The 56,563-nt window shown below is 61.7% G+C and carries 57 protein-coding genes and 1 tRNA gene (2 of these 58 running past the window's edge); 26 read left to right on the plus strand and 32 right to left on the minus strand.

The features are described 5' to 3' along the window. The 12 genes from GGR20_RS09225 to GGR20_RS09275 form a co-directional block, all read right to left on the minus strand. Window positions 1-61, minus strand: partial view of a DUF2326 domain-containing protein gene (locus tag GGR20_RS09225; RefSeq protein WP_246349515.1) — the 5' portion only. The gene continues 1,481 nt to the left of window position 1, outside the view; only the first 61 of its 1,542 coding nucleotides appear in the window; its start codon is at window positions 59-61; its stop codon lies beyond the left edge, outside the window. A 196-nt stretch (window positions 62-257) separates the two neighbouring features. Then, window positions 258-485 (minus strand): ABC-three component system middle component 6, encoded by a 228-nt coding sequence (locus GGR20_RS09230; RefSeq protein ID WP_183310967.1) that lies wholly within the window; start codon window positions 483-485, stop codon window positions 258-260. Further along, a complete protein-coding gene (locus GGR20_RS18660; RefSeq protein WP_246349516.1) occupies window positions 482-901 on the minus strand; it encodes an ABC-three component system protein in 420 nt (139 codons plus the stop codon). The genes GGR20_RS09230 and GGR20_RS18660 overlap by 4 nt, the downstream gene beginning before the upstream one ends. 19 nt (window positions 902-920) lie before the next feature. After that, the gene (locus tag GGR20_RS18665; protein WP_253560140.1) at window positions 921-1,226 is read right to left on the minus strand and encodes an HNH endonuclease; all 306 of its coding nucleotides are present in this window, start codon (window positions 1,224-1,226) and stop codon (window positions 921-923) included. 365 nt (window positions 1,227-1,591) lie between these two features. Continuing rightward, window positions 1,592-2,995 carry a mechanosensitive ion channel domain-containing protein gene (locus tag GGR20_RS09240; RefSeq protein WP_253560142.1) on the minus strand — a complete coding sequence of 468 codons (1,404 nt, stop codon included), beginning with the start codon at window positions 2,993-2,995 and terminating at the stop codon, window positions 1,592-1,594. Window positions 2,996-2,997: 2 nt separating this feature from the next. Continuing rightward, window positions 2,998-3,414: a host attachment family protein gene (locus tag GGR20_RS09245; protein ID WP_183310968.1), complete on the minus strand. Its 417-nt coding sequence runs from the start codon at window positions 3,412-3,414 to the stop codon at window positions 2,998-3,000. Between the two features lie 242 nt (window positions 3,415-3,656). Then, window positions 3,657-4,709: an ABC transporter ATP-binding protein gene (locus GGR20_RS09250; RefSeq protein ID WP_183310969.1), complete on the minus strand. Its 1,053-nt coding sequence runs from the start codon at window positions 4,707-4,709 to the stop codon at window positions 3,657-3,659. 18 nt (window positions 4,710-4,727) lie between these two features. Continuing rightward, window positions 4,728-5,807, minus strand: a complete 1,080-nt coding sequence (locus tag GGR20_RS09255; protein ID WP_183310970.1) for a Gfo/Idh/MocA family protein — start codon at window positions 5,805-5,807, stop codon at window positions 4,728-4,730. After that, window positions 5,804-6,823, minus strand: a complete 1,020-nt coding sequence (locus GGR20_RS09260; RefSeq protein WP_183310971.1) for a Gfo/Idh/MocA family protein — start codon at window positions 6,821-6,823, stop codon at window positions 5,804-5,806. Before GGR20_RS09260 ends, GGR20_RS09255 begins: the two co-directional genes overlap by 4 nt. Before the next feature lie 4 nt (window positions 6,824-6,827). Then, a complete protein-coding gene (locus GGR20_RS09265) occupies window positions 6,828-7,712 on the minus strand; it encodes a carbohydrate ABC transporter permease (RefSeq protein ID WP_183310972.1) in 885 nt (294 codons plus the stop codon). Further along, the gene (locus GGR20_RS09270) at window positions 7,705-8,658 is read right to left on the minus strand and encodes a carbohydrate ABC transporter permease (RefSeq protein ID WP_183310973.1); all 954 of its coding nucleotides are present in this window, start codon (window positions 8,656-8,658) and stop codon (window positions 7,705-7,707) included. The genes GGR20_RS09265 and GGR20_RS09270 overlap by 8 nt, the downstream gene beginning before the upstream one ends. A 143-nt stretch (window positions 8,659-8,801) precedes the next feature. Continuing rightward, a complete protein-coding gene (locus tag GGR20_RS09275) occupies window positions 8,802-10,088 on the minus strand; it encodes an ABC transporter substrate-binding protein (RefSeq protein ID WP_183310974.1) in 1,287 nt (428 codons plus the stop codon). Window positions 10,089-10,529: 441 nt separating this feature from the next. Between GGR20_RS09275 and GGR20_RS09280 the strand changes: the two genes are divergently transcribed. Continuing rightward, entirely contained in the window at window positions 10,530-11,462 is a 933-nt protein-coding gene (locus GGR20_RS09280) for a LysR family transcriptional regulator (RefSeq protein WP_183310975.1), read from the plus strand. Between the two features lie 82 nt (window positions 11,463-11,544). After that, window positions 11,545-14,460 (plus strand): FAD-binding and (Fe-S)-binding domain-containing protein, encoded by a 2,916-nt coding sequence (locus GGR20_RS09285; RefSeq protein WP_183310976.1) that lies wholly within the window; start codon window positions 11,545-11,547, stop codon window positions 14,458-14,460. 152 nt (window positions 14,461-14,612) lie between these two features. Here GGR20_RS09285 and GGR20_RS09290 read toward each other — a convergent pair whose 3' ends face one another. The 3 genes from GGR20_RS09290 to GGR20_RS09300 all read right to left on the minus strand — a co-directional run bounded on the left by GGR20_RS09290 (window position 14,613) and on the right by GGR20_RS09300 (window position 17,282). After that, window positions 14,613-15,554 carry a hemolysin family protein gene (locus GGR20_RS09290; RefSeq protein WP_246349517.1) on the minus strand — a complete coding sequence of 314 codons (942 nt, stop codon included), beginning with the start codon at window positions 15,552-15,554 and terminating at the stop codon, window positions 14,613-14,615. Window positions 15,555-15,732: 178 nt separating this feature from the next. Continuing rightward, on the minus strand, window positions 15,733-16,200 hold the full coding sequence (ybeY, locus tag GGR20_RS09295; RefSeq protein WP_420827444.1) for an rRNA maturation RNase YbeY: 468 nt from the start codon (window positions 16,198-16,200) through the stop codon (window positions 15,733-15,735). A gap of 20 nt (window positions 16,201-16,220) precedes the next feature. Beyond that, window positions 16,221-17,282 (minus strand): PhoH family protein, encoded by a 1,062-nt coding sequence (locus GGR20_RS09300; RefSeq protein WP_246349518.1) that lies wholly within the window; start codon window positions 17,280-17,282, stop codon window positions 16,221-16,223. 195 nt (window positions 17,283-17,477) lie between these two features. Between GGR20_RS09300 and GGR20_RS09305 the strand changes: the two genes are divergently transcribed. Beyond that, window positions 17,478-17,987: a hypothetical protein gene (locus tag GGR20_RS09305; RefSeq protein ID WP_183310979.1), complete on the plus strand. Its 510-nt coding sequence runs from the start codon at window positions 17,478-17,480 to the stop codon at window positions 17,985-17,987. Window positions 17,988-18,015: 28 nt separating this feature from the next. On the opposite strand, the gene miaB is transcribed toward GGR20_RS09305, so the two are convergent. Then, window positions 18,016-19,425, minus strand: a complete 1,410-nt coding sequence (miaB, locus tag GGR20_RS09310) for a tRNA (N6-isopentenyl adenosine(37)-C2)-methylthiotransferase MiaB (RefSeq protein ID WP_183310980.1) — start codon at window positions 19,423-19,425, stop codon at window positions 18,016-18,018. Window positions 19,426-19,519: 94 nt separating this feature from the next. Between miaB and GGR20_RS09315 the strand changes: the two genes are divergently transcribed. From GGR20_RS09315 to GGR20_RS09335, 5 genes are all read left to right on the plus strand, one after another. Then, window positions 19,520-19,714 carry a hypothetical protein gene (locus tag GGR20_RS09315; RefSeq protein WP_183310981.1) on the plus strand — a complete coding sequence of 65 codons (195 nt, stop codon included), beginning with the start codon at window positions 19,520-19,522 and terminating at the stop codon, window positions 19,712-19,714. A 49-nt stretch (window positions 19,715-19,763) separates the two neighbouring features. Further along, complete coding sequence (locus GGR20_RS09320) at window positions 19,764-21,470, plus strand: sensor histidine kinase (RefSeq protein WP_183310982.1); 1,707 nt, start codon at window positions 19,764-19,766, stop codon at window positions 21,468-21,470. 122 nt (window positions 21,471-21,592) lie between these two features. Beyond that, complete coding sequence (gene rpsO, locus GGR20_RS09325) at window positions 21,593-21,940, plus strand: 30S ribosomal protein S15 (RefSeq protein WP_246349538.1); 348 nt, start codon at window positions 21,593-21,595, stop codon at window positions 21,938-21,940. A gap of 309 nt (window positions 21,941-22,249) precedes the next feature. Next, window positions 22,250-24,385: a polyribonucleotide nucleotidyltransferase gene (gene pnp, locus GGR20_RS09330; protein WP_183310983.1), complete on the plus strand. Its 2,136-nt coding sequence runs from the start codon at window positions 22,250-22,252 to the stop codon at window positions 24,383-24,385. 218 nt (window positions 24,386-24,603) lie between these two features. Then, window positions 24,604-25,302, plus strand: coding sequence for a L,D-transpeptidase (locus tag GGR20_RS09335; protein ID WP_183310984.1), 699 nt, complete (start codon window positions 24,604-24,606; stop codon window positions 25,300-25,302). Window positions 25,303-25,466: 164 nt separating this feature from the next. Here the strand turns inward: GGR20_RS09335 and GGR20_RS09340 are convergent, their stop codons facing one another. The 7 genes from GGR20_RS09340 to GGR20_RS09370 all read right to left on the minus strand — a co-directional run bounded on the left by GGR20_RS09340 (window position 25,467) and on the right by GGR20_RS09370 (window position 32,907). After that, window positions 25,467-25,763 (minus strand): hypothetical protein, encoded by a 297-nt coding sequence (locus GGR20_RS09340; protein WP_183310985.1) that lies wholly within the window; start codon window positions 25,761-25,763, stop codon window positions 25,467-25,469. Between the two features lie 123 nt (window positions 25,764-25,886). Further along, complete coding sequence (locus GGR20_RS09345) at window positions 25,887-26,291, minus strand: hypothetical protein (protein WP_183310986.1); 405 nt, start codon at window positions 26,289-26,291, stop codon at window positions 25,887-25,889. Between the two features lie 60 nt (window positions 26,292-26,351). After that, window positions 26,352-29,135, minus strand: coding sequence for a translation initiation factor IF-2 (gene infB, locus GGR20_RS09350; RefSeq protein WP_183310987.1), 2,784 nt, complete (start codon window positions 29,133-29,135; stop codon window positions 26,352-26,354). A gap of 5 nt (window positions 29,136-29,140) precedes the next feature. Then, entirely contained in the window at window positions 29,141-29,812 is a 672-nt protein-coding gene (locus GGR20_RS09355; protein WP_183310988.1) for an RNA-binding protein, read from the minus strand. A gap of 45 nt (window positions 29,813-29,857) precedes the next feature. Beyond that, window positions 29,858-31,459, minus strand: coding sequence for a transcription termination factor NusA (gene nusA, locus GGR20_RS09360; RefSeq protein ID WP_183310989.1), 1,602 nt, complete (start codon window positions 31,457-31,459; stop codon window positions 29,858-29,860). A 1-nt stretch (window position 31,460) separates the two neighbouring features. Continuing rightward, window positions 31,461-32,078: a ribosome maturation factor RimP gene (rimP, locus tag GGR20_RS09365; protein ID WP_246349519.1), complete on the minus strand. Its 618-nt coding sequence runs from the start codon at window positions 32,076-32,078 to the stop codon at window positions 31,461-31,463. Window positions 32,079-32,241: 163 nt separating this feature from the next. Next, complete coding sequence (locus GGR20_RS09370; RefSeq protein ID WP_183310990.1) at window positions 32,242-32,907, minus strand: ferredoxin reductase domain-containing protein; 666 nt, start codon at window positions 32,905-32,907, stop codon at window positions 32,242-32,244. Between the two features lie 243 nt (window positions 32,908-33,150). Here GGR20_RS09370 and GGR20_RS09375 point away from each other — a divergent pair, with 243 nt between their 5' ends. After that, window positions 33,151-33,423 carry a hypothetical protein gene (locus tag GGR20_RS09375; RefSeq protein ID WP_183310991.1) on the plus strand — a complete coding sequence of 91 codons (273 nt, stop codon included), beginning with the start codon at window positions 33,151-33,153 and terminating at the stop codon, window positions 33,421-33,423. Window positions 33,424-33,478: 55 nt separating this feature from the next. Here GGR20_RS09375 and GGR20_RS09380 read toward each other — a convergent pair whose 3' ends face one another. The 3 genes from GGR20_RS09380 to metK form a co-directional block, all read right to left on the minus strand. Continuing rightward, window positions 33,479-33,847 carry a winged helix-turn-helix transcriptional regulator gene (locus GGR20_RS09380; RefSeq protein ID WP_183310992.1) on the minus strand — a complete coding sequence of 123 codons (369 nt, stop codon included), beginning with the start codon at window positions 33,845-33,847 and terminating at the stop codon, window positions 33,479-33,481. A gap of 96 nt (window positions 33,848-33,943) precedes the next feature. Further along, window positions 33,944-34,654 carry a tRNA (guanosine(46)-N7)-methyltransferase TrmB gene (gene trmB / locus GGR20_RS09385; RefSeq protein WP_183310993.1) on the minus strand — a complete coding sequence of 237 codons (711 nt, stop codon included), beginning with the start codon at window positions 34,652-34,654 and terminating at the stop codon, window positions 33,944-33,946. 77 nt (window positions 34,655-34,731) lie between these two features. After that, on the minus strand, window positions 34,732-35,988 hold the full coding sequence (gene metK, locus GGR20_RS09390) for a methionine adenosyltransferase (protein ID WP_183310994.1): 1,257 nt from the start codon (window positions 35,986-35,988) through the stop codon (window positions 34,732-34,734). 252 nt (window positions 35,989-36,240) lie between these two features. Here metK and GGR20_RS09395 point away from each other — a divergent pair, with 252 nt between their 5' ends. The 7 genes from GGR20_RS09395 (at window position 36,241) to GGR20_RS09425 (ending at window position 41,687) form a co-directional block, all read left to right on the plus strand. After that, window positions 36,241-36,855, plus strand: a complete 615-nt coding sequence (locus GGR20_RS09395) for a ribonuclease D (protein ID WP_183310995.1) — start codon at window positions 36,241-36,243, stop codon at window positions 36,853-36,855. Window positions 36,856-36,871: 16 nt separating this feature from the next. Continuing rightward, window positions 36,872-37,516 (plus strand): hypothetical protein, encoded by a 645-nt coding sequence (locus tag GGR20_RS09400; RefSeq protein ID WP_183310996.1) that lies wholly within the window; start codon window positions 36,872-36,874, stop codon window positions 37,514-37,516. A gap of 5 nt (window positions 37,517-37,521) precedes the next feature. After that, window positions 37,522-37,980 (plus strand): LptA/OstA family protein, encoded by a 459-nt coding sequence (locus GGR20_RS09405; protein WP_183310997.1) that lies wholly within the window; start codon window positions 37,522-37,524, stop codon window positions 37,978-37,980. Beyond that, a complete protein-coding gene (gene lptB / locus GGR20_RS09410) occupies window positions 37,977-38,732 on the plus strand; it encodes an LPS export ABC transporter ATP-binding protein (protein WP_183310998.1) in 756 nt (251 codons plus the stop codon). Before GGR20_RS09405 ends, lptB begins: the two co-directional genes overlap by 4 nt. A 130-nt stretch (window positions 38,733-38,862) precedes the next feature. Beyond that, window positions 38,863-40,362, plus strand: coding sequence for an RNA polymerase factor sigma-54 (rpoN, locus tag GGR20_RS09415; protein ID WP_183310999.1), 1,500 nt, complete (start codon window positions 38,863-38,865; stop codon window positions 40,360-40,362). 231 nt (window positions 40,363-40,593) lie between these two features. Beyond that, window positions 40,594-41,172: a ribosome hibernation-promoting factor, HPF/YfiA family gene (gene hpf / locus GGR20_RS09420; RefSeq protein WP_183311000.1), complete on the plus strand. Its 579-nt coding sequence runs from the start codon at window positions 40,594-40,596 to the stop codon at window positions 41,170-41,172. Between the two features lie 47 nt (window positions 41,173-41,219). Beyond that, entirely contained in the window at window positions 41,220-41,687 is a 468-nt protein-coding gene (locus tag GGR20_RS09425; protein ID WP_183311001.1) for a PTS sugar transporter subunit IIA, read from the plus strand. 86 nt (window positions 41,688-41,773) lie between these two features. Here the strand turns inward: GGR20_RS09425 and GGR20_RS09430 are convergent, their stop codons facing one another. Together GGR20_RS09430 and GGR20_RS09435 are read right to left on the minus strand one after the other, a co-directional pair. Next, window positions 41,774-42,055, minus strand: a complete 282-nt coding sequence (locus GGR20_RS09430) for a DUF1150 family protein (protein WP_183311002.1) — start codon at window positions 42,053-42,055, stop codon at window positions 41,774-41,776. Window positions 42,056-42,083: 28 nt separating this feature from the next. Then, window positions 42,084-42,503: an Hsp20 family protein gene (locus GGR20_RS09435; RefSeq protein WP_183311003.1), complete on the minus strand. Its 420-nt coding sequence runs from the start codon at window positions 42,501-42,503 to the stop codon at window positions 42,084-42,086. A gap of 103 nt (window positions 42,504-42,606) precedes the next feature. On the opposite strand from GGR20_RS09435, the gene GGR20_RS09440 reads away from it, so the two are divergent. Continuing rightward, entirely contained in the window at window positions 42,607-43,452 is an 846-nt protein-coding gene (locus GGR20_RS09440) for a glycosyltransferase family 2 protein (protein ID WP_183311004.1), read from the plus strand. 147 nt (window positions 43,453-43,599) lie between these two features. Further along, the gene (locus GGR20_RS09445; protein WP_183311005.1) at window positions 43,600-45,774 is read left to right on the plus strand and encodes a methyl-accepting chemotaxis protein; all 2,175 of its coding nucleotides are present in this window, start codon (window positions 43,600-43,602) and stop codon (window positions 45,772-45,774) included. Between the two features lie 186 nt (window positions 45,775-45,960). Here GGR20_RS09445 and GGR20_RS09450 read toward each other — a convergent pair whose 3' ends face one another. Then, a complete protein-coding gene (locus GGR20_RS09450) occupies window positions 45,961-46,275 on the minus strand; it encodes a hypothetical protein (RefSeq protein ID WP_183311006.1) in 315 nt (104 codons plus the stop codon). A 287-nt stretch (window positions 46,276-46,562) separates the two neighbouring features. Here GGR20_RS09450 and rpmI point away from each other — a divergent pair, with 287 nt between their 5' ends. The 6 genes from rpmI to GGR20_RS09480 all read left to right on the plus strand — a co-directional run bounded on the left by rpmI (window position 46,563) and on the right by GGR20_RS09480 (window position 53,408). Further along, a complete protein-coding gene (gene rpmI / locus GGR20_RS09455; RefSeq protein WP_104892577.1) occupies window positions 46,563-46,763 on the plus strand; it encodes a 50S ribosomal protein L35 in 201 nt (66 codons plus the stop codon). Window positions 46,764-46,782: 19 nt separating this feature from the next. After that, the gene (gene rplT / locus GGR20_RS09460; RefSeq protein WP_183311007.1) at window positions 46,783-47,184 is read left to right on the plus strand and encodes a 50S ribosomal protein L20; all 402 of its coding nucleotides are present in this window, start codon (window positions 46,783-46,785) and stop codon (window positions 47,182-47,184) included. 118 nt (window positions 47,185-47,302) lie between these two features. Continuing rightward, on the plus strand, window positions 47,303-48,433 hold the full coding sequence (pheS, locus tag GGR20_RS09465; protein ID WP_183311008.1) for a phenylalanine--tRNA ligase subunit alpha: 1,131 nt from the start codon (window positions 47,303-47,305) through the stop codon (window positions 48,431-48,433). A gap of 32 nt (window positions 48,434-48,465) precedes the next feature. Further along, window positions 48,466-49,506 carry an ASCH domain-containing protein gene (locus GGR20_RS19085; protein ID WP_183311009.1) on the plus strand — a complete coding sequence of 347 codons (1,041 nt, stop codon included), beginning with the start codon at window positions 48,466-48,468 and terminating at the stop codon, window positions 49,504-49,506. A gap of 11 nt (window positions 49,507-49,517) precedes the next feature. Then, the gene (gene pheT / locus GGR20_RS09475; RefSeq protein WP_183311010.1) at window positions 49,518-51,938 is read left to right on the plus strand and encodes a phenylalanine--tRNA ligase subunit beta; all 2,421 of its coding nucleotides are present in this window, start codon (window positions 49,518-49,520) and stop codon (window positions 51,936-51,938) included. A 180-nt stretch (window positions 51,939-52,118) separates the two neighbouring features. Further along, a complete protein-coding gene (locus GGR20_RS09480) occupies window positions 52,119-53,408 on the plus strand; it encodes a bifunctional folylpolyglutamate synthase/dihydrofolate synthase (protein WP_183311011.1) in 1,290 nt (429 codons plus the stop codon). A gap of 13 nt (window positions 53,409-53,421) precedes the next feature. Here GGR20_RS09480 and GGR20_RS09485 read toward each other — a convergent pair whose 3' ends face one another. The 3 genes from GGR20_RS09485 to GGR20_RS09495 all read right to left on the minus strand — a co-directional run bounded on the left by GGR20_RS09485 (window position 53,422) and on the right by GGR20_RS09495 (window position 55,344). Next, window positions 53,422-54,516 (minus strand): winged helix-turn-helix domain-containing protein, encoded by a 1,095-nt coding sequence (locus GGR20_RS09485; RefSeq protein ID WP_210283152.1) that lies wholly within the window; start codon window positions 54,514-54,516, stop codon window positions 53,422-53,424. Between the two features lie 184 nt (window positions 54,517-54,700). Next, a tRNA-Ala gene (locus GGR20_RS09490) sits at window positions 54,701-54,776 on the minus strand. A 175-nt stretch (window positions 54,777-54,951) separates the two neighbouring features. Then, complete coding sequence (locus tag GGR20_RS09495) at window positions 54,952-55,344, minus strand: TIGR02300 family protein (protein WP_183311013.1); 393 nt, start codon at window positions 55,342-55,344, stop codon at window positions 54,952-54,954. Window positions 55,345-55,574: 230 nt separating this feature from the next. On the opposite strand from GGR20_RS09495, the gene GGR20_RS09500 reads away from it, so the two are divergent. Then, complete coding sequence (locus GGR20_RS09500; protein WP_183311014.1) at window positions 55,575-56,228, plus strand: (d)CMP kinase; 654 nt, start codon at window positions 55,575-55,577, stop codon at window positions 56,226-56,228. 184 nt (window positions 56,229-56,412) lie between these two features. Then, window positions 56,413-56,563, plus strand: the 5' portion of a protein-coding gene (rpsA, locus tag GGR20_RS09505; protein ID WP_183311015.1) for a 30S ribosomal protein S1. It continues 1,556 nt past the right edge of the window; only the first 151 of its 1,707 coding nucleotides appear in the window; the start codon lies at window positions 56,413-56,415; its stop codon lies beyond the right edge, outside the window.

The following is a 56,563-nucleotide window of genomic DNA, read 5'->3' on the forward strand; positions in this document are numbered from 1 at the left end:
GCGTGACGGCAACATCCTTGCCGGCGATAGTGAGTTCGAGGGTGAAGGCCCAACCTTCCAAATCCTCGACGCGAAGCCCCTTATTGGGAGATTGTTGCCGAGGCAGAAGTCGATAATCTCGATCAGCGTCGACTTGCCAAGCGCATTTGTGGTGTCCTTGTCGCCGGCCGTCTTTGACCGGTCAGCGAGAATAAAGTTCACTCCGGACCGGAAGTTGACGGTGTGGAAGCCTCTTTGATTGGCGCGAATGGACCGGATCACGGCGCGGCCCTTACGATCAGACCATTCTCCATTTCGATGGCTCCGATCATGTAGAGAAGGTTTACGGCCAGCACGAATCGCTCGAACGTTCCAACATTGGGCTCGGCGCGCAGGCGCTCCCAAAGGCCAGAGACCGTCATCGGCCCTCGCAGATGCGAAAGCAGCGTCGCACCCACGCCGAGCAAGGTTTCATTCTGCGGGATATGTTTGGTTGGCAAGATCATTTTTCGAACACGTCGCAGATTTCGAACAGGTAAACTAGAACCGCAATGCCCGCCGTCCTGTCAGCTTGCTTTCGCAAGCCTCGCTGTGCGAACGCGCACATGAGTTCGAACAGATCGTCGCCATTATGCCCATCCTTACGCTGCTTGAAATATTCCTCGAGGAATCCGGCCTTGAGACGCTCTGGGAAATCGGGATCGAGTTGGGCTTCTGCCTCGACATAGGCGGCGACCGTGTCGCGGGACATCAGCCCGGCAGCTATGATGTGACGGGCGCCATTCGAGAGCGCATTTTTCCTAATCTTCTCTTCGGGTGCGGTGAGGTCGAAGGAGCCGTTTGTTGCGGGCGATTGGCTGGAAACCCATGCCACGGCGTTCTGGAGTTCGGGAAGAGCTACGTCGGCAAAGGCCAGTTCCATGGCCTGCCGGACCTGCTCCTCATGCCTGGTTTTGATCTCGACGAGTTTTTTCAGTCGGCCAATCCGCGGGCACCTTATCGATGATGGTATGATGATCAGTGCAGAGATAGAGCAGATTGTCGACATGGTCGCGCCCTTCATCTGTCATGGCGGCTTCGTAGCGCGCCGCCTTTGGCTTCTCACCTTTAATATGAGCAGCTTCACCGACATAGGTGTCGTCGCCAGAAGGTGAATCATAGGTCAGGTGCTTGCCGCATTTCGGCATGGCGCAGACGCCCCCGCTACGGAATGCGAGGATGATTCTGGTCGGATAGCTAGCGCCCACGGCAGCCGCCGATCCGCGCAAGTAGGTGCGGCTCGCCCCGCAGCCGCCACATTAGCTTTACAGTCAAATTCCCGCCCCAAGTTCAAATAACTGTATCAGCACCGACAAGTAAAATTTCTGCCGTCTTGTCAAGTTTCGAGGCATTGAAGGCCGGAGCGAGTGGCTTGCTGATCGGCGGGTTGTCGCTGTATCCAATCAAACCGGACTGACCGCACCCACCCCATACCCGCCGAAAAAACAAAGACACTCCCGAGCCGTGCCCGAGGGTGTGGCTGCGTTGCAAACGTGCCGGCGTTACCGGATGGCCATGCCCCTGGACGATGGAGAGGTCGGGGTGGGCAACACAGGCCAGACCTTTACAGCGTTTACCGCCGGCTCAGCAGGTTGATCTCGGATTCGGGCACCCGGCCCTCGGTGTGCTCCATCGATTTGGATTCATTCGACAAGTCGCCCTCCTCGGCCGTCGCGTCGCTGCTCTCTTCATGGGGCGGCTGGGCAGGCCGGTCCGCCGAGGTTTCCGCCGTCTGGCGGGGAGCGGCATCCATCTGCACGATAGGCACGCCCTTGGGGAACACCACCTCGCGGGCAGGGTCAGGCATTTCGATGCCGCCCTGGAGCAGGGCGTTCTTGGTTTGCCGCAGCAGCGCCGAATTGATTTTGGCGGGCGAGTACGAGACGCTGTCGAACCAGTAAAAAACGCGAAGATTGATCGTGGCATCACCCAGCTCGTCGACGAGGACCAGCGGTTCTGGCTGGCCAAGCACCGCGGGGTGTTTGTTGAGCACCTCGCCGATCAACCGTTGCGCCAGCGACACCGAGGAATCGTAGCCGATCCCCACCATGAACTCAGCCCGCCGGCTGGGGATGGAACTGTAGTTCTTGATCGTGCTCTTGAACACGGTGGCATTGGGGATCTGTACGTGGTTGCCGTCCAGCGTCAGCAGCACCGTGCTGCGGGTGTTCAGATTCTGCACGATCCCGGTGTGTCCGGCCACCTCGATCAGGTCACCGCCGGAAAAGGGATTGCGCATGCTCAGCAGCAGGCTGGCGAGAAAGTTCTCGGCAATATCGCGGAACGCGAAACCGATGATGATGCCGATGAGGCCCGTGCCGCCCAGGACCGTGAGCGCCAACTGGGTCAGTCCGGCCACGCGGAGCACGAAATAGATGCCCAACAGGAAGACAGGAATGGAGATGGCGCGGACCACCACGCTGAGCAGAAGCGGTGATTCAATCCGGCCCGTGAGCACATGTCTGGCAATGCGCAGCACCAGGACGGACACCAGCCATGCGGCGACGATGACCACAACGGCCAGAACCACCAAGGGCCAGGCCTGTAGCGCCTGCTGTGCCAGACCTACGCTCTCCACCCAGGCGCGCCCGAAGGTCGAGCCGACGTCAGCATCGACGGCAATGCGGTTGACGACCGCAACCACACCCTGGGTTTTTTCCGCGAGGCTTCCGGCCCAATTGCGGCGGAGCTGGCTATCGGTCGTGCCATCGAGAAAGGCGACGCCGTCGGTTACCGTGACCTGAGGAGCCTCGTACCATTCCGTGGCCCTCAGAATATCGCTCAACCGGGCGGCAATCTGAGCGTCGGAAGCCCCGGGGACGACCTCCACCTGCTGCGCGAGGGGCGCGTCTTCCATGCCGGCCGGATCGGCCGGTTCGAGGAGTTGGGCCATGCCGGCAGAGGAAAAGAACAGCAGGCAGACCGCCGCCACCAGAGAGCGGACCCATTGCGCCGACGCTTTGGCCGCTCGCGCCACGACTAGTTCGCAGCGCGGTCAACGATGGTGGCGATTTCGCTCACGCTGTGATTGGTCAATTCCTTATCCAGGGACAAGATGATGCTTTCGGAGACGATCTTGTGCATCGTGTCGCGGAGCTGGCCCAAAGTCTGGGGATCAGCCACGAGAACGAGATGCTGGAAGTCGTTGGCATCTTTGCGCCGGAACAGGGCATCGGCCAGTTGTTTGGCGAAAGTGGCCTCGTCGGTCTGGCGCGGGGTCTGCTCTTCCGGTCTCGAACCAGATGGCCCGTCCTCGTCGAGGTTCTTGGGCGTCAGCCGCGTGTCCTCGCTCAGGCTCAGTTTTTCGCTGGTGCTCTGCGCACGGAACAGGATCGCCTGATGCCCATCTGCAACCACGACGAGGGTTTGATCGGGGATTGAAACTGACTCGCCCATCGCTTGGCTCCTGTTGTGCATTGGCAGTGATGATGAAAACCCAACTAGCGATCGGGAGAAACGTTCCAAGGGTCAGCCGACTGACCGCCTTTGCCATCTTGCAGCGCCCTGCTGCTCAATACAAAACACCCCCGGGGCGGGCCCGAGGGTGATAAGTCTTTTGGTTGGGAGGGCCGCTCCGCCACTCAAGCGTAGCTTTCGTGGCCTCGTTGGCTCAAATCTCTTTACCGGAGAGATTTGCCCTAGATCGCCATGCCTTCAGCGTCGAAGATGTGCGCCCTGGCCGGGTCGAGATAGGCCTCGACAGTAGAGCCGAGCGCCACGTCGCGCTGGCCTTCGAGCACGATGGTGAGGGCCTGTCCGTCCCTGGTGGTGGCATAGACCACGGTCTGGCCGCCAAGATTTTCCACGAGGTCAATTATGACATCGGCGAACTTGACGCCCGAACCATCGGCAATGGTGATGTGTTCCGGGCGGATGCCCAGGGTGGTTGCGCCGGTGACGTCGCGGCCCAGCGAGACACTGGCGGTGCCGGTCTTGAGGGTGTTGTTTTCGACAGTGGTGGTCAGGAAGTTCATCTTGGGCGAGCCGATAAAGCCGGCGACGAACAGATTGCGCGGATTATTGTAGAGCTCGAGCGGAGCGCCGGCCTGCTCGATGACGCCAGCGCGCAGCACCACGATCTTGTCGGCCATGGTCATGGCTTCGACCTGATCGTGCGTCACATAGATCATGGTGTTTCCAAGATCATTGTGCAGTTTGGCGATTTCGACACGCATGGCAACGCGCAGTTCCGCGTCCAGATTGGACAGCGGCTCGTCGAACAGGAAGATCTTGGGCTCGCGCACAATGGCGCGTCCAATGGCGACGCGCTGGCGCTGGCCGCCCGAGAGCTGCTTGGGCTTGCGCTGCAGGAGCGGCTCGATCTTGAGGATTTCGGCGGCCTTCTGCACCCGTTCGGCGATTTCGGCCTTGGGCATTTTCGCCGTTTCGAGGCCGAATGCCAGGTTCTTGTAGACACTCATATGCGGGTAGAGCGCATAGGACTGGAACACCATGGCGATGCCGCGCTTGGCCGCCGGGATCTCATTCATCCGCTGGCCGTCGATCAGCAGGTCGCCGCCGGTGATCGGCTCGAGCCCGGCGATCATGCGCAGAAGCGTGGATTTGCCGCAGCCCGATGGACCAACAAAGACGGTGAACTCGCCCGGATCGATGGTCAGGTCCACGCCGTGGATGACCTGCACATCGCCATAGGCCTTCTTGATCTGCCGCAACTGGATGGAGGTTGCCATGGTTTTGTTCTCCTCGCTTTAGCGGAACTCGGCCGGGACCCAGCTCTGATAGAGCGGGTGATCGGGGCCGAGCGGCAGCGCGACTTCGGTGTTGGTGGACGAAGAGTGATAAAAGGCGGTGACCAGTTCCAGCGCGCGACGGCTGTCGGCGCTGGTGACCGGCAATTCGCCCTTGCCGAAAATGGCATCGTGGAAGCGGGCCATCTGGGTCTGGAACCGCGACGGCACGTGTTGCCAATTGGCCAGGGCCTCGTCGATCCGCGCCTTGACCTCGTCATTGCGCGGCAGGATTTTCCAGAGCTCCTTGCCCGGATTGTAGGGGGCGTGGTCGCTCTCAATGGTGACGTTTTCGAACTGCAGGCGGATGCGGGTGATCTCGTCCACCGAACCCAGGGTGGCGGTGAAGCTGGCCAGCGCCCCCGACTTCATTTCAAGCGAGGCGGAAATGGTGTCTTCCACTTCGATCGGATTGACCCGGGTAGCGACCCGGCCGAACACGCGTGCGATATCGCCCATCAGATAGGTGAAGATATCGTGCGGATGGATGGCGTGGCCCATCAGGACGCCGCCCAGCTCGGTCTTCCATTTGCCGCGCCAGGGCACAGCATAATAGGGAGCCTCGCGGCGCCACATGGTTTCCACGGTGCCACAATAGGGCTTGCCGGCAATACCGGCGTCGATGATGGCCTTGGCCTGCTCGATGCCATTGCCAAAACGGTACTGGAACACCGGCATCAGCTTGCCCTTGGCGGTCTTTTCGACCTCCAGAATGGCATCGACATCCTTGAGCGAGCCGACCAGCGGCTTTTCGCACACCACATGCTTGCCGGCCTTGAGGGCCTCGGTGACCATGGAGAAGTGCGCACCGGGAGGGGTGCAGACATCGATAATGTCGATGTCGTCTATGGCGAGCAGATCGTCGAAATTGACAATGCGGCGCTCGATGCCAAATTCCTCGCCGATCTGGTCGAGGCGTTCCTGGTTGAGATCGCAAATGGCGAGCACTTTGAACTTGTCGGCATTGGGCAGGTAGCCCTCGACAATGTGCGAGCGGCCAATGCCGCAGCCGACGACGGCAACGTTCAGGACGCGGCTCATTGGGCCCACTCCGTTCCGACTTCGGCCATTTGCTGGGCGGTCAGCGCCATCTTCATGGCGTTGTAGCAGCGCTGTTGCGGCATGGCGGTCTCGGTGCGGTTGCGCACGTCATCGAGGAACTGGCGGCCGAATGGCAGATCGACATTGGAGCAGTCGATATGCTGGACGCCCTTCTTGTCGACGAGGAACAGATGGTTCTCGCCAGGACGCCCGGCGATATCGACATATTTGCGCAGCTCGATATAGCCCTCGGTGCCCAGAATGGTCAGGCGTCCGTCGCCCCAGGTGGGCAGGCCCTCGGGGGTGAACCAATCAACCCGGATATAGCCCGAAGTATTGGCGGTGCGGATATGGGCGTCGCCCACATCCTGAAGGCCGGGCTTGTCGGCATGGCCGCGATTGGCGACGCTGGCCGAAACCACTTCACCATCCATGGCATCGGAGAAGAACAGGAACTGCTCGAACTGGTGGCTGGCGATATCGCACAGAATGCCGCCATAACGATTGCGGGTGAAGAACCAGTCGGGCCGGTTGTTGAGACGCAGCGAGTGCGGCCCCAGGCCAACCGTATTGACCACCTGGCCGATGGCGCCCTTGGCAATCAGATTGCCGGCCTCCACGGCTGCCGAAACCTCGAAATGCTCGGAATAGAGCACGGAGAAGATGCGCCCGGTTTCCTTCTGTACCTTTTGGATTTCCTCAAGCTGAGCAAAGGTGGTCATGCCCGGCTTGTCGGTCAGCACATCCTTGCCGTGGCGCATTGCGGACAGGCAGATCTCGGCCCGGTCGCCCGGAATAGCAGCGGTCACGACCACCTGAATGCTGTCGTCTTCGAGAATGGCGGCCGGATCGGCGACGCGCTTTGCTTCGGGGAATTTCTCACCAAAGGTTTTGGCAAGATCGTCCTCGATGGCGTGGAAGGCGACGAACTGGGCGCCGGCGCGCTTGAGGCACTCCACCTGCCCGTAGATATGGGCGTGGTTGATACCGATGGCGGCGAATTTAATATCGGACATAGTCTTAGCGTTTCATACCGGTGGTGGCGATGCCCTCGATGAGCATGCGCTGGAAGAACAGGAAGAAGAGGAAGATCGGGATCAGACTGAGCACGCTCATGGCGAACAGGCCGCCAAAGTCGCTTTCACCCGTACTGTCAGTGAAGGTGCGCAGACCCAGCATGACGGTGTAGGACTTCATTTCGCTCAGGTAGATCAGCGGACCAAAGAAGTCGTCCCAGGTCCATATGAAGGTGAAGATGGCGGCAGTGGCCAGCACCGGCGTCGAGAGCGGGAGAATGATCTTCCAGTAGATGCGCCAGGGCGAGCAGCCATCCATCTGTGCCGCCTCATCAAGCTCGCGGGGCAGGCCACGGAAGAACTGCACCATGAGGAAGATGAAGAAACCATCGGCAGCCAGGAACTTGGGCACCACCAGGGGCATGAAGGTATTGACCCAGCCCAGGCCGCGGAAGAGCACATATTGCGGGATCAGCGTGACCTGGTAGGGCAGCATCAGCGTCATCAGCATCAGGGCGAACCAGAAGTTCTTGTACTTGAAGTTCAGCCGGGCGAAGGCGTAGGCCGCCATGGAGCAGGCCAGCACATTGCCAATGACCGAGAGCCCCGAGATGATGAAGCTGTTGATGTAAAAGGTGCCAAAGCTGGTGCGCAGCCCGTTCCAGCCGCGGAAGTAAGAGTCGATGCTCCAGCTGCTCGGGATGATGCTGGCCGAGGTAAAGATCTCGTTCTCAGGGCGGAACGAGGCAGCCAGCAGCCAGAGCAGCGGATAGAGCATGATGACCGAAGCCGCCAGAAGCGCCACATGGATCATCACCGAAGTCAGCCTGGAGCGGGCCGGCGAATCCTCGCCGGTCACCACAGTGAGTTGGGCCGGAACGTCACTCATCGTAGTGCACCCAGTATTTCGAGGTCAGGAAGGAAAAGGCGGTGAACAGTCCAACCAGGGCAAGCAGGACCCAGGCCAGCGCCGAGGCGTAGCCCATGCGGAAGAACCCGAAGGCTTCCTGGTAGAGGTAGAGCGTATAGAACAGGGTCGAGTTGATCGGATTGCCCGTTCCGCCAGAGATAATGAACGCCGGGGTGAAGCTCTTGAAGGCCTCGATGGTCTGAATGATGGCGTTGAAGAACACCACCGGGGTGAGCAGGGGCAAGGTGATCTTGACGAACTGCCGCCATTTGCTGGCCCCGTCGAGGCTGGCCGCCTCATACATGTCGCTGGGGATCTGGCGCAGGCCGGCCAGGAAAATGATCATGGGCGAGCCGAACTGCCAGATCGAGAGCACGATCAGGGTCCAGAGGGAATAGTTGGGATTTGAGATCCAGCTCGGTCCCTGGATGCCCACCAGCGCCAGGACCTGATTGACCAGGCCGTCACCGGAAAAGATCTGGCGCCAGAGAATGGCGATGGCAACCGAGGCCCCGAGCAGGCTCGGCAGATAGAACAGGGCGCGATAAAGCGGCAGTCCACGGATGCCGCGATTGAGCAGCATGGCGACAGCCAGCGCGAAGCACAGCTTGAGCGGCACCGAAAACACCACGAAGAACATGGTCACCCGCATGGATGTCCAGAACTTGGGGTCGTTGGTCAGCATGCGAACATAGTTGTCCGTGCCGACCCAGTCGGGCGATGTCAGCAGGTCGAAGTCGGTGAAGCTGAGGTAGAACGAGGTGACCATCGGGCCAACAGTCAGCCCGAAGAAACCGATCAGCCAAGGCAGCAGGAACAGGTATCCAGGCGCGTCATTCTGCCAGAAGCGCGACCAAAGCGAGCCCCGGGACACAGGGCCGTCGACCACCGTGGTCGTGGCGCGGGAAGAGTGTTGAACGGACATGGTCAGAGCACCCGCTCGAACGAAGCCGCCACGGCGACGAACGCCCGGTCATGGCATTGCAGATTGTGCGGCATGGAAAGCTGTTCCTTGCAGTAAATGAACCGCGCATCCCGCAGGCGGGACGCGCGGTCGAGGTCTAGCCCTTAGGAGCGGCTCAGGATGTCCTTGGCGCCGCTGACCAGGTCGCGACCGGCCTGTTCCGGCGACTTGGCACCAAAGCCCACTTCCTGGCCCAGGGTACGGATCAGTGAAGCGTCGATTTCACCGGCGGACGGCGGCGGCGGCGGCGGCAGGGCGCCGAGCAGGTCACCAAGATTGGCAACGAAGTTGAGGGCGATCTGGCCCTTTTCGTCGAGTGTGGGCGCGACAACTTCGCGAGTCGAGGGCAGGCAGGGAATGCCGCGCTCGACGCCAAGCACCTTGGCAGCTTCAGGGTCGGAGATGAAGAAGTTGAGGAACTCCGCGGCCGCTTCCTTGTTGGCGGAGCTGCCGCCGACAGAGAAGAACATGGACGGCTTGCGGTAGTGACCACCACCGACACCTTCAGCAATGCGCGGGTAGCCGATCATGTTGAGATCGTCCTGCACCAGGGTCTGGTAGGCGACGAGCTGGTTCGAGTTCGACGGCATGAGAGCCGACTTGCCCAGAACGATCATGGTGGTTTCGAGCGGGCCGCTATCGAGCGCCTGATCTTCGGCCGAGACGATTGCACCCGCCTCCCGCAGCTTGGCCCACAAGGTGTACCACTCGATGGCATCATCTTCGTCGAATGCGAGCTGACCATCGGGGGTGTAGAGTTCCTTGCCGCGCTGGCGCAACCAATTGTGCAGCATGGGCTCGGTGTAGGAACCGTCCGACATTACCTTCATGCCGCCACGGATATTGGCGCTGTTGAAGGCTTCCGCCATCTCCATGATGTCGTCATAGGTCCAGGCATTGGTCGGCGCATCGATACCCACCTCGGCGAAGGCGTCGGTGTTGACCAGGGTCGCCACCGAGTTGGCGCCGAGCGAAATGCCGTAGAGTTCGCCGCCGACCTTGCCGCCCTCGAGCTGGTCCGGGTCGAAATTGTCGAGCTTGAGAGCGCCACCGACGAATTCATCGAGCGGAGCAATGGCGTTGCGCGTGGCGTATTCCACGATGTAGCGATAGTCCATCTGGACAATGTCAGGCGCGTTGCCGCCGGCGGTCTGAGTGGCCAGCTTGGGCCAATAGTCGGACCAGGACAGGAATTCAGGGGCCATTTCGACGCCGCTGGATTCACTGAACATGTCGGAGACCGCATAGGTGCGGTCGGCGCGGTCCTGTCCACCCCAGAACAACAGGCGCAGGGCGCTCTGAGCAAAGGCCGGGCTGATGCCGGCAGCGGCAGCAGCCGCCAATGCCGAAGATCCCAACAGGAACTGACGGCGTCCGAGTCGAATTGTCATGTCTTTCCTCCCATGAATAATTGCCGCTCCGCAAGTGCGGAACCGGGTCTGGTCAGCGACCTCCCCGTCGCTAAATCACCAACTGGTTACTACGTTAGAACCCTTGATGCGCTTGTCAACCATCATTGGCTCCGGATTTCGCGTACAGAGCAGCAAATGCCTCTGCGGCAAAATAACCAGCCAGTTACGCCCTTACCATACAAGCCGCGCCGGCGGCAACAATCTTGTATGGAAGTCAATTGCTATCGATTTCACACCTGTGAAACAGTCCTGCTGTTCCTGGGAGGTCGGTAGCGGACTTTATGGGCAGGCCGGTCTCCTCAGACGGTCGCCATCTCCTCTCGCGCCAGACAGTGGCGCAAAAAAGCTAATTGGAAAACTACGAAGTTTCGGTGACAATATAGATTATTTCTATATCCAATTACGGGGAGAGGATCGCCGATGGATAAGCTGCTCACCCAATTTCTCGCCGTCGCCGATGCGGGTTCGCTGAGCGGGGCGGCCACAGCCCTGTTCATCACCCAGCCGACGCTGAGCTTCAATATGAACAAGCTCGAGGAAGTCGTAGGGGCCCCGCTGTTCGAGCGCTCCTCGCGCGGCATGACGCTGACGCGCTATGGCGAGACGCTGTATGAAAACGCGCGGCTGATGCGCCGACTCTACGATAATACGCTCAACGCCATTGCCGACCAGAAACGCGGTTCGGAGCGAGGCATGTCGATTGGCTCGGGCTATTCCTGGTGGACCATGTTCCTGCGCGACATGGTGGTGGACTATCAACGCGAATTCCCCAAGGCGCCGGTACAGGTCAGCCTGGGCAACCAACTCCGGCTGATGGACCAGATGCTCTCGGGGGACATTTCGATGTTTCTGGCCCATGAAATCGACGGGCTGAGTGGTGCTATTGGCACCGATTTCGTGCCGCTGACCCGGGTCTATAATGCCTTCTTCGTGCGGGAGGGACATGTCCTGCTGGGCGCGCCGCAGAGCCTGTCGGAGATCGACAGCTACCCCATTGTGATCAGTTCGCTGGCCGAAAGCCGGCATGAGCGGTTCTTCGATCCCTCCCGTCGGCGCACCCGCGTGGAAACCGTGTTCGACCGGACCAGCGTGGCGTTTCGCACCAATTCGCTGGCGGCGTGCGTCGACTACGCGCTGGCAACCGATGCGGTGCTGGTCCACACCCATGTGCTGCGCGACCATTTTCGCGAGCGCGGCCTGGTCGAGGTGGTGCAGAAGGATGAACCGCGCCGTGCTGTAACCGGCATCTATGTGCTCAGGGAGCGACGTGGCGAGGCACGGGTTGAAGAGCTGATCGAACGGATCACCACGGCGTGTCATGCGGTGCTGCCGCCGTGGGAGCCGGCCGAATAAGAATACGCGATCAGGCGAGGGTGATCGCCACAGGCACGCAATTTGTGTTTGCTGCCCCTTACTAACATGTTAGTGAGGAGGCATGCAGCAAGCCCTCGATTTCTCTTTACAGCCCCATGCCCCGACACCTGACCGCCTGGCGGCCGGGGAACGCGTTGCCACCCGCCTCGAAGGGCAGCTACAGGGCGCCATTCATACCGACCCTTTGATGACCTACGCCTGGAGCGGCGATGCCAGCTCCTACCGGCTGATCCCGGCCGCAGTGGTGTTCGTCAATTCCGAGGACGATGTGCGCGCCGTGTTCAAGGCGGCACGGGCCGAGGGCTTGCCGGTGACCTTCCGGGCGGCCGGCACCTCGCTGTCGGGCCAGGCGGTGACCGACGGCGTGCTGGCGGTGCTGGGCGATGGCTGGCGCAAGCTGGACATTCACCCGGGCGCCGAACAGGTGACCCTGGGACCGGCGATTATCGTGGCGGAGGCCAACCGGGCGCTCAAACCCTTCGACAAGAAGATCGGCCCCGACCCGGCCAGCCAGGCGACCTGCAAGATCGGCGGGGTGGTCAACAACAATTCCTCGGGCATGTGCTGCGGGGTGGCGCAGAACACCTATCATACCATGGCGCGCCTAAGGATTGTGCTCACCGACGGCACCACGCTCGATTCGGGGGATGCCGCCAGCTGCGACGCCTTCCGCATCAGCCATGCGGCCATGCTCGAACAGATCCATCAGCTGCATCACGAGGTGATGGCGGATGCGGAATTGGTGGCGTTGATCCGGCACAAATACCGGATCAAGAACACGGTGGGCTACTCGCTCAATGCGCTGGTCGATTACCACGACCCGCTCGAAATTCTGATCCATCTGATGGTGGGGTCTGAAGGCACGCTCGGCTTTGTTTCCGAGGTGACCTACAACACGGTACCCGAGCATCCGTTCAAGGCGACGGGCTTGATCCCCTTCCCCGATCCGCAGGCGGCGGGACGCGCCATCATCGAAATGGCCAATGGCGGCGTGCAGGTGACGACCGGCGTCACCGCGGCCGAGTATATCGAGCGCCGGGCCCTGGCGACGGTGGAGCATCTGCCACCAATGGCGCCGCTGCTGCCCTGGCTGACGGCGGACTCTCCGGCAGTGCTGATCGATGTGACAGCGCCGGACGAGGCGACGCTGCTGGCCGAAATGGCCAACGCCGAAGACCTGCTCAAGCGCCATGGTGCCACCCATATCGAGCTGAGCCGCGACGCGCAGCGCAGCGCGGCGCTGTGGGACATTCGCAAGGGGTTCTTCACCTCGGGCGGGGCGGCACGGCCCAAGGGCACTTCGATGCTGACCGAGGACGTGGCCGCGCCCATCGAGCGGCTGGCCGAGTTCGTGGTCGATATGCGCAATCTGCTCGACAAGCATGGCTATGACGACGCGATCATTTTCGGGCATGCGCTGGCCGGCAATCTGCACTTCCAGATGAGCGACAATTTTGCGCAAGATGGCGCGGCGGAGAAGTTCGACGCTCTCAACCAGGAGCTCTCGCAACTGGTCTCGGTGCGCTATCAAGGCTCGCTCAAGGCCGAGCATGGCACTGGCCGCGCGATCGCGCCCTTTGTGGAAGCGGAATGGGGCGCCAAGGCTTATGCGTTGATGCATCGGATCAAGGCGATCTTCGACCCCGAAAGATTGCTCAATCCGGGCGTGCTGCTCAATGACGACCCCAAGATCCACATCAAGAATCTCAAGGTCATGCCGCTAAGCGACGAGCTGGTGGACCTGTGCATCGAGTGCGGCTTTTGCGAGCCGGCCTGTCCCAGCCATCATATGACGCTGACACCGCGCCAGCGCATTGCGGTCACCCGCGAAAGGGCGCGATTGCGCGAGACCGGAGAAGACCCGGCGCGACTGGCGCGCTTCGAGGCCGATTTCCAATATGCCGGGATGGATACCTGCGCGGCGTGCAATTTGTGTTCGCTGCGTTGTCCGGTGGGCATCGAGACCGGGACGATGATTCTGGGCGAGCGCGCGAAACGGCGTGGCAGCACGGCGCAGTCGGTGGCGCGCTTCGCCGCTGACCATCGTGGCGCGGTCGAAACCATGATGCGGGGCGGGGTGGCGGTGGCCGATATGGCCCGCGCCGTCATTCCCGCGCCGGCGGTGGAGGCAATGACCGACACGGCACGGCGGCTGACCGGCAAACGCGTGCCACGCGTGTCACGGGCGCTGCACCATGGCCCCGGCGCGCCAAAAGCGCGGGACAATCGGCAGGACCCGCGCGCAAGCGGGTTTCCGGTGCCAATTGCCCAGAGCGAGCGGCCCAGCGTGGTCTATTTCCCGGCCTGCCCCAGCCGCATGTTCGGTGCGCCCAGGACCAGCCACGAGCTGCTCGACACGCCAGCAGCGATGATCGCGCTGCTCGAGCGGGCGGGCTATGACGTGATCGTGCCGGACAAGCTCAGCGGCCAATGCTGCGGCCAACCGTTTCAGTCCAAGGGATTTCCCGAACAGGCCGCCGAGGTGGGCGGGGCGCTGAAGCGTGAGTTGTCAACGCTTTCGGATGCCGGACGGCTGCAAGTGGTGACCGATGCCTCGACCTGCGCCAAGCATTTGAAGGAGTTTCCCGGCGATGCGGCTGTGGCGGACTCGGCACAATTCCTGGCCCAGCATGTGCTGCCGAAACTGACGATCACCCAAAGGCTGACGAGCCTTGCCGTGCATCACAATTGTTCGGCCCAGCGGCTGTTCGAGCAGCCTTCCACCGAAGCAATAGCGGCGGCCTGTGCAGAAACCGTCGCCGTGCTCTCATCGATCACCTGCTGCGGCTATGCGGGGGACAAGGGATTGTTCCTGCCCGAGTTGAACGCACATGCGACACGGCGGGTGGGCAATGACATTCCAGAGGGGTGCGAGCTGGGCGTCTCGACAGTTTCGACCTGCGCCTCGGGACTGAGCGAGCGGGCCGAGGTGCCCTTTGTGAGCCTGGCAAGCCTGCTGGAATGGGCGAGTAGGTAGAGTATTTGCCTCGAAAACAGTCACTCGACCCTTATGCCCTCCCCCTCAAGGGGAGGCCAAGGTCGAGACGACAATGAGGGGCTTTTACCCTCGCCCCAGCTTTGCCACCCCGCTGCGCCCCCCCCGAGGGGAAGCAGCGGAGCAGCACAAGGTCACTCTGCTGCCTGTCTTTCCAGGACAGAACGCTGGTCGGTGATGGCCAGGGGTTCGACGGCCACGATCTGGTCGCGCTTGCGGTGAATGCGCAGGCGCTTGACGCGGCGGCTGTCGGCGGCGAGCACTTCGAATTCAAAGCCCTTGATGCCGTTGATCCGCTCGCCGCGTTTGGGCACGTGGCCGGCCAGATCGAAGACCAGGCCACCGATGGTGTCGACATCCTCAGCGTGGTCGCCGGGGTCAAAATCTGGCCCGATCATAGCCTGTACGTCTTCGAGCTCGGCGCGAGCGTTGGCGACAAAGACATCCTCGCCGACCTTGCGGATCAGTGCGGCTTCGGTAACGTCGTGTTCGTCCTCGATTTCACCCACCACGGCTTCGAGCAGATCTTCGATGGTCACGAGCCCGTCGGTGCCGCCATATTCATCGACCACGATGGCCATATGGGTGCGGCTGGCACGCATGGATTGCAAGAGGTCGGCCGCCGGCATGAAGGTGGGCACGAACATGGCCTTGCGCAGAATGCCCAGCTTGCCGATTCTCTGGCGTAGCGCTGTCGAGAGCAGTTTGACCGGCACGTCCTTTTCCGGATCGGTGACCGGTTCGGTGATCTTTTGCAGCGCGTCCTTGATGTGGATGAAGCCGACAATGTTGTCGAGCCCGTCCTCATAAACCGGCAGGCGCGAATGGCCAACCTGACGGAAACGGGCCAGCAGCGTACCCAGATTGATGTCGGAGGGTACCGCCTGAATGTCCGAGCGCTCCACCATGACGTCGTCGATCGACACCTTGGAGAGCTTGAGGACATTTTGCAGGATCAGCCGCTCGCTCTCCGAGAAGTCGCCAGTTTCGGCGCCGCCGGTATCGTCGAGTGCTTCCTGCAGGTCATCGCGCAGTGAAACCGTGGTCCGGGCCATCAGACCCTTTATACGGCTCAACAGGCTCGGCCCCCGCGACACGGCGGGGGCGGGACTAGAAGGAGGTTCGGGGTTTTCGGCCACCCGTAGGGCCCTACTGTCGCTATCGTTCATTCATCTCGCGCCGCACGAAGCGGCTCATTGACTGTCCTATGAGACCGGAAATGCCCCAGTCGATCCGGGGTTCCTGGCCAAAAATCTATTCGGCATAGGGATCGTCGATCCCAAGCCCTGCCAATATCTGGGTTTCCAGCCCCTCCATTTGAAGGGCCTCGGCCTCATTAATGTGATCATACCCCAAAATGTGGAGAAATCCATGCACCATAAGATGGGTGAAATGATGTTCAAGGCTCTTGCCCAGATCGGCCGCCTCACGCTCGAGGGTTTCGCGCGCCAGGGTGATGTCCCCCAACAGGCCCGTGACCGGCGCGAAGGGCTCGATCTGGGGGAAGCTCAACACATTGGTCGCGCTGTCTTTACCGCGCCATTGGGCATTAAGCTCACGCTGTTCGGCGTCATCGGTGAGCAGCACCGAGACTTCCGCCGCGCCCGTTATTTTCGGCCTGGCGCCAGCAATGGCGGCCAGCACCGCCTGTTCGGCGATGGCATCAAAATGATCGGGCCAGCCATCCGCATTGCGGATGACGGCGATTTCCAGTGGTGGCAAGGCGGTCATCGGTGTGGGTTTCAGCTCCGGGGCGCGGCGCCCAGTGTCCGCGCCAGACCTTCGCGGTCCCCGTCCCTTTCGGCGAGCCGACGCGCAGTATCTGCCTCATAGGCCCGAACGATGCGCCCGACAAGCGCGTGGCGCACCACATCCTTGTCGCCGAAGCGGGAAACATGCACGCCTTCGACCCCGTCGAGGAGCTTTACCGCTTCTACCAGACCCGACTTTTCGCCGCGCGGCAGATCGACCTGGGAGGGATCGCCGGTGACGATCATCTTGGAGTTCTCGCCCAGACGGGTGAGGAACATCTTCATCTGCATCGAGGTGGTATTCTGCGCCTCATCAAGGATGACCACGGCATTGGACAGGGTACGGCCGCGCATGAAGGCAAGCGGCGCCACCTCGATAATGCCCGAGGTGATGCAGCGCTCTACATTCTCGGGCTTCATCATGTCATAAAGCGCGTCATAAAGCGGGCGCAGATAGGGATCGACCTTTTCCTTCATGTCGCCGGGCAGGAAGCCGAGGCGTTCGCCGGCTTCAACGGCTGGACGGGAAAGGATGATGCGGTTGATGTCGCCGCGTTCGAGCAGTGAGGCGGCATGGGCCACGGCCAGATAGGTCTTGCCGGTACCGGCGGGGCCGGTGCCAAAGACCAGTTCGCAGCGTTCCATGGCGCGCATATACGCGTCCTGAGCCGGGGTGCGGGCGACAATGGTGGATTTGCGCGTGGCGATCTGGGCCATGCGGACCTTGCCCTTGCGCTCCAGCGTGGGCAGCGTCAGCTGGCTGTCCTCGGTCTCGATCATGCGGATGACCGCATCGACATCGGCAATATCCATGCTGCGACCCTCTTCAAGGCCGGCATAGAGCGATTCCAGCACCCGGCGTGCCTGATCGACCCTGGAGGCCGCGCCCTTGAGCAAAACATGGTTGCCGCGCGGGGTAGCCGACACGGTCAGACGCTGTTCGATCAAGGCGAGGTTCTGGTCGAAATCGCCATAAAGCTGGGCCGCCAGGCGATTGTCTTCAAAGGCGAGTTCGAGTTGCGATGCGAGGGCGTTATCGGCTGTGGGTGGCAAGTGCCTGCTCAAACTTTCTCGGCTCCCGAAAGGGGCGCCGCGGAGCGCGTCGCCCAGACAACAACGAAGCTAGGCTGATTTAGGTCCGTTGTCTGTAGCAATATTGTGACGCAGAGCTCATTGTACAAGCAGGGGAACGCTGAGAGCGATCGCGCATTGCATGAAAGCACTCAAACGAATGCTTTCGAGGCCGTCATGAGCTGGAAATTTCTCGGTGTCATTTTTGCCATGCTGCTGCTGTCAACGGCGCCGGCGCTGGGGCAGAGGGTCGATGCTGGCTGGCAAACCTATACCGATAACGAGTTCGGGTTTTCGGCGCAGTTGCCGCTTGGTATCTTCATGCTCGATCCCAACGGACAGACCCCCGGCACTACCCTGGTGGAGCGTGGCGGGTCTGCGACCCTCAGGCTCTATGGCGGCCCAGCGATCGGGGTGGACCGGAACACCCTTGAAGATCGACTCTCCACAGGCCCCGGCATCAGCGAAGTCACTTACCGCGCCGGTGGTCCGTCGTGGTTCGTGCTCTCCGGATTCTATGAGCCGAGCCGCCCAGGCGAAGAGACGATCTTCTATACCAAGGTGATGTTCTCAGAGGACCGTACGAGCTTTTCAGCCTTCGAGATGACTTTTCCGGCAGCCGAGAAACCTCGGTTCGCGCCAATCGTGGAACATCTCGAAGATCATTTCACCCGACCGCAATACTAGCGGGTCAAAGCTCTGGATCTGGACGAGCTCAGGCCGCCGCAGCCTGGTTCAGCCGGCCCACCAGCGAATTGGTGCTGGTGCCGATAATTTCGACCTGGTGGATGGCGCCGATCAAGTCGGTGGAGCCTTCCAGATGCACGGCTTGCAGATATGGCGAGCGCCCGCCGACCTGGCCGGGCATGCGGCCGACCCGCTCAATCAGCACCGGCAGGGTCTTGCCGACCATAGAAGCATGGAAAGCGGTGGTTTGCTGGTTGACCAGTTCCTGCAGGCGATAAAGTCGCTCGGTCTTGATCTCTTCGGGCACCTGGTCGCCCAGATTGGCGCCCGGCGTGCCGGGGCGGGTCGAGTATTTGAAGGAGTAGGCCGAGGCATAGCCGGTTTCGCGGATAATGCTCAGCGTGTCTTCAAAATCCTGATCGGTTTCGCCGGGGAAGCCGACGATGAAATCGCCTGAAAGCGCCATATCGGGACGCGCAGCCTTGATGCGCTCGATCAGGGCAAGATACTCGGCGGCGGTGTGCTTGCGGTTCATCGCCTTCAAGATGCGGTCCGAACCGGACTGCACCGGCAGGTGCAAATAGGGCATCAGCAAGGGCAAGTCGCGATGGGCGGCGATCAGGCCGTCATCCATGTCGCGGGGATGGCTGGTGGTGTAACGCAGGCGTTCCAGCCCGGAGATTTCGGCCAGCAGGTAGCACAGCTCGCCCAGGCCGATATCGCGGCCAGCGCTGTCAGTGCCGTGATAGGCGTTCACATTCTGCCCCAGAAGGGTGATTTCCTTGACCCCGGCATCGACCAGGCGCCGCGCCTCATCGAGCACCTGTGACACGGGGCGGCTGACCTCGGCGCCGCGGGTATAGGGGACAACGCAGAAGGAACAGAATTTGTCGCACCCCTCCTGCACGGTAAGAAAGGCCGTCAGCCCGCGGGCAATGGTGGCTTCTTTCTTGGCCGCCGGGAGGTGGGCGAATTTGTCTTCTTCGGGAAAGTCGGTGTCGATCACGGCTTTTTTAAGCGCCGGGTGCATGTGACGCTGGCCTTGCGCCTTTTCCAGCATGTCGGGCAGGCGGTGATAGGCCTGAGGGCCGAAGACCAGGTCAACCACCGGGGCGCGGCGGGCAATCTCCTCGCCTTCGGCCTGCGCCACGCAACCGGCAACACCGATCATCATGTCGCCACCGGCGGCGCGCTTTTCGCCCTGCAATTCCTTGAGGCGGCCAAGCTCGGAAAACACCTTTTCACTGGCCTTCTCGCGAATGTGGCAGGTGTTGAGCAACACCAGATCGGCCTCGCCAATCTCCTGGGTCGGCAGATAGCCGTGCGGAGCCAGGGCATCGGCCATGCGGTCGCTGTCATAGACATTCATCTGACAGCCATAGGTCTTGATGAAGACGCGCTTGGAGGCGTCTTGGGGCGTGGGTGCATTTTCGCTCATGGCGCGCTGTTTACCAGAGCTGCGATAGAGATGCCATGCCCCTGCAACCTGCGTGCTTGTCGTGTGTTGTACGATTTCATAGGAAGACGATGAAATGGTTGAAGACAAGAAGAAATCCGAAGATGCCGCTGCCCTGCGCAACGGACATAAGCCGGGACCGGCGGAGTCCCCGGTGCAGGTGCGCAATTCCGGGCCTGAAGAAATGGCCGACGAGCCGAAGGACTGGGATGAGGTTGACGAGGCGGTGGACGAGAGCTTTCCAGCCAGCGATGCAAGTGCCAAGTATTGAGTAATCCGACGCAGTTAGATCTGCGGCGCAGGCAGGGAAAGCTGGTCAGATGACGGACAATGACGTCCCAAGGGGAGCTGCGGCGACGCACAGGCGCGGATGGCCGATCGCGGCCTATCTGATTGCGCTGGTACTGGCGATCCTGATCCCGGCATTGGCCGTTGCGCTGGTGCTGCTCAACAGCACCCATGACGCGCAACAGCGGGTGCTGGCCGCGCTGACCAATACGACCGTACAGGCCATGGGTCAGTCGATTGACCGCGAAGTCAACGGCATGGCGACAACGCTGCGCGTGCTCTCAACCAGCCAGTCCCTGGAAGCGGGCGATCTGGAGGGCTTCCACGAGCGGGCCCTGAGCGCCCTGGCCGGCACGGGTTCCTATCTGATTGCGGTCGATGACGAGTTTGCCCAATTGCTCAATACGCGGGTCGAGTATGGGGCCGAACTGGGCTCCACCTCCGACCCCGAAACGGCGCAAAGTGCCATCGAGCGCGGAGTGGCGACCATTTCCCCGCTGTTTTTCGGCCAGATCGCGCAAACCTACGTCTTCAACGTCTGGCTCCCGGTAAGCAATGTCGAGCCGGTGCGGCTGGTGACCATGACGCAGAATGCGCGCAATCTGGTGCCAGCCCTGAAATCGCGGCAAATGCCCCAGGGCTGGCACGCGGCACTGGTGGATACCAGCAATGCGGTGATCGCCTCCACGGCGGAATCGGGGCTGGAAATCGGCTCCATCCTGCCCATTCGCCAAAACCGGGAAGCGCTGCCCGAAGATGGCTGGGCCCAGGAGAAATGGAATGGCGAGCGCGTGGTCACCGCAGAGTGGCGCTCGGGCTATACCGGCTGGCGCATCATCGCCTGGGCCTCGGCCGCGCAGGTGGAAAAGCCCCTGCAGGATTCAATAATGCAGCTCGGCTTCTGGGGTGCGTTGATCGCCATGCTGGCGTCGGGCGTCGCCGCGCTGATCGCCCGCCGCATCGGTGGTTCGGTGCAAGGGCTGCGGCTTGATGCGGCGCGGTTAGGACGGGGCGAGGCCGTCTATCCGCGCAGCTACCCGATCGCCGAAATCGCAGAAGTATCCCAGGCGCTGGCGACAGCGTCGGAACAGCGCCAGACCGCGGACCGCGACATACGTTTCCTGATGCGCGAACTGGCGCATAGGTCCAAGAACCAGATGGCCGTGATTGCCGCCATGGCCAAGCAGACTGCGCGCGGGGCAAGCGATATTTCGAGCTATGTGACCGCGCTGGAGCGGCGCATCATGGGGCTGGCACGCTCAACTGATCTGTTGCTGGCGCATGGCCGGGCCGGGGTGATGCTGTCGGATCTGGCCGATCAGCAATTGGCGCCGTTCCGCCCGCCCGAGGCGAGCCGGCTCGAGATCGCGGGCCCCGATGTCAGGGTAAATCCGCAGGGCGCGCAGATTTTGGGCATGGCGCTGCACGAGCTGGCGATCAATGCCACGCGCCATGGCGCATTTACCGAGTCCGATGGCCGGCTCGAACTGCACTGGAGAATCGATGGCGAGATGCTGAGCATGCGCTGGCGCGAATATCTGGGCCGGGAGCTGGTGCTGGGCGAGGGCACGGGTTTCGGCACGGTGGTGCTGCGCACCATGGTGGGTGGCGCCCTGGGGGCTCAGGTGGAGCGCGAAATCCACCACGATGGCGTCGAGTGGATGTTTGAGGTGCCGCTGAGCGCGCTGGACCCTGAGTTTGCGGCCGAGCGACCGGATGAGCCGGCCGCGACCGGCTGAGCCGGAACGCCAATTTCCCGATTGCCGCAGCGGGGCGGGCGCGTGCCAATAAATTCTGGCTTTTGGCCCCCGATTGCCTTATAGCAGCGCCAGCCGGAACCTCGGGCTTTGCGGCCCGGGTCCTGCATGAACACGGCCCCTCCTGGACGACATCCCGGCTGGGGCGACCAACATCCTCATGTTTTGAAAGGATATGCCCGATGTCGATTACTGCTGAACGCAAGACCCAGCTCATTCAGGAATACGCCACCAAGGCCAATGATACCGGTTCGCCGGAGGTTCAGGTTGCGATCCTGTCCGAGCGTATCTCGAACCTGACCGAGCACTTCAAGGGCCACAACAAGGATAACCATTCCCGTCGTGGTCTGCTCAAGCTGGTTTCGACCCGTCGCTCGCTGCTCGACTATCTCAAGCGGATCGACGAGAACCGTTACAAGACGCTGATCGAGAAGCTCGGCCTGCGTCGCTAAGAACGAGTGACCGGCGCGGGAGAGGCCTTCCGCGCCGGTTTGCCCTTTTTGCGGGGCATGCCGGATGAGTGCATCTGGCGCCATAGGCCGGCGCCGCCGGGGCATGGCAGGATTATCGGCTTCTTCCGCCGTTGGAGAAGCTCATTGTCTTGTCCATGTTCTGTCCGCGCCAGAGATGAAACCGTGCCTGATTTTGAGCTGGTGGCGCACATGGGGTGCGACATTGGTGCGGGCACACCGGCAGCGTTCGTGGGATCTTGCCTAGTCCCGCGTTCCCGCGCTCCGGCAGAATGGAAAGACGAAACAGAAATGTCGATCAATTTTGATCACCACAAGGTCGAGCTCAACTGGGGCGGACAGCCGCTGACGCTCGAAACCGGCAAGATGGCCCGCCAGGCCGATGGCGCTGTGTTCGCCACGCTGGGCGAAACCGTCGTGCTCGCCACTGTTGTCAGCGCCAAGTCGCCCAAGCCGGGCATCGACTTCTTCCCGCTGACCGTGAACTACCAGGAAAAATACTTTGCCGCTGGCAAGATCCCGGGCGGCTATTTCAAGCGCGAAGGCCGGCCGACCGAAAACGAGACGCTGACCAGCCGCCTCATCGACCGCCCGATCCGCCCGCTCTTCCCCGCCGGCTACAAGCACGAGACACAGGTGGTCATCACCGTGTTGCAGCACGACCTGGAAAACAATCCGGACGTGCTGGCCATGGTCGCGGCTTCGGCGGCGCTGACCATTTCGGGCGTGCCCTTCATGGGTCCGATCGGCGCGGCGCGCGTCGGTTATGTCGATGGCGAATATGTGCTCAACCTGCCCGTTGATCGCCGCTCGGACTCAAAGCTCGACCTGGTCATGGCCGGCACTGCCGACGCCGTGCTGATGGTTGAATCGGAAGCGCACGAGCTTTCCGAGGAAGTGATGCTGGGCGCCGTGATGTTTGGCCATGCCGAGAGCCGCAAGGTGATCGACGCCATTATCCAGCTGGCCGAGCTGGCGGCCAAGGACGCGCGCGATTTCGAGCCCGAAGATCATTCGGCGCTGGAAACCGAAATGCTCGGCTTCATCGAGGCCGAACTGCGCGACGCCTACAAGCTCACCAAGAAGGAAGAGCGCTACGCGGCCGTTGACGCCGCCAAGGCCAAGGTCAAAGAAAAGTACGCCGCCCAGATCGAAGACGGCACCTATGCCGCCGAGACCATTGGCGCGGTGTTCAAGTCGCTGCAGGCCAAGGTCGTGCGCTGGAACGTGCTGGACACCGGCCTGCGCATTGATGGTCGCGACCTGACCACGGTTCGTCCGATCGTTTCGGAAGTGGGCGTGCTGCCGCGCACCCATGGATCTGCGGTCTTTACTCGTGGCGAAACGCAGGCGCTGGTGGTTGCCACGCTGGGCACCGCCGATGACGAACAGTTCATCGACAGCCTTGAGGGCACCTACAAGCAGAACTTCCTGCTGCACTACAACTTCCCGCCCTACTCGGTCGGTGAAGCTGGCCGCATGGGTTCGCCCGGTCGCCGCGAGATCGGTCACGGCAAACTGGCGTGGCGTGCGATCAACCCGATCCGTCCCTCGATCGAAGAGTTCCCCTATACGCTGCGCGTGGTTTCGGAAATCACCGAATCCAATGGCTCGTCCTCGATGGCGACCGTATGCGGCACCTCGCTGGCGCTGATGGATGCCGGCGTGCCGATGAAGCGTCCGGTGGCCGGTATTGCCATGGGCCTGATCCTGGAAGGCGAGAAATACGCCGTGCTCAGCGATATCCTGGGTGACGAAGATCACCTGGGCGACATGGACTTCAAGGTGGCTGGCACCGAAGAAGGCGTCACCTCGCTGCAGATGGACATCAAGATCGCCGGTATCACCGAAGAGATCATGAAGATCGCCCTAGCCCAGGCCAAGGACGGCCGCATCCACATCCTGGGTGAAATGGCCAAGGCCCTGGCCGAGAGCCGTGGTGAAGTTGGCGAGTTTGCCCCGCGCATCGAGACCCTCAAGATCCCGACTGACAAGATCCGCGAAGTGATCGGCACTGGCGGCAAGGTGATCCGCGAGATCGTGGAAAAGACCGGCGCCAAGATCAACATCGAAGACGACGGCACCGTGAAGGTTTCGTCCTCGGACGGGTCGCAGATCGGAGCCGCCATCAAGTGGATCAAGTCGATCACCGATGAGCCCGAAGTCAACGCCATCTATCAGGGTACGGTCGTCAAGACCGCCGATTTCGGCGCCTTCGTGAACTTCTTCGGCGCCAAGGACGGCCTGGTGCACATCTCCCAGCTGGCCGACCAGCGCGTGGCCAAGACCACCGATGTGGTCAAGGAAGGCGACAAGGTCTGGGTCAAGCTGCTCGGCTTTGACGAGCGCGGCAAGGTGCGGCTGTCGATGAAGGTCGTCGACCAGGAAACCGGCAAGGAAATTGCCAAGGAAGACGCGGCCGAGTAGGCCGCGCCATCCAGCAAGCGAGAATTGAGAAGGCCGGGCATCTCGCCCGGCCTTTTCTTTTGACCCAGCGTCGGCGTGGCATTCCTGCAACATCAGCGGTCCCATCACATTGAGGCGAGGAACTGCCGCTTTCGCGCCACGTTAAGGCCATCAAGCGATACTCATAAGCGTGACGCGCATCACGTCCGCTTCTCCCCGTGTGCCCCGAGGTTGTTGTTTTGATTTCCCGCCGCCTGTTTCTGCTTGGCCTTTCGGCCACCGCCCTTTCGGCCTGTTCCACCACCCGCCAGCCCGTGGTGCAGGAACCGGTGATCGATCCCTATTATCAACGCATGTATGGCCCGGTCGCCGGCGAGCCCTATATGGTCGCCGGCATGGATCTGCGCCGCGTCGACCCCAAGTGGTGGCGCCAGGAAGTGCCCTATTACACCTCCGAACGGCCCGGCACGCTGGTGGTGGATACCCCGGCGCATTACCTCTATCTCGTGCTCGAGAACAACCGTGCCCTGCGCTACGGCATCGGCGTGGGCAAGGACGAGGCCCTGGTATTCCGCGGCGAGGCCACGATTGGCCGCAAGGCGCAATGGCCGCGCTGGACGCCGACCAAGTCCATGATCGCCCGCGAGCCGGAGCGCTACGGCCCCTATGCCAATGGCATGGAGCCGGGCCCGGATAACCCGCTGGGCCCACGCGCGCTCTATCTCTACAAAAATGGCCGCGACACCCTGTTCCGCATCCACGGTACCACCGAACCCTATACCATCGGCACCAATGTCTCCTCGGGCTGCATTCGCCTGATGAACCAGGACATCATTGATCTCTACGCCCGCGTGCCGGTTGGCGCGCGTGTGACCGTGATCAACGCGCCAGCGGGTAGCCAGGTGGCGACGCCAGGCTTCGCGCCGGTGGTCGGATAAGGTTTTCCACCAACCTCCGGGTTGGTTGCAGAAATTGCCGGCGGCGGACCCCCACCGTAGTCACCCGCTTCCGGCAACACCAAGGCCCGCTCTCCAGCAATGGAGGCGGGTCTTTTGTTTGTTGGCAACCTTCGTCTGCCCAGGATTAGGGCGGTATCAGCGGGCTAAATGCACGCGCTGAACGCCGCGCATACGAAAATGGCCCAGGCCCAGAGCGCGACCAGCCAAACAATTGGGAAGCCGATAGGAAGAGTGAGCCAAAGCAGCTTCGCATGCTTGGCTCCGGCAGCAACGGCCATGAGAACCAACAGCAACCAGATCAGGTGCAGGATGGCGACCATCAGCGAGCGCCAATCCAGTGGCCAGGACCACGACACGGCCAACAGCCCCATCATGAGCAATTGGAGAAGGCACACTATCGTGATGGCAATGGCGAAAGGAGCTAATGAAGTGCGAGTCATTGGCGCCAATTATCATCCAGGGTGCTGATCGAACATTCGACACCATTCATTTTGCCTGCAAACACGCAGTGTTGCGACGAAAAATCCATCGAAATCGTCAGGTAGCCTTTTTGCCGGGGCCGATCAAAGACATGACATTCGCCGCCACATTTCTGCGCCCGCAAGCCGTTCTTGCTCATCGAATGAAAGGCCGACCACAATGGTGGGGCTGCACCAGAACGATCCGAAGCCGCCCTTGGAGTAGATGGCGTCAAACTCGTCCAAATGGCCGTACCAACCAGCAAGCGAGTCGTCATATCCAGCCTGACGAAACAGTTCATCCATAGCTGGTCTGCTTCCGCCAAGGGGCAGGATCTGAGGGATAAGACCCACCCTATTTCGACAATCCAGGGTTTTCGAGCAAGGCGTTACAAAGTGCTCGATGGCAAACTGATCAATTGGACCCGCGTTAGGCAGCGGTTTGAAGGCGTCCCACAGAACGAAGAGCAGTGCCGCGACGATGGGGATGGAAATTGGAACAAGAAACAAGAAGGGCCTCCAGGATTGCTCCCGGAGGCCCTTTCGGTGACTCTTGGCACTATCTGCCACTTACAGCGAGCGCTGCACGGTCTCGACGCGGAAGCATTCGATGACGTCGCCCTGGCGGATGTCTTCGTAGTTCTCGAAGGCCATGCCGCATTCCTGGCCGGTCTGGACGTCCTTGACCTCGTCCTTGAAGCGCTTGAGCGTCTTGAGCTTGCCTTCGTGGATGACCACGTCGTCGCGCAGCAGACGCACGCCGGCGCCGCGCTCCACGATGCCTTCGGTGACCTGACAGCCGGCGACCTTACCGACCTTGGTGATCTGGAAGACTTCCAGGATCTTGGCGTAACCGATGAAGGTTTCGCGGCGTTCCGGAGCGAGCAGGCCGCTCATGGCATTCTTCACGTCATCTACCAGGTCATAGATGATGTTGTAGTAGCGGATTTCGATGCCGTCGCGGGTCGCCAGTTCCTGGGCCTGCTTGTTGGCACGGACGTTGAAACCGATGACGATGGCATTGGACGCAGCGGCCAAGGTCACGTCACTTTCAGTGATACCGCCGACACCGCTCATCAGGATCTGGGCCGAGACTTCATCGGTCGAGAGCTTGTTGAGCGAGGCATTGATGGCTTCCACCGAGCCCTGCACGTCACCCTTGATGATCAGCGGGAACTTGGAGATACCGGCGATCTTGAGCTGGTTCATCATCTGCTCAAGGCTTGTTGCACCGCCGCCAGCAGTCTTTTCGCGGATGGCACGCTGGCGGTACTCGGTCACTTCACGAGCACGGGCTTCGCTCTCCACGACCGAGAAGCGGTCGCCGGCGCTCGGCACGCCCGAAAAGCCCAGCACTTCCACCGGCACGGACGGACCGGCTTCCTTGACCTGCTCGCCCTTGTCGTTGATCAGCGCGCGGACGCGGGCCATTTCGGTGCCGGCCACGACAATGTCGCCAACCTTGAGCATGCCACGCTGGATCAGCACAGTCGCCACGGCACCGCGGCCGCGATCGAGCTTGGCTTCGATAACCAGGCCTTCAGCGCGTCCATCATGGGGCGCCTTGAGCTCGAGCACTTCGGTCTGCAGCAAGATGGTTTCGAGCAGCTTGTCGAGACCCTCGCCGGACTTGGCCGACACTTCCACGTCGAGCACATCGCCGCCCATGGATTCAACGAACACTTCGTGCTGCAGCAGTTCGGTGCGGACCCGCTGCGGATTGGCTTCGGGCTTATCCATCTTGTTGATGGCCACGATGATCGGAACCTCGGCCGCCTTGGCGTGCTTGATGGACTCGATGGTCTGGGGCATGACGCCGTCATCGGCCGCCACCACCAGCACCGCGATATCGGTCGCCTGAGCGCCGCGGGCGCGCATGGCGGTGAACGCCTCGTGGCCCGGGGTGTCGAGGAAGGTGATTTTGTTGCCGTTTTTCTCGACCTGATAGGCGCCGATATGCTGGGTAATGCCGCCGGCCTCGCCCGAAACCACATTGGCTTCGCGAATGGCATCAAGCAGGCTGGTCTTGCCGTGGTCGACGTGGCCCATAATGGTCACGACCGGCGCCCGGTCCGCCAGATCTTCTGCCTTGTCGTCGGAGGGCAGATCGAACAGGCCTTCTTCGACATCGGCTTCGGACACGCGCTTGACCGTATGGCCCAGCTCGGTGGCGATCAGTTCGGCGGTATCGGCATCGATCACATCGGTGATCTTGGCCATTTCACCCTGCTGCATCAGCATCTTGATGACGGTGACGGAGCGTTCGGCCATGCGGTTGGCGAGTTCGCCAACGGTTATGGCCTCGGGGATGATGACCTCGCGGCTGAGCTTGGGCGCATCCTGCTGGTTGCGGCCCATCTTCTTGTCGCGGCGACGACGCATCGCGGCCAAGGAGGGACCGCGATCGCGATCGTTCTCGGTGGTGGCACTGGAAACGGTCAGGCGGCCACGCGAAGAATTGTCGCCAGCGCCGCGGCGCGATGGACGCTCTGGCTGGGCGCGCGAAGCGCGGCGGGCATTCTCGATTTCAGCCTGGGTCGTCGGACGCTGCTGGGGTGCACCGGACCGGGTGCGACGGCCATCAGCTTCGCTGGGCGGCGCCGGCGGCACATTGCCGATGGGGGCCATGCCAGCGCCTGACGGGCGGGCACCGCCGGGGCGGCCAGCGCCAGCACCGGCTGGACGGCGTTCGCCAGCGGGACGCGCACCCCGTTCGCCTTCGACCGGGCGGCCGGTGGGACGTTCGGCGCGCTGCGGACGCGGCGGCTGACCGGGACGGCCGGCAACGGTACGGACCGCGGAAGGACCCGGATTGCGCTGGCTGGCCGGCACGAATTCCTCGCGCGGCTGCTCGGGCTCGGGACGGGCGGCTGCGGCAGCTTCCTCGGCCCGGCGGGCCTCCTCGGCCTGACGGCGTTCTTCTTCAGCGCGCGCGGCTTCCTCGCGGATCTGCCGGCGGCGATTGTCTTCCTCGATGCGGCGCGCTTCTTCGGCAGCGAAGCGCTCCTTGTCCTCAGCCTGGCGGGCACCGGCCATTGCCAGCGCCTGGCGGCGGGCCTCGGCCTCAGCGGCGCTCAGGCCCAGAGGTGCGCGGTTCTGCTGCTGCATCGGCCGGCCCTGCGGACGGCCACCCTGGCCCGGGCGACCAGATGGGGGGCCGGATCGACCACCACCCTGGGGGGCACCGCCGGCGGGCTTGGGCACCACGCGGGTGCGTTTTTCCACGACCACGGTCGAGCGCGATGGCCCACGCGACGTCCCGCCGGGGCGATTGCCCAGCCCGGCGCCGCCCTTGAGGGTCAGTGTCTTCTTGGCGCCAGTGTCGTCGGAACGCTTGTCGTCGTTATCAGCCATACTACCTATCGTCTTTCGTCCTGTTCCGCGGGCAAAAGCACACCGGACGACGCGATGCGGTCGGTGTGTTCTTCCAGCGCTGGGGCGATGTAGCGGGCCAGTCTATTGGCCTTGTCCACCGCCGATTGGGCTGCCGCCCCTCTTGTGAGGGCAGCATGTATCACATTTTCGAGCCCAAGTGCCAAACCCATTTGCACACTTGAGAGCGATTCGAAATGCGGCACGTCCGGACCGGTCATTCCGGCCTCGCGCTTCGCATGGTTGAGGGCCCGAAGGGTCCCCAGCATCTTGTTGCGGCCATCCTCGGCGGCATCGCTGGCAGTCAGCAGCGCAATCGCTTCACCCGATTGCAAAACGCCCTTGACCTTGGTGGCACCGGTGACGAACTGGCCGGCCTTGCGGGCCATGCCCAGAGCCGAAAGCAATCGCTGTTCAAGCCGCAACCGGGTCAGGTCTGCCAGATCGTCGGCCACGCTGACCTGCGCCTTGAGACTACGCGAGAAGGCCTTTTTCCGGACCGCTTCGGCCACCGCCGCATGCGACAGCGTGATCCAGACCCCGCGCCCTTCGGCGCGCGCCTCGACATCGGGCACAACTACCCCGTCGGGGCTGACCACAAAACGCACCAGCGCCTCGACCGGCATTTCTGCCCGGGTCAAGGCACAGGTTCTAACCATTTCTGCGCTCCGGGCCAAGGCCGGGTGCTCCCAAAGGGGCGGTCGTTAGACCGCCGCCTCCTCGGAATAACCTTCACCGTCATCTTCGACAGCGAGGTCTTCTTCGGTGATCCAGCCAGCCTTGACGCGGGCCTGCATGATCATGTCCTCGGCTTCCTCCCGGGACACGGGGAAGTCCTTGAAGGAGCCTTCAAAGCGCTTGGTTTCACCATCCTTGCGTTCGGTCCAGCCGATCAGGTCATCAGCGGCGCAGCCGGCGAAGTCCTCGATCGTCTTGATCTCTTCCTGACCCAAGGCCACCAGCATGGCAGCATTGAGACCGGCGATCTCATAAAGTTCATCCTCGACACCCAGCGCCTTGCGCTCGGCATCGAATTTCGCCTCGATCTCGGCCAGATATTCGGCCGCGCGATTCTGGATCTCGGAGGCGGTTTCCTCGTCAAACCCTTCAATCGAGGCAATTTCGTCAGGCTCGATATAGGCCAGTTCCTCAACCGAGGAGAAACCCTCGGAAGCCAGTAGTTGGGCAACCATCTCGTCAACGTCAAGGGCCTGCATGAACAGGGTCGAGCGCTCGGTGAATTCCTTCTGGCGCCGTTCGCTTTCTTCCTGCTCGGTCAGGATGTCGATATCCCAGCCGATGAGCTGGGAGGCCAGACGCACATTCTGGCCGCGACGGCCGATTGCCAGCGAGAGCTGCTCGTCGGGCACCACGACCTCGATGCGCTCGGCCTGTTCGTCCAGCACCACCTTGGCCACTTCGGCCGGCTGCAGCGCGGATACCACGAGGTCGGCAATCGAGTCGGTCCAGGGGATAATGTCGATCTTTTCGCCCTGCAGTTCGGCGACAACCGCCTGCACGCGGGAGCCACGCATACCAACGCAAGCGCCGACCGGGTCGATCGAACTGTCATTGGAGGTCACGGCAATCTTGGCGCGCGAACCCGGGTCACGGGCAATCGAGCGGATGGTGATGACACCATCATAGATCTCCGGCACTTCCTGCATGAACAGCTTGGCCATGAACTGGGGATGGGTGCGCGAAAGGAAAATCTGCGGGCCGCGCTGTTCGCGGCGCACGTCGTAGATATAGGCGCGGACGCGGTCGCCATAGCGGAACATTTCGCGCGGGATCAATTCATCGCGACGAATGATCGCTTCACCGCGACCCAGGTCGACGATCACATTGCCGTATTCGACGCGCTTGACCGACCCATTGACCACTTCGCCGACACGATTGGTATATTCCTCGAACATGCGGTCGCGCTCGGCGTCGCGCACCTTCTGCACGATGACCTGCTTGGCGGACTGCGCGGCAATGCGCCCGAATTCCATGGGCGGGAGCGGCTCGGTGAGGAAGTCGCCAACCTTGGCGGTCGGGTTCTTGACCTGAGCAAATTTGAGCGTGACCTGGCGGGAAGGCTCCTCGACCTCGTCGACGATCTCAAGCAGGCGCCACATGCGGGTTTCGCCCGAGCGCGGATTGATCTCGACCTTGATTTCGGTCTCAGCGCCATAGCGGCCCTTGGCGGCCTTTTCCATGGCATCCTGCATCGCCTCGATCACCACCATGCGGTCGATGGATTTTTCGCGGGCGACCGCATCGGCAATCTGCAACAGCTCAAGGCGATTCGCGCTAACGGCCATGTCAGTTCTTCTCCTCGGAGACTTCTTCAGTGTCGGCGTACTCGACCGTTTCGGTCTCGTCGTCGTCGATGGGGTGCAGCTCCTGGTCGGCGCGGGCCATTTCCATGAGCTTGTCGGTCATCACCAGCTTGGCTTCGGCGATGGTCGAAAACAGCAGTTTATGGTTCGGGTCGGTACCGCCCGGGGCATCGGGCAGGATGATGATGACGCCTTCATCATCGACCGGACCGATCTCGCCGCGAAAGCGCTTGCGTCCATTGATCATGTCCGCCAGCTCGACCTTGGCTTCGTGGCCAATAAAGCGCTCATAATCGCGCTTACGCACCAATGGCCGGTCGATACCGGGCGAGGACACTTCGAGGTGATACTCGCGATCGATCGGGTCTTCAACGTCAAGCACCGGCGAGAGGTCCTTGGAGAGCGCCTCGCAGTCATTGATGTTGAAGCGACCGTTTTCGTCCTCAGCCATGATCTGCAGGGTGCAGCCGTTTTCCGGGGTAATCTTCACCCGAACCAGCGCAAAGCCCAGATCATTGGCTACCGGCTCGACAATACGGGAGACACGGGCTTCCAGGCCCGTTTCCTTGATGTAGCGCTTTTCGGTCAGATCGAAAGCCAATTGGGTATCGTCCAGTCTGGGCGGCCGTGCGTGCAAGGCGCACACCGCCCGCAGATAAACAAAAAGAGCGGGGGCCGGTCAGGGCACCCACCCTCCTACAGAGAGCAATGATGTTGGCCCTCCTATAGACCTCAACAAGCCGAAAGGCAAGGCGCGGAGAGCATTACTTCTCCCAGGTGACATTGCCCACATCGGCGCCAGCATCCTCGAGCAGTCCGCGCAGATCCTTGACCATGGGGTTCGGGCCGCAGAGATAGAAGTTCTGGTCGAGGTCAGGGACGTGATCTTTGAGGAAACCAGCATCGATCCGCTCCTGCAGGAGGGATGATTTGGGGTCGTCGGTCAGCGTCCAGAGCACTTCCAAGCCGTCCATGGCTTCGAACTCGTCGCGCAGGATGATGTCCTGTTCGGTGCGATGGGAGGCAATCAAACGATTGCCGGCAAGTTTTCCGGTGGCATCGAGATGCCGCAGGATGGCGATGAAGGGGGTGACACCGGCACCGCCGGCAATGAACGTGCCCGGCCCCTTGTATTGAATTGTGCCCCAGACGTCGCGCAGAATCAGGTGATCCCCTGTTCCCAATGACCAGAGTTCATTAGTCACGCCGGTATGGTCGAAATAGCTCTTGATGGTGAACTCGAGCGTGTCGGCATCGGGTAGACAGGTGAAGGTGAAGGGGCGCTTCTTGTCCCGCCAATCGTCGCGGTCGATGCTGACTTCGGTCGCCTGGCCGGGGGTGAAATCATACCCTTTTGGCCGTTCAAGCCGATAATGCCGGACATTGTGGGTGACGGGAATGGTCTCGAGAATGCGGACGCTGGTTTCCATTTTCGGGTCTCCTTTCACTTCTCAATCGCCCGAAGCGCCAGGGGGTTGCAGAAGGAAGCATCAGGGTGGGCACCCGGTTTCCTCAAGGATACCGGGTTTCCTTGAAAGTCCTTGATTTCTTTGTGCAAACCGTCGGATGGCAGGCGGCAAATTCAAGTGCAAAAAACCTGCAATCGGCTGCTTGTGGAGGCGGCGGACGGTGCGCATTTCCTGTTCGTTCACAACAGAAAGGATCATCCTCCCATGATCAAGAACAGTGTCATCGCCCTCGTTACCGCCGCCGCACTTGTATCGGGCGCTGCCCTGCCGGCCATGGCCGCTGCCGCGCCGGTCGCGGCTGCCGAAGAGAACGACTTCGATTCGGATTATGTGCTCGCCCAGTTGCAGGATCAGGGTGTCAACGCCACCGCCGTTGAAGAATGGGGCTCTTATGTCCGCGCCTATGTGGTGGGTGCCGATGGCAATGAAACCATGCAGTTCTTCCACCCCGTAACCCTGAGCCCGGCCAATATCTGACCGCGCTCAGCGCCCGGCGCCGCCAAGCTCTGGCGGCGCCCGTAGGCCGCGGCCTTTAAAGGGATGCGCGGCCGTCGGCGGCGTCGAACAGGCGCCGCGCCCGTTCCACCGCAACTCGATTGCGCAGGGCGAAGCGCTTGAAATCATCGGCCAAGTGCAGCAATTCGCGCCCGAGATCGGTGAGGTCGTATTCCACCCGCGGCGGAATGGTCGCATAGGCCTTGCGGGTAACGAAGCCGTCGCGCTCAAGCTCGCGCAGGGTGACGCTGAGCGATTTTTGCGGCACCCCGCCCATATTGCGGCGCAGCTCATTGAACCGCATCGTCCCCTCGCGCAGTTGCGCGATCACCACCAGGGTCCACTTGCCCGGCCGCACGACCAGCAGGTCCGCCTCGGTTGTGGCGGGGTCTTGGGGATCGGACATGGCTCAACTCCGTGACGCTTGCCCACCCGATATGGGTTTTGAAGCGCCAAGGTCCAGAGCCAGCTGGCGATAAAGCCGGCCAGACCTGGCGTTCGGTTAGACCGCCTGGCGCGGGAAGCTGAAATAGAAGGAGAGCATGCGCCCCTCGCGCCGGGCCTTTTTTTCGTATCGCGTCGGCTGCCAACCGGGATAGGGCGTGTGCCAGCTTCCCGGGGCCTGGGGGGCGAAGGTGAACAGGGGCTGGCGCAGGATATGGGCCAGGGTCCAGTTGGCGTAGTCTTCGATATCGGTGGCGAAATTGAAGACGCCACCAGGCCGGATCACTCGCGCCAGTTGTTCGAGCGTGGTGGGCGAGACAAACCGGCGCTTGTGGTGGCGGGTCTTGGGCCATGGATCGGGATAAAGCAGATAGACCTCATCGACCGAGGCCTCAGGCAGGGCCATCAGCAATTTGAGTGCGTCATCGGTATAGAGCCGCACATTTTTGAGGCCATTGGCATCGATGGCCTGCACCATCTTGCCAATCCCGCCGGTGAAGACCTCACAGCCGATAAATCCGGTTCCGGGTTGTTCGGCAGCCTTGCGGGCCAGATGCTCGCCCCCACCATAACCGATCTCGATAACGTTCCGCTCGGCATCGGGAAACAGGGCGCGTGGATCGAGCTGTCCAGCGAGCTCGATTTCAAAACGGGGCAGAATCTCGGCGACCTGCGTCTTTTGCCCGCCATGCAGCTTCTTGCCTGAGCGGCGGCCAAAAAAGGCACGTGGTTCGCCGGAGCGGGTCTTGGGCAGTTCGTGATCGGTCATCGGGGCTCAGAGAAACGAGAAAAGGCCTCTTTCCCGCTTTTGCGGAAAAGAGACCCGAGGTCAACGTTGTTGGACAATCAGGCGACGGCCGCCTTGAGGGCCTTGACCAGATCGGTTTTCTCCCAGGAGAAGCTGCCGTCGCGGCCGGCCTTACGGCCGAAATGGCCGTAGGCGGCGGTCTTGGCGTAGATGGGCTTGTTGAGATCGAGATGGGTGCGGATGCCGCGCGGGGTCAGGTCCATCACCTCGGCCAGCGCCTTTTCCAGCACCGCCTCGTCCACCTTGCCGGTGCCGTGCAGGTCGACATAGATCGAGAGCGGCTTGGCCACGCCGATGGCATAGGAGAGCTGGATCGTGGCGCGATCGGCCAGGCCCGCAGCCACCACGTTCTTGGCGAGGTAGCGCGCGGCATAGGCCGCGGAGCGATCGACCTTGGTGGGGTCCTTGCCCGAGAAAGCGCCGCCCCCATGGGGAGCAGCGCCACCATAGGTGTCGACAATGATCTTGCGCCCGGTGAGGCCGGCGTCGCCATCGGGTCCGCCGACGACGAACTTGCCGGTGGGATTGACGTGCCAGACCGTCTCGTCGCTGATCCAGCCTTCGGGCAGGGCGGCGCGGACAATCGGATCGACGATGTTGCGCACGTCTTCGGAGGTCAAGGTCTCGTCCAGATGCTGGGTGGACAGCACGATCTGGGTGACGCCGACCGGCTTGCCGTCGCGATACTGCACCGTGACCTGGCTCTTGGCGTCAGGGCCGAGCTTGCCGGCGGGCCCATGATTGGCCTTGCGGGCCTCGGTCAGCGAAGACAGGATCTTGTGCGCATAATAGATCGGGGCGGGCAGCAATTCGGGGGTTTCGCGCGCGGCATAGCCAAACATGATGCCCTGATCGCCGGCGCCGACATCCTTGTTGCCCGCTTCGTCCACGCCAACGGCGATGTCGGCAGACTGGCCATGGAGCAGCACATCGATGCGGCAGGTTTTCCAGTGAAAGCCGGACTGTTCGTAGCCGATGGCCCGTATGGCCTTGCGGGCGGCCGACTTGAAGCGGGAGGGATTGACCACAGGGGCGCCCGAGGCGTCGGTGACGATCTGGCCGTCCTTGCCCTTTTTCAGCAGGGTTTCTGGGACGCGCACTTCCCCGGCAATGACCACGCGGTTGGTGGTCGCCAGAGTTTCACAGGCGATGCGGACCTGGGAGGGGTCCATGCCGGCCTTCTTGGCCTCCTTGAACACCAGATCGACGATTTCGTCGGAAATACGGTCGCACACCTTGTCGGGATGCCCCTCGGAAACGGATTCCGAGGTAAAAAGATAGTCAGAACGGGCCACGTTAAACCTCTTTGCAAGTGGCGAGGGCGCACGCGGAAGTGCGCGTGCCCGGACATGATCCCGGACACTTTCACCCCTGTTATGCGCAGGTTCGTCGTCACAAAGCAATAGTGATATAAAGAAAGCTTTATATCGGAACGCTGTCCGGAGGAACAATTCTTCCCCGGGTACGGCGCGCCGCCCCTCGGATGCCTTTTCTTGGCCACCGCTCTGTGCCAAGGAAGGACCGGTTACAGACAAGCGGACGACATCATGGCCATCAGAGTGCATCGCGGCGATTTGCCTAATCTTTCCAATTATGGCCGCGAGGTTGCGATCGATACCGAGACCATGGGGCTCAATCCCCATCGCGACCGGCTTTGCGTGGTACAGCTCTCGCCGGGCGATGGCAGCGCCGATGTGGTGCAGATTCCCCAGGATGCGAACGAAGCGCCGAACCTGGTCAAGCTGTTGTCCGACCCTGGCGTGACCAAGATCTTCCATTACGCCCGTTTCGACGTGGCCGTGCTGCAGAACCGCTTCGGGGTAGTGACCGGGCCGGTCTATTGCACCAAGATCGCCTCCAAACTGGTGCGCACCTATACCGACCGGCATGGGCTGAAGGATCTGGTGCGCGAATTGTTGAGCGTGGATCTATCCAAGCAGCAGCAAAGCTCGGACTGGGGCGGAGAAAAACTGAGCGACGCGCAGCTCGATTACGCTGCCTCCGATGTACTCTATCTGCACGATCTGAAACGGCACCTGGATCGCATGCTGGCGCGCGAAGGCCGCACCGAGATCGCCAAATCCTGCTTCGACTTCCTGCCCACGCGCTGTGCCCTGGATCTGCTGGGCTGGGAAGAAACCGACATTTTCGCCCATAGCTGAAGCCGGATCGGGAGCCATGCCTGCCGCCACCGCGCCGCGCCGGATGTATGATCGCCTGGGACGGCGCAACCGCATCGTGGCAATCCTGCGCCTGGGCGTGCCGCTTTTGGGCAGCGTGGTGCTGGCCGGGCTGCTGGTGCAGATCTATGTCTCGAGTTTCACCGGCCGGTTCAATATCGAGCAGATCAGCGTGACCCCCGATGCGGTGGTCATCGATGCGCCCGAATATGTGGGCACGCTGACCGACGGATCGTCCTATCGGGTCTGGGCGGAAACGGCACGGGCCCGGGTGGAGCAGAGCAATCTGGTCGATCTGAGCAATGCCATGCTGGTTTTGAACCGGATCGATGGGGTGCAATTGACCATGGAAGCCGAAGAGGCCCAGCTCGATACGGCCGCGCAACTCACCATGGTGCCGGGCGAGGCTGATGTCGCTGACAGCACGGGAACCACCGGCACGCTTAACGATTCAGTGTTTGACTGGGGCGAGCAACTCCTGACCAGCCGGGGCGCCGTTGCCATCGACTATTCGGATGGCTCGACCATAAGAGCCGACGGCCTGGTCTATGATGCGAGCACCATTGTCTGGACTTTCACCGGGTCGACCGTCACCCTGCCCTCGACGCCCGGCGAGGCCGATACCGGAGCCGGTGGAGAATGAACGCCATGAAGCGGGCCCGCCTGATTGCCCTGACGACCCTGCTGCTACTGACGTCGCCGGCGTTGGCGCAGAACCGCGTTGAAATCACCGCTGATCAGACGGTGATGAATGACAGCGCCCGCGAGGTGATCTTTACCGGCGAGGTGATCGTGATCCATCCCAATGTGACGGTCTGGGCACCCAAGGTGGTGGCCACTTATGGCGAGGGCGGCACCACCGATATCAAGACCTTCGTGGCCACGGGTGGAAATGTGCGGCTCAAGACCGACGAACAGGACGCCACGGGCGAACATGCCGTCTATACGCCGGGCGACCAATTGCTGCGCCTGACCGGCAATGTGGTGGTCAACAATGCCAGCGGCACGGTCAATGCCACCGAGCTGGTGGTGAACCTGGCCACCAATGTGTCGACCTTTACCAGCAGCGGTGGCGGGCGCGTGACCGGGGTGTTCACCTCGCAATGAGTGAGCCCTCCCGCCCCCGCATTGACCAGACCGGCTGGCTGGTGGCGCATGGCCTGGCCAAGAGCTTTGGCAAGCGCGAAGTGGTGCGCGAGGTTTCGCTGGCCGTGCGCAGGGGAGAAGCGGTGGGTCTGCTTGGGCCCAACGGAGCCGGCAAAACCACTGTCTTCACCATGATCATGGGCCTGGTCAAACCCAATGCGGGCAAGATTCTGCTCGACGGGCTGGACATTACCCGGCTGCCGCTGTTTCAGCGCGGCCAGCTGGGGATCGGCTATCTACCCCAGGAACCCTCGATCTTTCGTGGCCTGACCGTGACCGGCAATATCATGGCGGTGCTGGAAAACACGGTGCGCGACAAGGCCGAGCGCAAGCGCCGGCTGGACGCGCTGCTCGACGAGTTTTCCATCACCCACATCGCCAAGTCCAATGCGCTGGCGCTGTCCGGCGGCGAACGGCGGCGGGTGGAGATTGCCCGGGCGCTGGCCGCCGACCCGGGTTTCATGCTGCTCGACGAGCCGTTTGCCGGGGTCGACCCGATCGCGGTTGCCGAAGTCAAAGGGCTGGTGCGGCAACTGACCCAGCGCGGCATTGGCGTGTTGATCACCGACCATGCGGTGCGCGAAACGCTGGGACTGGTCGACCGGGCCTATCTCATTCACGGTGGCAAGGTGATGATCCAGGGCAAGCCGGAGACCATTTCCGCCGACCCGGAGGCCCGCCGCGTCTATCTGGGCGAGAGTTTTTCGATTTAGATTTGGGCCGAGCCTCGTGTTGGAGGCATCTGGCACGAAACTTGCCGAGATGACAGATTTGAGTCATGGTCCGGCCCGGAAGCAGCCGCGAGCGGCTGAAGAATGTTTTGCACGCAAGGGCCCGTAACGCATGGCGCTTTCGCCACGGCTGGAGTTTCGTCAGTCTCAAAGCCTGACCCTGACGCCACAATTGATGCAGTCGATCCGGCTGCTGCAGCTCAGCCATCTCGAACTCAATGACTTCGTCGATACCGAACTTTTGCGCAATCCGATCCTGGAGCGCGAAGAGGGCGGAGATGATGCCGAGCCGGCCGAGGCGCCGGAAAAGCGCACCGAGATGAGCGCCTATGAAGACACAGTGGCCCAGGGCGACCGCATCAAGGATGCCGACCAGATCGCCGAAGGCTATGACACCTCAGTGGACAATGTGTTTCCCGATGCCGGCCAGGAAGTTGGCCGGATGGCAGGGCCGGACCGCAATGGCAGTTTCGAGGGTCGCGAAGCGCCCGATCTCGACCAATATGTGGCCAGCCGACCGCGCCTGTCCGATCATCTCGAAGCGCAGGCAAATATGGTGTTGCGCACGGCGGCCGACCGGCTGATTGCCCGGCATCTGATCGACGGGATCAATGAGGCCGGCTATCTGGTGGTCGAGCTGGACGCCATTGCCGACTTGCTGGGGGCCGAGCTGGCCGATGTGGAAGCGGTGCTCGAGGCGCTGCAAGGGTGCGATCCGGCGGGAATATTTGCCCGCGACGTTGCCGAATGTCTGTCGATCCAGCTGCGCGAACGCGATCGGCTCGACCCGATCATGCAAAAGCTGATCGACAACCTGCCCCTCTTGGCCGAGCACAATATGGCGGCCCTGCTCAAGGCAGTGGGCTGCGATCGTGAAGACCTTGCCGACATGCTGGCCGAGATCAGGCTGCTCGACCCCCGGCCGGGATTGGCCTTTGACAGCGGGCCAGTCGAGACTGTGGTACCCGACGTCTTCGTGCGTCCGGGACCCGATGGTGGCTGGCAGATCGAGCTCAATAGCGAGGTGTTGCCGCGCGTGCTGGTCAACCGGGTCTATTATGCGACGGTGTCGAAAAAGACGCGAGATGCGGCCGAAAAGACCTTTCTGGCCGATTGCCTGAGTACGGCCAACTGGCTGACCAAGAGCCTGGACCAGCGCGCCCAGACCATCACCAGGGTGGCGGCGGAGATCGTGCGCCAGCAGGATGGATTTTTGACCCATGGTGTGGCGCATCTCAAACCCATGACGCTCAAAATGGTGGCCGAAACCATCGACATGCATGAGTCCACAGTCAGCCGCGTGACCTCAAACAAATATATGGCCACGCCGCGCGGCCTGTATGAAATGAAGTATTTCTTCACCACGGCCATCGCCTCGTCGACGGGCGGGGGTGACCATTCGGCGGAGGCGGTGCGCCACCGCATCAGGCAACTCATCGATGCCGAACCGGCCAGCGCCATTCTCTCGGACGATACGATTGCCGAAATGCTGCGCAAGGAACAGGGGATCGATGTGGCGCGCCGCACGGTCGCCAAATATCGCGAGGGAATGAACATTCCCTCCTCGGTGATCCGGCGCCGGCAGAAAAAGGAACTGGCGCGCATCGCCTGATTGGCGCGTCAAATCACTCGAGCGGAACGGTAAGTGGCAGGTTGATGGCTGTCACGCCTTTTGTTGCCAAATGTGCCGGTTGTTGCGCATGGACAGCGTGGATGGCCGGGTCTAGCATCCTTGCTGTCGGCACCCCATGTCTGGGTGGTCGGCAGACGCAGGTCCCGTGAAGCCGGGAGCGGCTTTTCGGAACTCTCGTGTCGAGCCAAACGACCGAAAGGAACAAGAGCCATGACCCTACGCGTTTCGGGAAAGAACATGGATGTTGGCGAGGCCCTCCGGGGCAAGGCGGAGGAGCATTTCGCCACCGTTGTCGGAAAATATTTCGATGGCGGCTATGACGGCCATCTTACCCTCACACCGGACGGTATCGGTTTTCGCGCCGATTGCGTTGTGCACCTGGATTCGGGTGCAACGCTGCAGGCCAGCGCCCAGGCGGGCGATGCGACCAGCGCCTTCGAAGTCATGGCGCTCAATATCGAGAAGCGCCTGCGCCGCTATAACCGCAAACTCAAACAGCACCGCCGCGGCAATGGCGCCAATGGCATTGACGGGCTCACCGCCCAGTACACCGTGTTCGGCTCAACAGACCAATATGACGAGCTTGATGAGGATTTCGCGCCTGCCGTGATTGCCGAAGCCACCAAGAATTTGCGCGAGATGAGCGTTGAGGAAGCGGTGATGGAGCTCGATTTCTCTGGACAACAGGTGGTGATGTTCCGCCATGCTGGACATGGCGGGCTGAATGTGGTTTACCGCCGCGCGGATGGCAATATTGGCTGGGTTGACCCGGCCCTGAGCGCAAATTGACTGGCGCTCCCAAAGCCCAAACGCTTGGTAGATCCTAAGGCAGATTTATGGAATTGGCCGATATTCTGGCAAAGCACGCCGTGTTGACTTGCACGGGCGTGTCGGACAAGCGCCAGATCTTTGATATTCTTGCACAAAAGGCCGCAGAACTGACGGCTTTCCCGGCTGGCCAAATCCTTTCGACCCTGTTGGATCGGGAGGAACTTGGCTCGACCGGGCTGGGCAATGGCATTGCCATTCCCCATGGCAAGCTCAAGGGACTCAAGGGCGTGACCGCCGTTTTTGCGCGGCTCGACCGGCCGATCGATTTCGATTCGGTGGATGACGAGCCGGTGGATCTGGTGGTGATGCTGCTGGCTCCGGTGGGCGCGGGCGCAGATCATTTGAAGGCCCTGTCGCGCTTCGCCCGCCTGCTGCGGACCGAAAACGTCACCGATCAGTTGCGCCGCGAGACCGATCCGGAGCAATTGCATGCGATCCTGACCGCACCAGTGGAAAGCACCTTCGCGGCCTGATTGGCCTGACAACGAGACAACAAAACCCCCGCAGCCCAGCTGCGGGGGTTTTGCACTGCACGGGAAGGATGGGACGGGGACGCTGGCTAATGCAGGGTGGCGACCCCGATATTCTGGTCACCGAGCCACTCGGCGACCGCTTCTGCGGTGTCAGCCACCATCAGCGGCGTGCCATCGGCGGACATCACCAGCTGATATTGGGTTGTGCCATCGAACTCGGCGTCCTCGATCAGGCCCGAGAGCAAGAGGCCGGAAACCGGTTTGACATAAGCGACGGCGTCTCCGCCCAGCGCTGCGAATTGGGCGCGCGTCAGGTCCTTGAGCGGGTTCGCGGCATCCATGGCCGCTTCGGAATTGCGCTTGTCCATCATTGTGTCGGCCCTTTCTTCTGTTTCCTCAAACTGAGCGAATGTCGATCTGTCGGGCGATCTTGGGCGCTGGTGGGCGCTCAAGTATAATAACGAGCATACCATGCCCCAAAGTTGCATCCTTCACGTTCATGCCATCGGCAAGAAGGAAGTTACGCTGGAACTGGCGGGTCGCGATCCCGCGATGCAGGAAGTCTCGACCGGCTTCGTCCTTCTGGCGGCCGCGCACCTGCAGCTGGTTGTCCTCCACACTCACCTCGAGGTCGGATTGGGCAAATCCGGCCACGGCGATTGAGATATGAAACCTCTCGGCTCCGTCCTCGCCCGTGGTGCGTTCGATATTGTAGGGAGGATAGCCCTCCGCTGACCGGGCCAGCCGGTCGATACGCTCCTCAAAACTGTCGAAGCCGAGGAGAAAGGGGGCGGAAAACACCGAGATACGCGACATCAAAAGCGTCCTTGAGCATCAAGCAACGTCCGGTACGCGACCCTTAACTCTGGCATCGCGAACCTGCCAGAGATATGGGTCAGACGAGCAAAAGGTTCAAGTCATGTCCCAGACCGTCGCCATCATCACGCCGGCCTATAAGGCGCAATCCACCCTGACCACCACGGTCAGGAGTGTCATCGAGCAGAGCCATGCCGATTGGCAACACTGGATCGTGACCGATGACGGTTTCGATTATGGCGCGTTTCTAAGTGAACAGGGCCTGAATGATCCGCGCCAGGTGTTTTTGAGTAGTGGCGGGGTGGGTCGGGGCGCCTCGATGACACGGAATGTTGCCCTCGAACAGATCGACACCTGCTTCGCCGCCATTCTCGACGCCGATGACCGGCTGAAGCCAGGCAAGCTCGAACAGGCGGTGGATAAGCTCGACCGGCACGGCATCGTCACCACGGCGCTTGACGTGATGAGCGAGGATTTCGTGCATTTGCGCCATGTCGGGGCTGGGCCGGATCGCGTCCTCTCGCCGGGCGAACACAAGTGGGTGAGCCTTTCGATGGACGCCATGGTGGTGTGGGACCGGCGCCGTGGTGACGGGCGGTTCGATCCGGACATGAGCAATATGACCGATCTCGAGTTTCTGCTGCAGCTCTACGCGAGCAACCCGCAGAGCTACCATCTAGGCACGCCGCTGCACGACTATATCAAGCGCGATGGCTCGATGAGCAATGCCAGGGACGTCACCGAAGGGATGATCGCGTCCAAGCGCGAAATCATCAACCGGCTGGAAGCGGGACTCTATGGCTTAAGCGAAGCGGACGTTGCCGGACTGGTCGGGTTTCTCAATATCTCGATCCTGGCCGAGGCGGGTTATGGCGCGGCCATGGCAAGGCGGCCGGGGCTGCTGTTCGAGGATCACATCGCGCCGATGCTGACCGCCCAGGCTTCATAAAAAATTCTTCCATACCATTAAGAACCCCGTCGTGCGCGCCACTACGAAGCATTGTGACGTTCCGGTGACAATGCTGGAGAGGTTCCCTTAAGACACGCCCGAGTACCAGCGGCACAACAACTGGTTCGTGCTGGGAATCTAGAACCTATGAAACTGAAAAATCTCTCGCTGTCGGGACGCATCTATGCGGCTTTCGGCATGCTTATTGTGCTCATGGGCCTGCTGCTGGCCATCGCCTTAACCGGCGTGCATGCGCTGAGCGGCACTTTCAGGGGCTATGCAGATGCCACGGCCCAGGCCAGCGAAGCACAAGAGAATGCTGCCCTGCTGGCCGATGCAAGGCTGGCTTTCGCGACCTATCAAAGCAGCCCCAGTCCGGAGAATGTTGCAGCGGTTCGCGAACGATTGTCTTTGCTGCCAGAGAACGGCTCAGGCGAATACCGAGCTGCCGTAGAGTCCATGACCGGGATAGACGCCGCCGTAAAAGAACTGACGTTGACGATGCGCGAAAACGGCGTGGCCGCCGGGGACACGCTGGGCGCGCTGATGACCAAGATGTCGGAGGCCGCCAGCATCAATGCCAAGGCGGCCGCGCTTGCGGGCCTGGCGATGCGCGATTTGCTGCTGGCGCGTCTCGAAACCGAAAACCTTCTGATGGGCGACATGGCCGCTCAGGAGCGGGCAATCGCCCACACCACCAAGACGCAGGAGGGCCTGATTGCGCTCAGGTCCACTTTCTATCGGCCCGAGGATCTGGCCAGTGTCGATGCGGTGACCGAGACGCTGACCGGGTTTATCAGTTCCATCCATGCAGTGAGCAGGCAATTGCAGGACCGCAACGGGCTGGCCGAAACCGCTCAAGTGGTCGATGCGAGCCTGGCAAATCGTTATCGTGACAATGCGCGGGCGGCCACCGAGGAACAGGAACGCCTGGGAGCCCAGGCGGAAAACCAGGCCGCCACGATCGGGCTGGCCGGCCGGATGGCAGGGCTGGGCGCCCTGATCTGCGGTGTTGCCCTGAGCATCTTCACCGCGCGCTGGCTGTCGCGTTCGGTGGGCGTCATCGCCACGAGCATGGATCGGCTGGCTGCGGGTGATTTTGCGGTCAGCCTGACAGGGGCCGACAGGGACAATGAGCTGGGACGAATTGCCCGGGCTCTGACGGTGTTTGGCGAAAACGGCCGCAGCCTCGAGCAGTCCGTGGCACGCGAACGCGAAGAGGCGCAGCGTACCGCAGCAATGGCCGCTCGCCGGGCGCACCTGCAGGCCGATATGGAGCAGGTGGTGGCGGAGGCCATTGCCGGTCAGTTCGACCAGCGCCTGGCCTCCCACTATGGCGATGCCGACCTTGATCGGCTGGCCGGGGGAGTCAACGCGCTCCTGGCGACCGTGGCGCAGGGTCTTTCGGAAAATGGCCGCGTGCTCGCCGCCCTTGCCGGCGCGCATCTGGGGGCCAGGGTTGAAGGACAGTTCGCCGGCGCTTTTGGCCAATTGCAGCGGGACACGAACCTGCTCGCCGAAACGCTGTCAGACACGATCTTGCAGTTGACCGATGCCTCGGGGGAATTGCGCCGCGCCACTGATGAGATCTTTGAAGGTGCCAATAATCTGGCCAGCCGGACGCATAACCAGGCCGGCATGATCGAGCGGACGGCTCAGGCGGTGGAAACACTCAAGGGCGAGATTGCCACCAATACCCAGCTTGCCAAGGCAGCAGCCGGGAGCGCCAGGGGCTCGGCCAAACTGGCGCGAGAAGGCGCGGAGGCCATGAAGCGGCTCGAAACCGCCATGGAAGGCATTCGCAAGACTTCGGGCGAAATTACCGCGGTCACCGGGCTGGTTGAGGACATGGCTTTTCAAACCAACCTGCTTGCCCTCAATGCCTCGGTCGAGGCGGCACGCGCGGGCGAAGCAGGCAAGGGTTTTGCAGTGGTGGCCGTCGAAGTCCGGCGCCTCGCTCAGTCAGCAGCGCACGCCTCGGCGAACATCAAGTCGCTCGCGGCTCAGTCGGCCCTTTCGGTGAACGAGGGCGCTCGCATTGCCGAAGAGGCCGCGACGATGCTCGGCGCCATCCGTGAAGCGGTGGCGCGCGACAGTGGCCAGATGGACACAATTGCCGAAACCGCGCAGGTTCAGAGCGCGGCGATCGCCACCATTGCCGATGCCATGGGGGTGATGGACGGCGATGTCCAGCACAATGCGGCGCTGGTCGAGGAGTCTCATGCGGCTATTGACCAGACCCGGGCTCAGGCCGAAGCCCTCGACGCCATAGTCACCGGCTTTACCCATGGCGGAGACACTTTGGACAAACAGGTCGCCTGAGCGAACAGAACCGCGTTGCTGTGATTGGTCTTGTGGTCAGAACGGGCAGCGTTGCTTGGGGTTCGATCCTCGTGCGCGCTGTTGCACTGGTGGCCCCGTCCCGGCCGGGCAATGAGAGAATAAACACGTAGAAAAGGGCGGTCCCAAAAGACCGCCCTTGTTCAGTCCCGGTTTCGAGACCGCAAATTACATTGCGTAGAGGGTGACGCTGGAGCCGCTGTCGTCGGTGGCGTCGATGCCAACAATCTGATCAAGCGCGAAACCCTGAGCCTGTACCGAGCGCAGCAGGAACTTGTTGTTCTGGATGGTCTGCTGCAGCGAGCCGGTGTCAACGTCGATGGCAAGGGAAGCCGCCGCGGCAGGATTGACCGTGAGCACCGTGGCAGTGGTCGCATCCTGAAGGGCGCTGAAGCTGACATTGGCGTCGAACGGGCTGGCATTGGCGCCGGCGATGGAGGCGGTGAGCAGAGCGGCGACGGTGAGGGGCTTGATGAAGCGCATGATATTAAATCCTTTTTCGTGATCGCTGAATTGCGAACTCGGGGGTAGTTACGCCCGGCCCCAGCCTCCAGTTGCACGATTGTGCGCGAAAATCGAACAAGCTAGTGTGAATGGTTCGTTGAAACTATTTAATGGCTCGATACGTACACGCGATCCCTCTTGCGCTGGTCCTGGTTTGCCCTTATGAAGCGCCATCTCCGGACCGCCCGGCCAACAGGCATGCCGTGGCGGTCTTTGAATGCGATGGGCCTCAAATCCATCCAAGATACTCTAAAGGACCAAGCAAAATGCCCAAAATGAAGACCAAGTCCGGCGCCAAGAAGCGGTTCAGCTTCACCGCCACGGGCAAGGTGAAGTCCGGCGTCGCCGGCAAGCGCCACCGCCTGATCAGCCATAACGCAAAGTACATCCGCACCAACCGCGGCACCAAGATCCTGTCCAAGGGCGACGAGGGTCTGGTGAAGTGGTACATGCCGTACAACCGCTAAGCTGGAAGGACACTAAAGAATGGCACGCGTAAAAAGGGGCGTAACCGCCCACGCTCGTCACAAGAAGGTCTTGAAGGCCGCCGAGGGCTATTATGGCCGTCGTAAATCCACGATCCGTATTGCCAAGCAGGCCGTCGAAAAGGCCGGCCAGTACGCTTACCGCGATCGTCGCGTCAAAAAGCGCAATTTCCGGGCTCTCTGGATCCAGCGCATCAACGCCGCCGTGCGCGACCACGGCCTGACCTATGGCCGATTTATCGACGGCCTCAGCAAGGCCGAGATTGCTGTTGACCGCAAGGTGCTGTCCGATCTCGCGATCACCCAGCCCGAAGCGTTCGCAGCCCTGGTCGCCAAGGCCAAGGAAGCGCTGGCATATCTGGAAAGCGTGGACTCCACCACCCACGCCCGCGTCACCGCTTAAGACCTCCCAGCTCTGCTGAGGCTAAAAATTGCGCCTTGCGCCGCCCTCAAGGGCTGGCGCAGGGCGTTTTGTTTTGGTCTAACACCGCCCGCAAGTCCGTCCGAATTCGAGAACAAAGATGTCCCTGGAAGCCCAGATCGATACCCTGCGCAGCGAACTGTCCACCGCCATAGCCGGCGCGGATAACGAAGCGGCGCTCGACCATGTGCGTGTTTCGGCGTTGGGCAAGAAAGGTTCCGTTTCGGCCCTGCTTGCGACGCTGGGATCGATGGCGCCGGAAGAACGCAAGACCGCCGGTCCCTCCATCAACGGCCTCAAGGGAGAAATTGCCGGACTGATCGAGACGCGCAGCGCCGAATTGAAGGCGGCTGCGCTGGAAGCACGGCTCGCAGCCGAGACGGTCGATGTCACCCTGCCGCTCAAGCCAGCGCCCACGGCGCGTGGCCGCATTCACCCGATTTCCCAGACCATTGACGAGATCACCGCGATCTTTTCGGATATGGGCTTCTCGATTGCCGAAGGGCCCGATATCGAGACCGACTATTTCAACTTCACCGCGCTCAACTTCCCCGAAGGCCATCCGGCGCGCGAGATGCACGACACCTTCTTCATGAAACCGGGCCCGGACGGGGTGAAGAAGGTTCTGCGCACCCACACCTCGCCGGTGCAGATGCGCGTGATGCAGAAAACCAATGAAAAGCCGGCAGCGAGCTACATCACCCCGGCCATGGACCCGCCGATCCGTGTGGTGATGCCCGGCCGCACCTATCGCAATGACAGTGACCAGACCCACACGCCGATGTTCCATCAGGTGGAAGGGCTCGTCATCGACAAGTCGAGCCATATCGGCCAGTTGCGCTGGGTGCTGGAAGAGTTCCTGAAGGCCTTTTTCGAGGTGCCCAGCGTCACCTTGCGCTTCCGCCCCAGCTTCTTTCCCTTCACCGAGCCTTCCATGGAAGTGGACGTGCAGTGCGACCGCTCCGGCTCTGAGGTGAAGATCGGCCAAGGGTCGGACTGGCTGGAAATCCTGGGCTGCGGCATGGTCCATCCCAATGTCATCCGCAATGCCGGGCTCGATCCGGACGTCTATCAGGGCTTTGCCTGGGGCATCGGCATCGACCGCATCGCCATGCTCAAATACGGCATGCCGGACCTGCGGGCGTTTTTCGACGCGGACCAAAGGTGGCTGGATCACTACGGGTTCCGGCCGCTGGATTTGCCGACGCTGTTTGGGGGGCTGTCCTCCTAAACTTTGTCCCAATCCGTGAGCAGGTGAAAACGGTGTCGTCCAGCGCGACCAATCGCGAGCAGATCAAGTTCAGCTTCGGAGACTCTCCGGAGCTGGCTGACCGTCTGCTCGCGCTGGTGCTCGCGGGAAAGAAGACTGCGACCTGTGGAGCGCTGCGCGATTTTGGCCGGGATGGCGAGCCCATGCCGGAAGTTGGCCGCCGTGATGTGGTCCTCAATGGCGCAGGTGAAGAGGCCTGCGTCATCGAGACCTTGTCGGTCGAGACCAGGCGCTTCGACGATATCGACCCCGGTTTCACCGATCTGGAGGGCGAAGGTCCTTACGCCGAATGGCGGGCGGGGCATGAGGCCTATTTCGCACGCAATGGCGGGTTTTCGCCTGACATGCAGGTTGTATGTGAAACCTTCCGCCTCCTGACCGTGCTGCCCGCGGGGCGCGACGTCTATAATCGCGTGGCGACGCCGATCTTCATCGTCACCGATATCGAGAGTGACGGGCCCACGCCGCTGCACAATTCCATGCTGAGCTTTGCCTCGGTGGCGGTGACAGCAGATGGTACGCGCCATGGCGAGTTCGAAGCCGTGCTGACCCCGCGGGCCGACCGGCAGCAGAACGAGACCACCATGGCCTGGTGGGCCACCCAGCCCGAAGCGTGGAAGGCGGCGACAGAAAATGCCGAGGACCCTGCCGTGGTCATGCCGCGCTTTGCCGACTGGGTGGAGGGGTTGCCGGGCCCAAAAGTCTTCGTTGCCGCGCCGATGATTTTCGATGGGCTCTGGATGGACCATTATCTGGACGAATATGCCGGCACGCGGGCGCTTTCGGGCCCGTTCAAGGGGCGGCAGATTTTTCGCGGCGGCGGGATCTGCCTTTATACGATGGCGGGCACTCTGCGTGGCGCGCCCTATCTCGATTGGGGCATGAGCAAGTTGCCCGCCGAGTTCTACGGCCATGTTCCCCACACCCATAAGGCCATCGACGATGCACGCGGCTTTGCCAATGTGCTGGTCGAACTCCTCAAACTTTCTTCTGCGCTGCCGGCGATCTCCGGTAGCGCCAGCGACTTCCGCTAAGGACCAAAGACATGAAATTCACGCTCGATTGGCTCAAGGAACATCTCGACACCAGCGCTTCGGTCGAGGAAATCGGCAAGGCATTGACCATGATCGGCCTTGAGGTGGAAGGCATTGAAAGCCAGGGCAAGGCGCTGGAAGCCTTCGTGACCGCCCATGTGGTCTCCGCCGAGCAACATCCTAACGCCGACAAGCTGCGTGTATGTAAAGTCGATGCCGGCACGGGTGAGCTGATTGACGTGGTCTGCGGGGCGCCGAATGCCCGCACTGGTTTGAAATCCGTGTTCGCGTTCCCCGGCACCTATATTCCGGGCAAGGACATGACCATCGGCAAGGGCAATATTCGCGGCCAGGTGTCGAATGGCATGCTGTGTTCCGATGCCGAGCTGGAACTGAGCGATGACCATGACGGCATTATCGAACTGCCCGAGGATGCGCCGGTTGGCATGAAGTATGTCGACTATGCCGGCATGGATGGCGTGGTGTTCGATATTTCCATTACCCCCAATCGCGGCGACGCGACCGGCGTATATGGGATAGCGCGCGACCTGGCGGCCTTTGGCCTGGGGACGCTGAAGAGCACAGATTTCTCCCCGGTTCCCTCAAAGGGAGCGAGCCCGATTGCACCGCTGCCACATCAGTTTACCGCAGATGAACCCAAGGCGATCCGCAAGTTCGCCGGGCGCTATCTCAAGAACATCAAGAATGGTCCCTCGCCCGAATGGCTGCAGCAGCGTCTGCGCGCCGTGGGCCTGCGACCGATCAATACGATCGTCGACATCACCAATCTGGTTTCGCTGGGTTGGGGCCGACCGCTGCACGCCTATGACGCCGACAAGGTCGAGGGGCAGATGGTATTGCGTAATGCGCGCGGCGAGGCCTTCGATGCGCTCGACAACAAGGTCTATACGCTCGACGAAACCATGACGGTCATCGCCGATGACAAGGGCCCGCTGTGTCTGGGCGGGATCATGGGTGGGATCCGTTCGGGGGTGACCGAGGAGACCACCAATGTCTTCATGGAATGCGCCAGCTGGGATCCTGACCTGATCGCCCAGTCCGGCCGCAAGACCGGCATTGTCTCGGACGCCCGCTATCGCCTGGAACGCAATGTCGATCCGGCGCTGACGGAGCCGGGCATGGAACTGGCAACCCGACTGGTGCTGGAGCTATGCGGTGGCGAGCCGATGGAGCCGGCGATTTCGGGGGAGGACGTGTTCCCTGATACGCGGGTCGATTTTCCGCTGGCCGAGGTCAATCGCCTCACCGGTCTTACGGTCGCCGCCGAGGAAATTGAAGCCATTCTGGGCCGGCTCGGCTTTGCCATGGAGGGCAGCGGACCGGTGCGCAACGTCAAGGTACCGAGCTGGCGCCCGGATGTGACGCAAAAGGCGGACCTGGTCGAAGAGGTGATGCGCATGGTGGGCGTCGACAATGTGCCGGTGGAGCCGCTGCCACGGTTGACCCATGTCGCCCCGCGCATGCTGACCACCATCCAGAACCGCCGCCGCATCGCCCGCCGGGCGCTGGCGGCGCGCGGGCTGGATGAGGCAGTGACCTGGAGCTTCATCAGCCATGACGAGGCCACCCGCTTTGGCGGCGGCACCGAAGACCGGCAATTGGCCAATGCCATTGCCTCGGACATGACCGATATGCGCCCCTCGCTGCTGCCGGGGCTGATTGCCGGGGCGAAGCGCAATGCCAATCGTGGCTTTGCCGATGTGGCGCTGTTCGAGGTTGGTCAGATCTTTCTCTCGGATGCGCCCGAAGGCCAGCACACCTACGCTTCGGGCATTCGCACCGGCACGGCGACCCTTGATGGCGCCGGCCGCCACTGGTCGGGCAAGGCCAAGGATGTCGGTGTGTGGGATGCCAAGGCGGATCTGGCGGCGGTGCTGGATGCGCTGGGGGTCGATATCGAAAAAGTGCAGGTGCTGCCCGAGGCGGCAGCCTGGAGCCATCCGGGACGCGGCGGGCGCATTGCGCTTGGGCCCAAGGTGACGCTGGGCTGGTTCGGTGAACTGCACCCGGCGCTGAGTGCCGAACTCGACATCGAGGGCCCGGTTGCCGCCTTCGAGATCGATCTCGATGCCATACCCGAGCCGCGCAAGAAGGCCACCAAGACCAAACCTGCCCTTGAGCTCAGCCCGCTCCAGCCGGTCAGCCGTGACTTTGCATTTGTCATGGATCGCGGCGTGACCGCGGCCGCCATTCTCAAGGCCGCCCGGGGCGCCGACAAGGCGTTGATCAAGGATGTGGGTATTTTCGACGTCTTCGAAGGCGCCCATGTAGGCGAAGGCAGGAAGTCGGTGGCGATCGAGGTCACCTTGCAGCCCAGGGACAAAACCCTCACCGACGAAGAGATCGACAAGGTTTCGGCGGCTGTGGTGGCGGCGGTGACCAAGACGACGGGCGGCGAATTGAGGAAGTAGCTCATCTAGCCCTCCCCTTACGGGGCGGGACGCGGCGCCAGGCCGAAGGCTATAGTAACGCCGGGGGAGGAGGTTGTCTGGCGCCATGCGCTTGTAGCGCCCCCTCCCAGCCTCCCCCCGCCAAGGGGGAGGTGCCGGGCCGGTGGTATGACCGGCATGTGTCCAAATTCGGAGACTCTCTTGTCCCGCACCGACGCCATTCTCGCCCGCTTGAGCAAATTGCACCCCAGGCTGATCGATCTCAGCCTGGATCGCATGATTCCGCTGCTCGAAAAGCTGGGCAATCCGCAGGACCACCTGCCGCCGACCATCCATGTCGCAGGCACCAATGCCAAGGGCTCGACCATCGCCTATCTGCGCGCCTTTCTCGAGGCGGCGGGCAAGTCGGTTCACGTCTATAATTCGCCGCATCTGGTGCGGTTCAACGAACGCATTCGCCTGGCCGGGACATTGGTCGGCACACGAAAACTCAATGCCGCGCTCGAAGAGGTCGAGCAGGTCAATAATGGCGATCCGATCACCTTTTTCGAGGTGACGACCGTCACCGCCTTCAAGCTGTTTGCCGATACGCCAGCCGATTTCCTGTTGCTCGAAACGGGCATGGGCGGGACCTATGACACCACCAATGTGGTCAAGCACCCATTGGGCACCATCATCACGCCGATCGACTATGACCATCAGGGTTTTTTGGGTCATTCGCTGGCCGAAATTGCGCTCAACAAGGCCGGTATTCTCAAGCGCGGGTCAAAGGCGGTGATGGGGATGCAGCATGAAGAGGCCCGTGCGGTGCTCGATCGGGCGGCGCGGCGACTGGGCATCACCCCGCTCTGGCAGAATGAGGATTTTCACGGCAGCGAACAGGATGGGCGGCTGGTCTATTCCGACGAGGACGGATTGCTCGACCTGCCACCCCCGGCCCTGTCTGGTCCGCACCAGTTCGACAACGCCGGGTTGGCCATTGCCGCTGCCCGCCAGTTCGGCCTGCCGATTGACGAGGCCGGGTTTGCCGAGGGGCTGCGGCGGGTCACATGGCCAGCGCGCATGCAGCCGATCCGCGCCGGCAAGCTGCGCGATTTGCTGCCCGAACAGCATGAGTTGTGGCTCGACGGAGGGCACAATCCGCATGGCGCGGCGGCCCTGGCGCGCACCATTGCCGGTATGCCGGAAAAGCCGCTGGTGCTGATCATGGGGATGATGAACAATCGCGCGCCGGAAGATTTTCTCGAAGTGTTTCGCGATTTGCATCCAGCTCAGGTGCTGACCCTGACCATTCCGGGGGAGGAAAACGCCCACAAGGGAGAAGAGATTGCCGCCCGCGCCCGGGCGCAGCGCTTTCCCGCCAGGGCCATGCGCTCGATCACCAGTGCGCTCAAAACCGCTGCTGGCATCGAGGCAGCAAGAGTGTTGATTTGCGGCTCGCTTTATCTTGCCGGCGACGTATTGGCCAAGAACGGGACCGTGCCGGACTGAGCCGCTGCCGGCCCTATGGCGCCAGCTGGAAGCGCTCGAAGCGGCCCAGCTCAGTGTCTATGGCCGCCTTCGCCTCGGCATTCACGTCTTCCAGCCAGGTCCATTTCTGCACCAGCAGGGACTGGTTCGCCCGGTCGGTCTTGAGATCGATGGCGGCAACTACGCGGTCATCGACCAGCACTGGCAGGGCGAAATAGCCATATTGCCGTTTGGCTGCCGGCACATAGGCCTCAAAAATGTGGTCATAGCCAAACATCAGCTTGAGGCGCTTGCGCTGGATGATCAGCGGATCGAAGGGGGAAAGAATATGCACCCGGTTGGCCGGTAACGGGGCGGCCTGCTCCAATGCGTCGCTCGTGGTCCAGTGCGGGATTTTTTCCGCGCCCTCTATGGTGACAGGTACCAGCAGGCGGCGGCGCAGCCGGCTTTCGATCAGTTCGCGCACCGCCTTTTTGGCGGGCGCGTTGAGATGACAGATCGAATCGAGGCTGACAATGCCCTGACTGCGCAGGGCCCGGTCGAGCAAATAGGCGGTGACCTGGCGTTCAGTGGCGCTACGCGGGGGCTTTTCCCAACCGAAATGGCGCCCGATCAGATCGTAGGTCTTGAGCATGCCCTGGCGTTCGGCAATGGCAACGAGCCCCTGGTAGAACATCAATTGCAGCACGCGCTTGGAGGGCTTGCGGCTGGCCCAGGCGTGGGTTTTTTCGACCAGCACATCATCATCAATATCGCGAATCGAAAGCGGCCCTTCGGCCTTGAGGCGTTGCGTCATGGCGCTCACCTCCTTTTTGGTAACCGAACCGAACCAGGCGCTGGGGTTTTCGCGGTAGGCCTTCATGGCGGGCACGAAGAACGACAGGTCGGCGGTTGGGACGTAGCTCAGTGCGTGCGTCCAATATTCAAAGACCGATTTTTCAGCCGATTGCTGGGTGGCCAGGTCGCTGCGCCGATAGGAAGGGATGCGCGCGTATAGAATGTGATGGTGGCAGCGCTCGATGACATTGATGGTGTCGATCTGCACATAGCCCAGATGTTCGATCGCGGCGCGGGTCGCCGCCGGCCCGGCACCGAATGGCTCGGTCTCATCGAGCTTTTGTGCCTTCATCCAGATGGCGCGGGCCTGGGCAGAGTTGAGGGTGAGAGGCTTTTTGGACACGAATGATTCCTGAGGACTGACAGACGATGTCAGATCAGGGGCGTGTGTCAAATGCGGTCAGGAGGGCGCGAATCAACGAAAAAAATCGGCTTCAAATACCGACAGCAAAAAACCGCTATGCTAAAAGAAAACTTGGTGGAGCCTAGCGGGATCGAACCGCTGACCTCTTGCATGCCATGCAAGCGCTCTCCCAGCTGAGCTAAGGCCCCATCCGATCAAGAGGCGCGTGGCGCGCCCTTGCGGTAGAATTGGGTTCGTCGGGGTGTTTGCCCGTCCGAAGCGAGGCGGAACCTATTGGAACAATCCGCCTCTTGCAAGTGCCTAAATGACACTTTTTTATCCCGCCGGGAAAAACCCGGTCCCGACGAGAAAAGTTCAATTATATCAACGGTCTTCGTCGTCGCCGACGTCGAAACCGAGGCTGTCGTCTTCGTCTTCGTCTTCCTCGAGGAAGGTGTCTGCATCGTCCTCGCCGAGCTCTTCATCGACCTCGACATCTTCGACATCAGGGATATCGTCGCCGCTCTCCTCAGCATCGGCCTCTTCGAGGCTGACGATTTCGGGCGCTGCGGTATCCTCGACTTCTTCTTCTTCGGCCGGTGCCTCAGCTTCCGCCTTGCGGGCGGGGGCCGGGGCCGGCTTGCTTGGCAAGGTGTCGAAGAAGGACCGCGGATAGCTCTTGCCGGTATAGGGCGAGACGATCGGGTCCTGGTTCAGGTCGTAGAACTTCTTGCCGGTATCGGGGTCGGTCCGCTTGGTACCGCGTTCACTGGCCATCTCTCATGCCTCGTCGAATAAGGAGAATTGGGGCGCTTCAGTAGCCACGAACGCCCATTTCGGTTCGTCCGGTTATGGGCAAAGCCCTGCCCTGTCAAACGCAAAATGCGCGATTGTCGGACACCCCGGCACTTTGGACGTCTCCAAAAGCGGGCCCGAAGCGCCTCTTGCCCTTCGCCACCAGCCCCGCTATCGGCTTGGATATTCCGATCACTTCTGAGGGACAGGACATGATTATTGCCGTGGATGGACCTGCTGCCTCGGGCAAGGGGACGCTGGCCGCGGGCCTCGCCCGCCATTATGGGCTGCCCCATCTCGACACCGGCCTGCTCTATCGCGCAGTGGGCCTGGCGGTGGCCGACAAGGCAGACGACCCGGGCTTTGAAAGTGCGGCCATTGCGGCCGCCCAGGCGCTCGATGCGGGGCATCTGGATGATCTGGCGGCGCTGACAGCGGCCGAAACCGGCGTGCTGGCCTCCAAGGTCGCAGTGATCGCCGAGGTGCGCGCAGCCTTGTTCGACTTCCAGCGCAATTTTGCCACCGGGCCCGACGGCGCCGTGCTGGACGGGCGCGATATCGGCACCAGGATCTGCCCCGATGCCGATGTGAAGCTGTTCATTCAGGCTGACAGCAAGGCGCGCATGGAGCGCCGGGCCCGGCAATTGGAAGCGCGGGGCGTCGCGGTGGATCGCTATGCCCTGTTCCACCAGATCGAAGAGCGAGACGCACGCGACATGCTCAACCCGCATGGTGGTTTCTATCAGGCGGAAGACGCACACTTGCTCGATACGACACACTTCGGTATAGAAGCCGCACTCCGCGCTGCCATCGCGATTGTCGAGAAGGCCATGGCGCTCAAGGCAGGGGGGCCAAAGCCCTCCTAATTTCCTCCTTGGGTGCAGCTGTTTTCGGGCGATCACCCAGGCGCTGGCCCGGATCCATAAAATACCAATCAACCTGTTTCATGAAGCGGTGCTCCGTGCGCCGGCTTTGGCATTTTTGCCAAGGCGGACCCGTATTCGGGCTCAGGTGTTCAACCCTCAACGACCGGCGCACCGGAGAAAAGATTTGGCACAGCAGACTGTGACGAAAGAAGATTTTGAATCGATGTTGCTCGACTCCTTTGTCGACAACGATGCCGCTGAAGGCACCGTCGTCAAAGGCAAGGTCGTGGCGATCGAAAAGGACCTGGCCATTGTTGACGTCGGTCTGAAGACCG

The sequence above is a fragment of the Devosia subaequoris genome, assembly GCF_014197055.1.
Lineage (GTDB): Bacteria > Pseudomonadota > Alphaproteobacteria > Rhizobiales > Devosiaceae > Devosia > Devosia subaequoris.

Coding starts and splice junctions, on each gene's coding strand:
- GGR20_RS09230 (WP_183310967.1), bottom strand. CDS start 485: ATGATCTTGCCAACCAAACATATCCCGCAGAATGAAACCTTGCTCGGC.
- GGR20_RS18660 (WP_246349516.1), bottom strand. CDS start 901: ATGGAACTGGCCTTTGCCGACGTAGCTCTTCCCGAACTCCAGAACGCC.
- GGR20_RS09245 (WP_183310968.1), bottom strand. CDS start 3,414: ATGGGCGAGTCAGTTTCAATCCCCGATCAAACCCTCGTCGTGGTTGCA.
- GGR20_RS09250 (WP_183310969.1), bottom strand. CDS start 4,709: ATGGCAACCTCCATCCAGTTGCGGCAGATCAAGAAGGCCTATGGCGAT.
- GGR20_RS09255 (WP_183310970.1), bottom strand. CDS start 5,807: ATGAGCCGCGTCCTGAACGTTGCCGTCGTCGGCTGCGGCATTGGCCGC.
- GGR20_RS09260 (WP_183310971.1), bottom strand. CDS start 6,823: ATGTCCGATATTAAATTCGCCGCCATCGGTATCAACCACGCCCATATC.
- GGR20_RS09265 (WP_183310972.1), bottom strand. CDS start 7,712: ATGAGTGACGTTCCGGCCCAACTCACTGTGGTGACCGGCGAGGATTCG.
- GGR20_RS09270 (WP_183310973.1), bottom strand. CDS start 8,658: ATGTCCGTTCAACACTCTTCCCGCGCCACGACCACGGTGGTCGACGGC.
- GGR20_RS09275 (WP_183310974.1), bottom strand. CDS start 10,088: ATGACAATTCGACTCGGACGCCGTCAGTTCCTGTTGGGATCTTCGGCA.
- GGR20_RS09280 (WP_183310975.1), top strand. CDS start 10,530: ATGGATAAGCTGCTCACCCAATTTCTCGCCGTCGCCGATGCGGGTTCG.
- GGR20_RS09285 (WP_183310976.1), top strand. CDS start 11,545: ATGCAGCAAGCCCTCGATTTCTCTTTACAGCCCCATGCCCCGACACCT.
- GGR20_RS09305 (WP_183310979.1), top strand. CDS start 17,478: ATGAGCTGGAAATTTCTCGGTGTCATTTTTGCCATGCTGCTGCTGTCA.
- miaB (WP_183310980.1), bottom strand. CDS start 19,425: ATGAGCGAAAATGCACCCACGCCCCAAGACGCCTCCAAGCGCGTCTTC.
- GGR20_RS09315 (WP_183310981.1), top strand. CDS start 19,520: ATGGTTGAAGACAAGAAGAAATCCGAAGATGCCGCTGCCCTGCGCAAC.
- GGR20_RS09320 (WP_183310982.1), top strand. CDS start 19,764: ATGACGGACAATGACGTCCCAAGGGGAGCTGCGGCGACGCACAGGCGC.
- pnp (WP_183310983.1), top strand. CDS start 22,250: ATGTCGATCAATTTTGATCACCACAAGGTCGAGCTCAACTGGGGCGGA.
- GGR20_RS09340 (WP_183310985.1), bottom strand. CDS start 25,763: ATGACTCGCACTTCATTAGCTCCTTTCGCCATTGCCATCACGATAGTG.
- infB (WP_183310987.1), bottom strand. CDS start 29,135: ATGGCTGATAACGACGACAAGCGTTCCGACGACACTGGCGCCAAGAAG.
- GGR20_RS09355 (WP_183310988.1), bottom strand. CDS start 29,812: ATGGTTAGAACCTGTGCCTTGACCCGGGCAGAAATGCCGGTCGAGGCG.
- nusA (WP_183310989.1), bottom strand. CDS start 31,459: ATGGCCGTTAGCGCGAATCGCCTTGAGCTGTTGCAGATTGCCGATGCG.
- GGR20_RS09370 (WP_183310990.1), bottom strand. CDS start 32,907: ATGGAAACCAGCGTCCGCATTCTCGAGACCATTCCCGTCACCCACAAT.
- GGR20_RS09375 (WP_183310991.1), top strand. CDS start 33,151: ATGATCAAGAACAGTGTCATCGCCCTCGTTACCGCCGCCGCACTTGTA.
- GGR20_RS09380 (WP_183310992.1), bottom strand. CDS start 33,847: ATGTCCGATCCCCAAGACCCCGCCACAACCGAGGCGGACCTGCTGGTC.
- trmB (WP_183310993.1), bottom strand. CDS start 34,654: ATGACCGATCACGAACTGCCCAAGACCCGCTCCGGCGAACCACGTGCC.
- GGR20_RS09395 (WP_183310995.1), top strand. CDS start 36,241: ATGGCCATCAGAGTGCATCGCGGCGATTTGCCTAATCTTTCCAATTAT.
- GGR20_RS09400 (WP_183310996.1), top strand. CDS start 36,872: ATGCCTGCCGCCACCGCGCCGCGCCGGATGTATGATCGCCTGGGACGG.
- GGR20_RS09405 (WP_183310997.1), top strand. CDS start 37,522: ATGAAGCGGGCCCGCCTGATTGCCCTGACGACCCTGCTGCTACTGACG.
- lptB (WP_183310998.1), top strand. CDS start 37,977: ATGAGTGAGCCCTCCCGCCCCCGCATTGACCAGACCGGCTGGCTGGTG.
- rpoN (WP_183310999.1), top strand. CDS start 38,863: ATGGCGCTTTCGCCACGGCTGGAGTTTCGTCAGTCTCAAAGCCTGACC.
- hpf (WP_183311000.1), top strand. CDS start 40,594: ATGACCCTACGCGTTTCGGGAAAGAACATGGATGTTGGCGAGGCCCTC.
- GGR20_RS09425 (WP_183311001.1), top strand. CDS start 41,220: ATGGAATTGGCCGATATTCTGGCAAAGCACGCCGTGTTGACTTGCACG.
- GGR20_RS09430 (WP_183311002.1), bottom strand. CDS start 42,055: ATGGACAAGCGCAATTCCGAAGCGGCCATGGATGCCGCGAACCCGCTC.
- GGR20_RS09435 (WP_183311003.1), bottom strand. CDS start 42,503: ATGTCGCGTATCTCGGTGTTTTCCGCCCCCTTTCTCCTCGGCTTCGAC.
- GGR20_RS09440 (WP_183311004.1), top strand. CDS start 42,607: ATGTCCCAGACCGTCGCCATCATCACGCCGGCCTATAAGGCGCAATCC.
- GGR20_RS09445 (WP_183311005.1), top strand. CDS start 43,600: ATGAAACTGAAAAATCTCTCGCTGTCGGGACGCATCTATGCGGCTTTC.
- GGR20_RS09450 (WP_183311006.1), bottom strand. CDS start 46,275: ATGCGCTTCATCAAGCCCCTCACCGTCGCCGCTCTGCTCACCGCCTCC.
- rpmI (WP_104892577.1), top strand. CDS start 46,563: ATGCCCAAAATGAAGACCAAGTCCGGCGCCAAGAAGCGGTTCAGCTTC.
- rplT (WP_183311007.1), top strand. CDS start 46,783: ATGGCACGCGTAAAAAGGGGCGTAACCGCCCACGCTCGTCACAAGAAG.
- pheS (WP_183311008.1), top strand. CDS start 47,303: ATGTCCCTGGAAGCCCAGATCGATACCCTGCGCAGCGAACTGTCCACC.
- pheT (WP_183311010.1), top strand. CDS start 49,518: ATGAAATTCACGCTCGATTGGCTCAAGGAACATCTCGACACCAGCGCT.
- GGR20_RS09485 (WP_210283152.1), bottom strand. CDS start 54,516: ATGAAGGCACAAAAGCTCGATGAGACCGAGCCATTCGGTGCCGGGCCG.
- GGR20_RS09495 (WP_183311013.1), bottom strand. CDS start 55,344: ATGGCCAGTGAACGCGGTACCAAGCGGACCGACCCCGATACCGGCAAG.
- GGR20_RS09500 (WP_183311014.1), top strand. CDS start 55,575: ATGATTATTGCCGTGGATGGACCTGCTGCCTCGGGCAAGGGGACGCTG.